The sequence below is a fragment of the Candidatus Ishikawaella capsulata Mpkobe genome (assembly GCF_000828515.1).
In the GTDB taxonomy this organism is placed as follows: domain Bacteria; phylum Pseudomonadota; class Gammaproteobacteria; order Enterobacterales; family Enterobacteriaceae; genus Ishikawella; species Ishikawella capsulata.
The window spans coordinates 438,701-496,371 of record NZ_AP010872.1 but is presented as its reverse complement, the minus strand read 5'-3'; the positions used below and the strand labels follow the sequence as shown (position 1 = coordinate 496,371).

The window sequence follows — 57,671 nt, the reverse complement described above, 5'->3', positions numbered from 1 at the left end:
ACCTTATATTGGATATGATAAAGCAGCAGAAATAGCTAAAAAAGCTCATAAAGAGAACTTAAGTTTAAAAACTTCCGCTGTAAAATTAGGTTATCTCACGGAACAGCAATTTGACGAGTGGGTTTCTGTAGACAAGATGGTGGGGGAGAAAGATATTAATTAAAAAATTTTTATAGTTTATTATGCTTATATATTTATTAGATATGCACTTATAATTAATATATTGCTATAATGGAAGTTGTATAATTTTTCTGATAATAGTTAAACAAATATTATTACTATAATTAGCGATATAAAATAAACATATATATATTGTATTACTAGCTCTGAACAAGGCAAAAAAATGAATAACAACCCATATCTTCAGTTAAAAGATAGAGATCGTCGTTGGATCTTAATTGCATGTCTGCTCACAGTATTTATGTCTTCTGTTGAAGTAACTGTTGTGTCTACAGCATTGCCCACGATTATAACTAAGATGGGTGCTTTTGTTAATTTTGGATGGATTGTTTGCGTTTATCTTCTAACACAAGCGGTAAGTATACCTCTTTATGGTCGATTAGCAGATATGTTAGGACGTAAAATAATCTTTATAATAGGTATTTCTATTTTTCTTACAGGATCTGTATCATGTAGTTTATGCAATACAATTGTCGGCTTAATATGTTGTCGAGCATTTCAGGGATTAGGAGCTGGAGCTATAATGCCCTTAAGTGTTACTATTATTGCCGATCTTTATCGTGTCACACAAAGAGCTCGTCTACAAGGTATGACGTCTACAGTTTGGGGAATATCAGCTATAATAGGTCCCTTAATAAGTGCTTGGTTATTACACAATTTCAAGTGGTCGATTGTGTTTTTAATTAATGTTCCTATTGGTTTGGTTGCTATATTAATATTAATATATTGGTTACCGGATTATAAAGTTACTAAAATAGATCATTTAAATTTATCCGGATGTTTGTTGTTAGTAGTATGTATTAGTTCCTTGTTAATTGCGGTGTTACAAAATAACCAATTAGGATATTGGATGTTATTATTGTTGATAATATCACTAGTTGCAGGTTTAATGTTTAAACATAATGAACAAACTGCTAAGGTACCTGTATTTCCATATATTATATGGCAAAATAGTGCTATTTACTTGTGTAATATTGGCAACGTAATTATTGGTGTAGTCATGATGGGAGTTACTTCTTTTCTCCCCACTTGGATTCAAGGAATTGCAAATGGTACATTAGTAAACGTAGGATTAATACTTGCAATGATGTCTATAGGATGGTCATTAGCTAGTAACTTAAGTGGTCCTTTAATGCACAATACCTCATATCGTTTTAGTGCTCAGATAGGTTCTGTATTACTCATTACTGGTAGTATTCTACTAGTATTAATAAATACAAAAACTTCATTAATACAATTGGGATTAAAGACATTTATTGTTGGAATGGGTATGGGAACTATTAGTACGACTTTTGTCGTATCAGTGCAAAATCATACCCATCAGAATGTGCGTGGTATTTGTACTGCTTCTATAATGTTTAGTCGTATTTTTGGTTCGGCACTAGGAACAGCATTAATGGGAGCAGTACTTCATTACAATCTCGTACGGCTTTTGCCTGAAATACACGATCCTATAAAGCAGATTATATCAGTAGATTATCGACATTTATTATCTATAAATGATCTAGAAAAAGTGGTCAGTCAAGTAGCGTTATCTCTTCATAGAGTATTTATAGTAGGTTTGTTAACCTCTCTTATAACATTATGGATTGCTTGTAAGTTACCCAATTCTAAACCGGAATAACAGACAGTAAATATATCACTAATCTAGCATTCATAAAAATCATATTTAATAACATCTATTACTAAGTATGCGTCTTTAAGAAGATTATTTGAATTCATTAGTGCTTGGACTATTTATTATATGATAATAGAGGAATTTATGGAAATATGGGATTTTTTACAACAAACTTTATCAGGAAAAGTTCCTATAATAAAATGTAACGAAAATACTTTCTTAAAGTGGAAATGGTGGGATGAAGGTGTTTTAGAATTAATACCGCATAATAATATAACACAACAAACAATGGTAATATCTTGTGGGCTTCATGGAAATGAAACAGCACCAGTAGAAATGTTAAATAAAGTATTGAATACTTTAATACATGGTAAACAACCTTTATATTTTCACCTTTTAGTTATTTTAGGTAATCCTGCCGCCTTAAGAATAGGAAAACGTTTTGTTGATTATGATATAAATCGTCTATTTGGAATAAACTGCTATAAAATGGATAAACACCAAGAAAATAGACGTGCTAAGCAATTAGAAGAAGTTATTAAAGAATTTTGGAAAAATAGTGCTAAGAAGATACGTTGGCATATTGATCTACATACCGCTCTGCGGAGATCATATCATACTAATTTTGGAATTTTACCTCTCAAAAAAGATATGTATTCCAAAAATTTTTTAGATTGGTTAACAGCAGCTGGCTTAGAAGCATTAGTATTTCAATCTATGTCTAGCAATACTTTTACTAATTTTAGTTGTGAAATTTTTAATTCAAATAGCTGTACATTAGAATTAGGAACAGCAAAACCTTTTGGTAAAAATAATCTAGCCCAAATTAATATAACATATATTGCATTAAGTCGATTGCTTTCTTATGGCACTATATTAAAACAATTCAATATAATTCCTCAACATTATAGAGTTACCCAGCAACTAATTAAACTTAGTAAAAAGTTTGTACTACATATGTCAAATAATACTCTTAATTTTACTTCATTTAGGCAAAATACTTTACTCGCAGAAGATGGTTTAACTCGTTATTTTGTACAGCAAGATCATGAATATATTATTTTCCCAAATCCAAATGTATCTATTGGTCAACGAGCTGGTTTAATGTTAAAAATAGAAGAATAAGCTGTTCAAAATAGTATATTCAATTAATAAATTAAATATTACTGTTCGATATATAACTAAGTTAAAATAAATTACATAAAAAATTAAAAAATTCCATTCCCACCATCAGAACCCCATATTTGTCCAGAAGTATAACTAGCTTCTTTAGAAGCCAAAGTAACATAAATAGTTGCAATTTCTGCTGGCTGACCAGGGCGACCATAAGGAGTTTGCTGACCAAAAATTATTAGTTTTTCTAGTGGCTGCCCACCGCTTGATTGTAATGGTGTCCAGTAAGGTCCTGGAGCGACTGCATTAACCCGTATATTTTGTTCTGCCAGTTGTTTAGCTAATCCTTTAGTAAAAGCTATAATAGCTGCTTTTGTTTGAGCATAATCCAGTAAAATAGCGCTGGGTTTATTTGCTTGAACTGAAGAAGTATTAATGATACATGATCCTGCTTTTAAGTATTCTAAAGCTGTTTTTGTTATCCAAAACATGGCATAGACATTAGTTTTGAAAGTTCGATCGAAAGATTCTGTAGTTAGTTCAGCTAGTGACCTAGAATACTGTTGGTGTGCGGCATTATTAACTAAGATGTCTAATCCACACATTTGCTTAGCAGCATTATGAACTAAATTTTGGCAAAATGCTTCACTAGTTATATCTCCAGGAATAGTTATAGCTTGACCTCCTTCAGCTAAAATTAGCTCTTTTACTTCTTGAGCATCCGATTCTTCTTCTGGTAAATAATTAATAGCGACGTCTGCTCCTTCACGTGCATAGGCAATGGCAACCGCTCGTCCTATACCAGAATCACCACCAGTAATTAGAGCTTTTTTACCTAATAAACGATTACTACCTTTGTAGCTTTGTTCACCATGATCTGGACGGGGAATCATTTTACTTACCAGACCTGGAGCATCTTGTTGTTGAGATATGAATGGTGGTGCAGGATAAGTGTTGTGTATTGGGTTATTTACTATTGACACTGTTTGATTTTTCAGATTTTTTTTTAATTTTTCTGTATTTTTATTCATAATTTTATCTCTAATCTGATTAAAGAATCAACATAATGATGTTATGTATGTTACCAACATTGACATAGAAATATTTATTTAATACTTACGTCCTAAAGTAACCCGATTATATCCTGAATAATCTTCATATGTATTAATATCAAAATACTTCTGTTCACGAAATAGGTTATATACTTGCTTACCCTGTTGCCAACCATGTTCTAATAACAGCCAACCACCAGATTTAAGCCAATTAGAAGATTGATTAATTATATAACGCAAGTGCATTAAACCCATTTCCGGAGCAACTAAAGCACTGGGTGGTTCAAACCTAACATCGCCTTTTTTCAAGTAAGGATCATTAATATCAATATAAGGAGGATTACTAACAATCACGTCAAATTGTCCTGGGGGTAATTTTGAAAACCAATTACTTTGTAAAAAATAAGCATTTAAATTTAATCGTATAGCATTATATTGTGCTAATGATATCGCGGCTTTAATTATATCAATTCCTATAATTATACAGTCAGGACGTTCGCTTTTTATTGCTAAAGCAATAGCACCTGTACCAGTACCAAGATCAAGTAATCTGGCGGGAAATGAAGGCATATGTAATAGAGATAGTTCTACTAATATTTCTGTATCTGGACGAGGTATCATTGTAGAATTATTAACATGAAAAGACAAAGACCAAAACTCACGTTGACCCAACAAATAAGCGATAGGTTCTCCTTTTGCTCTTCTAAAAAGTATGGAATCAAGAGCTATTAATTGATCAAAAGTTAACAAGTGATCATTAAAAGCCATTAACCAAGTGCGTGATTTACCTAAGATATGACTTAGTAAAATTTCTGCATCACGATATGAAGATTCACTCATTAATATTGTTTTGGCATAGTTAAGCCAAGATTTAATATTCATTGTTCATATTCAAATAATTGATCTGCTTTATGCTCTTGTAATATAGGTTTGATGATATTATCAAGCCGACCATTCATTATTTCATCTAATTGATAAATAGTAAGATTAATACGATGATCCGTGACTCGACTTTGAGGAAAATTATAAGTTCTAATTCTATCAGATCTATCTCCACTACCTAATAAATTACGACGTTGAGAAGCTTTTTGAGCTTGACGCTTTGCTTTTTCAATAGCATAAATACGATTACTTAGGACTTTTATGGCTTTAGCTTTATTTTTATGTTGAGAACGTTCATCTTGACATTCTACTACAATACCTGTGGGTATATGAGTTACACGAATAGCTGAATCCGTCGTATTTACATGTTGCCCACCAGCACCTGAAGATCGAAAAGTATCAATTTTTAAATCACTCATATTAATTTCAGGTAAATCTGCTTCTGGCAATTCAGGAATAACTGCTACTGTACATGCTGAAGTATGGATACGACCTTGGGATTCAGTTTCTGGCACTCTCTGAACCCTATGACCTCCTGATTCAAATTTGAGACGACCATAAGCACCATTACCATTTATTTTAGCAATTATTTCTTTATAACCACCTTGTTCTCCTTCACTAACGTTTAGAATATCTACATTCCAAGAACGTTCTTCAGCATACCGACTATACATGCGAAAAAGATCACCTACGAATATCGCAGCTTCATTTCCTCCTGTCCCGGCACGTATTTCAATAAAACAAGGGTATTCATCTTCAGAATCTTTTGGTAATAAAAGCAGTTGTATTTGATGTTCTATGCTCTCATTTTTTTTTAATAGATCTTTTAGTTCTTCATCAGCAATTTCACTTACCTCAGGATCTGCTATTAATAACTTTACAGTGGCTATATTTTTTTGTAATTCTTGCCACGCACTAAAATGAGTTATAATATCATTCAATTGAACATATTCACGCGAAAGTATCTTAAAGTATTTTTGATTAGCAATCACATTAGCATCACTCAACAACAATTCTATTTCTTTATAGCGTTCCTGAAGTGCTTCTAGCTTAGAAAGAATAGATACTTTCATAATGTTATTATTTTCCTTATAGCTCAAAATTATCCTAATATTATATATAAATATATGGATGAAAAATACATTGTTTTAATAAAATTTTATTTATTAAATATGCTTAACACATATAACATTAAAAGATAATATTAACTTAATTTTTATTATAAAATGATAATATATTGGTTATACCTTAATGGTAGTCCACAAGATGATGGCTATCATCTACAAACTATCTTTCAGTTTCTTAATTATGGTGATATTATTACATATAATGCCTACTAATAGTAATTGTTATCTTAAAATAATTACTATAAATGGCATAAAAACTCAAGAGAATATCATTATTAATGCTGCAGAGCTATTAATAAAAACTGCTAAACATTTATAATGTTTGCCAAATACAAGATACTTACCAAGAGGAGGTGGACTTTGAGGATGGTCTTCTAATGCTGCCACTGTGTTACTAAATAAACTATGGTATACTAATCCATTGCAGAAACTAGCAAATATAATTACTTTTTTTATAACAGGTACTGCGGATTTTGCATAAGGTATTGGATAAAAGCTACAAACGGTAACATTAGTGGAAAATTGGTCTTCAATAACAAATCTAAATATTAATATATATAAGCAAAATATTTTTAATTATCCTAACTTAATTAGGTATTCTCCTATTTGCTCATTAGAGAAATGATTACAAATTTTTAGTAATGATATGTAAATATGTGCTAATAAAACGTTTTCATCTCATTTATAAACAATTTGAGTGCATATCTCATAGAGACGAGACTAACAGGGACCCTGTTATTGAATTTTTATCAGTTTGCTAATAAAACTTCTGTTATTAATGTTATCAACAGAGTGCCTAAATGGATAAAGGTATTTGTGGCGTACAGTTATAGATTACCAAATATTTTTGCATAGAATATTACTAAATGCTTACTAACTATAATACAATAAAACAAATTTATACATGCTCTTTAACTTTATTTAGGATTCTTACCTTACCCTAGAAGCGTATTTATTTTTTTAATTAAGGTTATTATAATGCCTGATATGAAGATATTTGCAGGAAACGCCACGCCAAAACTAGCAAATCTCATTGCTAAGCGATTATATACTCAATTAGGTGAAGCTACTGTTAGTCGTTTCAGTGATGGAGAAATTAGTGTGCAAATAAATGAAAATGTAAGAGGAGATGACATATTTATAATCCAGTCCACTTGTGCTCCAACAAATGATAATTTAATAGAATTAGTTGTAATGATAGATGCATTACGTCGTGCATCGGCTGGTAGAATAACAGCAGTGATCCCTTATTTTGGTTATGCGCGTCAAGATCGACGAGTGCGTTCGGCTCGAGTACCAATAACTGCAAAAATAGTAGCAGATTTTCTTTCTAGTGTGGGTGTAGATAGAGTATTAACTGTTGATTTACACTCAGAACAAATTCAAGGTTTTTTTGATATTCCTGTAGATAATGTTTTTGGAAGCCCCATTCTTTTAGAAGATATGTTTGAACTTAATCTAGAAAACCCTATCGTTGTATCTCCAGATATTGGTGGAGTGATAAGAGCTAGAGCTATTGCCAAATTACTTAATGATGCTGATATGGCGATCATAGATAAAAGACGTCCACGTGCCAATATATCTCAAGTAATGCATGTTATTGGTGATGTACTAGGAAGAGAATGTGTTTTAGTTGATGATATCATTGATACGGGGAGTACACTTTGCAAAGCTGCAGAAGCTTTAAAAGAGCATGGAGCTAAACGTGTCTTTGCTTATGCCACTCATCCGGTTTTTTCTGGAAATGCTATGGATAATTTACGTAAATCTATGATCGATGAAGTTGTAGCCTGTGATACCATTCCACTATCTAAAGAAATAAAATCATTATCAAATGTTCGAACTTTAACTCTATCAGGTATGTTAGCTGAAGCTATTCGTCGTATTAGTAACGAAGAATCTATTTCCGCTATGTTTGAACATTAGCTTTTCTAAGAAAATAAAAATATATACTTATAATTACTAAATGTGTAGTTAATACAGTATATATTAAAAATTGACTAGGAAATATTAAATAAAATGAAATTAATTATAGGACTTGCTAATCCTGGTAAAAAATATATTTTTACTCGTCACAATGTTGGAGCATGGTATCTAAAGCTATTAAGTCTGGTATATAAGGCATCTTTAAAAAGCAAAAAGTATTTTTTTGGAGATATAGCATGTTTAAATATATATGGAGAAAGTGTATTACTGCTAATTCCTAATACATTTATGAATTGCAGTGGTAAATCAGTAGCTGCTGTAGTCAATTTTTACCAAATTGAATATAATAAAATTTTAATTGCTCATGATGAACTATATCTTCCACCAGGTACGGCAAAATTTAAACATGGTGGAGGACATGGTGGTCATAATGGTTTAAGAGATATCATTAGCAATCTAAATAATCATAATGATTTCCATAGATTACGTATTGGTATTGGTCATCCTGGAAAAAATCAAGATATTGCTAATTTTGTATTAGGAAATCCATCTCTTAACGAAAAGAAACAAATAGATGAGGCTATTCATGTAGCTATATCTTCGACAGAATTATGGTTAAGAGAGGAGCATATAAAAGCTATGAATCATCTAAATTCTTTTAAGTCATTATTATAAAAATACTTTTGTACTCATTACGTAACGTAATAAACGTGTTCTTTTATATAAAATTAATTATTTAGGTAATTTATCATGGGATTTAAATGCAGTATTATAGGATTGCCTAATGTCGGTAAATCCACTATATTTAATGCTTTAACTCACGCCAATATCAAAACCGATAATTTTCCTTTTTGTACTATTGAACCTAATGTGGGTGTAGTATCAGTACCAGATTATCGTCTTGATCAAATCGCCACAATTGTCCAACCACAAAAAATAGTTCCTACTTTTATGAAATTTATGGATATTGCTGGACTTGTTAAGGGTGCATATAAAGGAGAAGGTTTAGGTAATCAATTTTTAAATAATATTCGTGATACTGAAGCTATTGGCCATGTAGTACGCTGTTTTGAAGATGAAAAAATCATTCATATTTCTGGAGCGGTAAATCCGATAGCAGATATTAAGGTAGTTAATAATGAATTAATTTTATCTGATATAGAAATATGTGAACGATCAATACATCGTCTACAGCAAAACAAAAGAAAGGTTAAGGAAAATATAACAGAGGAAATTAACGTATTAGAAAAATGCTTATGGCATTTAGAAAAGTCAAATATGCTTCGTTCTTTAGAGTTAAGTTATACAGAAAAAAAAATTATTGCTCCGTTAAAACTTCTTACTTTGAAACCCATAATGTATATTGCAAATATTAATGAAGATGGTTTTCAGGATAATCCATATTTAGATCAACTATATATTATTGCTCAAAAAGAACATGCTGTTGTAGTTCCAATCTGTGCAAAGATTGAATCTGATATTGTCAAATTAACGAAAACAGAACGACATCAATTTATGTTAGCAATGGGTTTAAAAGAACCTTGTATAAATTGTCTGATACGCCATGGATATAAGTTACTAGGATTGCAAGTTTACTTTACTGTTGGTAAAAAAGAATTGCGCGCTTGGACTGTTCCCTTAGGTGCTACAGCTCTTTATGCTGCTGGAAAAATTCATGAAGATTTTAAAAAAGGATTCATAAGGGCTAGGATCATCTCATTCAAAGATTTTATTGATTATAAAGGTGAAAAAGGTGCCAAAGAAGCTGGTAAAATGAGATATGAAGGGAGAGAATATATTGTACAAGATGGAGATATCATCAATTTTTTATTTAATGTATAAAACATTAATACTACATTGATTTTAATAAAAATATTATTCATATGAATTAAAATAACTTACTTATAAGTTTTTCTGACTAAGCACGTTCTGCTTGTAGTATTTATTTGATTTGATTCTTTGTTAAAGCTTTTTCAATACGTACTTTTAGTTTATGTCCGGGACGAAAAGTAACTACCCGACGTGCAGTTATTGGTATATCTAGTCCGGTTTTAGGATTTCTGCCTGGTCTTTTATTTTTATTACGTAAATCAAAATTGCCAAATCCAGATAATTTAACGGTCTCACCTTTCTCTAAAGTACATCTCACTTCTTCAAAAAAAAGATTCACTAATAATCTTGCTTCTCGTTTACTTAGCCCAACTTTGTTAAATAAATATTCTGACATTTCAGCTTTTGTAAGTGCCATAAAATTCAATACCTCACCTCAAGATTGCCTGAAATTTTTTCTCTAAAGCTGCTACACAACGAGATACAGTTGCCATAATCTCTTTTTCCTCAAGAGTGCCATTCGAATCTTGTATAATTAAGCTAATAGCAAGGCTTTTATAACCTTTATTGATATTATTACCATGATATACATCAAATATTTTTACATCAATTATTTGATCTATATTAACTTTTTTACAAACTTTAATTATATCTCCCGCTGGGACTGTTTCAGGAACTATAACACATATATCTCTATGATTTGCGGGAAAACGAGAAATATCACGGGCCTTAGGAGATATGCGATCTATAATCCTATCCCATATTAGTTCAAAAATAAAAGTACTATTATTAATATTCAATTGATGAGCTAATATTGGTGATATTTCTCCAATTAAGCCAATTTGGTGTTCCCTTAAATAAATTCCCGCACTTTTACCAGGATGTAGAGCTGGATTTTTACTGGGACGAAATTCGATGTCATTCAATTTATTAGATAATTCTAATACTGATTCTAAATCTCCTTTTAAATCGTAAAAATCAAAAAAATGATTATTATGATCCCAGTTTTCTTTATAGTAACTACCTGTCAATATCCCTCCTATCATGAATTCTTGACGTATACCTAAGTTGTTATTCTTATCTGGAATAAAACATAAGCCAGTCTCAAATAAACGTATATAGCTTTGCTGACGATTCTGATTATATAATACAGCACTTACTAACCCAGTCCATAAGGAAAGACGCATAACAGACATTTCTTTAGAAATAGGTTTAGGTATAATAATTGCTTCTTCATTAGGATGTAAAAGTGTTTGTATTTTAGGGTTAACAAAACTATAAGTAATTGCTTCTTGATATCCTTTATCTACCAACAGTTCTTTGACCCTTCTTAAAGATATTTTAGATCCATTATGTTTCCCCATCACTAAATTAATTTTTATCGGCCTATTAGGTATATTATTATAACCGTATAATCGAGCCACTTCTTCGATAAGATCTTCTTCTATAGTAAGATCCGAACGCCAGCTAGGTACAACAGTTGTCCATTGATCCCCATATTGAGTGACTTCACAGCCTATGCTCTGCAAAATACTTATAACTAATTGATTTTCTATAGAATAACCAATTACATTATCTAATTTTGAACGACGTAAATTAATAGTGATCCTAAGTGGTAATAGATCCTGATGAGTTTTATCAATAATTGGTCCTGCTTTACCTCCACAAATATCCAGTATTAATTGGGTAGCTCTTTCAATGGCCTTATATTGTAGTTCGGGATCAACACCACGTTCATATCTATGTGAGGCATTGGTATTTAATCCATAACGACGTGCACGACCTATAATTGCCAGTGGGTTAAAGTAAGCACATTCCAATATGATATTTTTAGTATATTTATTAATACTAGCTTGCTGTCCACCTGAAATACCTGCCAAAGCTAATATTTTTTTTATATCAGATACTACCAAAGTATCGCTATGCAATTTTATTATATTGCCATTTAATAAAACAAAACCTTCTCCCTCTTGTGCCATACGAATGAAAATATTTTCATTAATTTGGTCTAGATCAAACGCATGCATAGGTTGCCCTAATTCTAATAATACATAATTCGTTATATCCACTACAGGATCTATAGCATAAATTCCAGAACGACGTAATTTTTCCTTTATGCTTAACGGAGTATGTGCATTAATATTAATGCCTTGGATTACTCTACTTAAATAACGTGGACACGACGCCGGAAATGTTACATAAATGGGAAAAATTTCCTTAGTAGTGGCTTTTACCGGTGAAATATTTGGTTCTATTATCGATGTTTTATTTAATATTGCGATTTCACGAGCAATTCCTAAAATACTTAAGCAATCCGCGCGATTTGGTGTAATCTTAATATCGATTATATTATCATCTAATTTTAGATATTCTCTAATATTAGTACTTATAGGAGCATTTTCTGGAAGTTCGATAATAAGTGGTGTGCAAGGGTTGATGATTCCTAATTCCGAAAAAGAACATAACATTCCTTCTGAAATTTCATCTCTTATATATCTTTTTTTTATTTTTAAATTACCTGGCAATAAAGCACCTACTGTAGCTACCGCTACTTTTATACCTAGACGACAATTTGCAGCACCACATACTATATTTAAAGGGTTATTTTTTCCTATATCTACAGTAGTTAATTTTAAATAATCTGCTTTAGGATGAGGTTTACAATGAACAATTTTTCCAATTACTACTCCATTAAAATCATCAGTAAATTTATTGACTGTTTCTACTTCAATTCCTGCCATTGTCATTTGTTCTACTAATATTGAGCTATTGCAACTAATATTAACCCATTCCCGTAGCCAAATTTCACTGAATCTCATTCTATATCCATACTATTTAAATTGCTCAAGGAAACGTATATCATTTTCAAAAAAAGCACGTAGATCTTTTATTCCATATCGTAACATTGTTAAACGTTCTATTCCAATACCAAATGCAAATCCTGAATAAATTTCAGAATTGATGTTTACATTGCGCAAAACATTAGGATGTATTATACCACATCCAATAACTTCTAACCATTTTCCATTTTGATCTTTTATATCAATTTCAGCAGATGGTTCTGTAAATGGGAAATAGGATGGACGAAACCTAATTTTCAGCTTTTCTTCAAAAAAGTTATCTAAGAAATCATGTAAAATTCCTTTTATGTTGCTCAAACTAACATTACTATCAACTAGTAAGCCTTCTATTTGATGAAACATAGGAGTATGAGTTTGATCGTAATCATTACGATAAACACGCCCGGGAGAGATTATCCTAATCGGAGGTTGTTGATGTGCCATAACTCTGATTTGAACATTTGAAGTTTGAGTACGTAACAATTTTTTAGAATCTAACCAAAATGTATCATATTCACTTCGTGCAGGATGATAACTAGGTATATTCAGTGCATCAAAATTGTAATAAGTATCTTCAATTTCAGGTCCGAATGAAACTAAGAAACCCAATTCCATGAAAAAAGTTTCTATGCGATTAATTGTTTGTGTAACTGGATGTAAATTACCATTTTTGATACGCCGTCCCGGTAAAGAAATATCTATTTTTTCTGATATTATACGCGATTTTATTTCGTTTAGCTGTAGTAATTTTTTACGGGCATTAATAAGATCTAATAGTTGTTTTTTTGCCGCATTAATAGCTGCTCCTACTACAGGCAGTTGATCTATTGGTAATTCACGTAATTTTTTCATCTGTATAGTTAAGTGTCCCTTTTTACCTAAATAATTAGTACGTACAGTCTCAAGACTATAAATATCATTCGCTGTATTAATATCAGCGATAGCTTGAAATACCAATTTTTCCAGTGGAGACATAAATTACTCTTTTTTATAGATGATTTTTGGTTGATATTAACATACTCTATTTTTTAGAAATATTTATGACCAAGATGCGGTTATTTATAATAAAAAATTAATAGTATGAATATTAAGTAGTGCATGCTAAAACATTTTTTATTATTAATCTTATTATAAAGAACTTTTTCCATCAAATTGATTTATGCAGCTATGGCTAATTGTACTTTTTTGATTAGAGCTGTAAAAGCAATTTTGTCGAAAATAGCTAGGTCAGATATCATTTTACGATCAATATTAATAGATGTTTTTTTCAAACCATATACAAATTGGTTATAAGAGATACCATGTTGACGAACAGCCGCATTTATACGAGTGATCCATAGTTTACGAAATTGACGTTTGCGCTGACGACGATCACGGTACGCATATTGCCCAGCTTTGATAACAGCTTGAAAGGCTACACGGTACACGCGTGAACGTGCTCCATAATAACCTTTAGCTTGTTTTAAAATTTTTTTATGACGTGATCTGGCTATTACTCCACGTTTTACACGAACCATAGATGCTCTCCTGTGTTATATAATATATTTAGCTTCTTTTCCTACTTAACAACACTACATATACGGTAAGCATTTAATAACTAAAGATAAATCACCTTTATAAATTAATTCTTTGGCACGTAGATGACGTTTGCGTTTTGTAGATTTTTTAGTCAGAATATGACGTAAATTTGCATGTTTATATTTTAAGCTACCGGAAGCCGTTTTTTTAAAACGCTTTTTTACACTGCGAACAGTTTTAATCTTGGGCATATTGCAAGCATCCATATTACAATAATATTAAATATGTTAACAAAAACCGCGCGACATAAATAACATTCATAGTATGAATAAAAACGCACGGTTTTTTATAAAAATTCTAAATTTTCTTAGGTGATAGTAACATTATCATTTGGCGCCCCTCTATTTTGGAAGGAAAATATTCAACTATAGATAATTCGTTAAGATCATTTTTTAGACGATGTAAAACTTTCATTCCTATTTGTTGATGAACAACTTCACGACCGCGAAAGCGGAGAGTAATCTTCACCTTATCACCATTTTCTAGAAATTTGATTAAATTTCGTAATTTAACCTGATAATCACTTTCATTAGTATTTGGTCTGAATTTAATTTCTTTAATATTGATTACTTTTTGCTTTTTTTTCTGTTCTTTAGAAGATTTATTTTTTTCGTAAATAAATTTTCCATAATCCATAACACGACATACTGGAGGGGTTGCATTAGGACTAATTTCTACTAAATCTACTCCAGCTGCTTCAGCTTGTTCTAAAGCTTCATGTATATTAAAAATACCAATATACTCGCCATCAACATCTGTTAAACGAACTTCTGTAGCTCTTATTTCTCTATTGATGCGATTAGGACGTATTGATTGTACTCTTTTTACACCTTTAATACTTTATTCCTCCAATTCATCAAGATATCTATTTTTAATTTCTTTTTGTACTTTTTCCAGGAATACATCTATATTCATTGAACCTAAATTTTTACCATGACGCGTACGCACAGCAACTGTACCTGATTCTATTTCTTTATTTCCACAGATTAGCATATAAGGTACACGAGATAATGTATAATGACGAATTTTAAAACTTATTTTTTCATTTCTTAAGTCTGATTGAGCGCGAATACCTCTTTCTTGTAAAATTTTTGTTATGTTTTTGACATAAATCTTTTGATTATCGGCTATATTCATAACTACCACTTGTATAGGAGCGAGCCAACAAGGGAAAATACCCCTAAATTCTTCTGTTAAAATACCAATAAACCGTTCTAATGAACCTAGTATAGCGCGATGTATGATTACACATATTTTACTCTGGTTATTTTTATCAATATAACTAGCATTTAAACGCTGAGGTAAGAAAAAATCTAACTGAATTGTCCCGCATTGCCAAGGACGGTCTATACAATCATACAATATAAACTCTATTTTAGGACCATAAAAAGCCCCTTCTCCCAATTGAACAGTAAAAGAAATATCTTGTGTTTTTAATGCCGTTACTAAACTGTTTTCCGCTAAATTCCATAGTTCATCTGTACCAATGCGTTTTTCTGGACGAGTAGATAATTTAACAAAAATTTTTTTAAACCCAAAAGTGCGATATGTATTGTATATCATTACAATGCAATTATTAACTTCATCATGTATTTGTTCATTAGTACAAAATATATGTGCATCATCTTGAGTAAACTCCCTTATACGCATTAGCCCATGCAATGCTCCAGAATATTCATTGCGGTGACAACTGCCAAATTCTGCAATACGTACAGGTAGATCACGATAAGATTTTATTCCCTGTTTAAATATTTGTACATGAGCTGGGCAATTCATAGGTTTTATACAATACTCGCGATTTTCTGAAGAAGTCGTAAATATGGCTTCTTTGTAATTTTCCCAATGACCTGTTTTTTGCCACATTACTTTATCCATCATCATCGGGGTTCTTACTTCTTGATAATGATATTCTTTTAACTTATTTCGAATAAAATCTTCTAGTTCTTTTAAGATTATCCATCCACAATGATGCCAAAAGACCATACCTGGAGAATCTTGCTGCATATGATATAATTTAAGTTCTTTACCAATTTTACGATGATCACGTTTTGTGATTTCTTCTAAACGTTGTAAATGGTTAGTTAGTTGTTCTTTATTTGCCCAAGCGGTACCATATATACGTTGTAACATCTTATGATTTTTGTTTTTACGCCAATAGACGCCGGAAATATTTTGTAATTTAAAATAACTACAAAAACTTATACTTGGAACATGAGGACCACGAGACATATCAACATATTCTTCATGAAAATACATATTTACAACATCTGTCTGTTTAACCTTTTCATTAAGAAGCGTAATTTTGTATATTTCCCCAGTATTTTTAAATATATTAATCGCCTCTTTGCAAGAATATTGCTTTTTAATAATACTATAATTACTTTTTACTAGTTGATGCATTATTTTTTCTACAAGATTAAGATCTTTAGTAGTTAGTGTAAAGTTTAAATCAATATCATAATAAAAACCATTTTCTATAGTTTTTCCCATTGCCATTCTCGCATCTGGCCATAACTTTTTAATGGCACGTGCCAGTAAATGTGAGCAAGTGCGACGAATGATTTCTAAACTATCTTCATCTGTAGAAGTAACGATTGATAATATTGAATTTTCATGAATAACATCTACCGCATCAACTAATTTGCCATTAACTCGTCCAGCAACACATATTTCCGATAACTCAGAACTAATATCTCTGGCGATATCTAGAATACTTATTTTATCTTGATAAAAGCGATTACTTCCATCAGGAAAAGTGATAATAGGCATTTAATATCCTTATATTGCAGTAAATATAAAAATCTACATGCAATACTGACTAAGAAAACATATTCACAAATATTCTATTAATGCACAGGACTAACGCTTAGTCTTATTCAGCAGGCATTATTAATAAATGTTTTAATTTCATGACATTTGAATATGATTTTTATGTTATAAACAATTGTTTAAAATTGTGAAAAACATAAGTAATTTATAAAACACTATTTATATATAGCAATACTAATTATTTCTACTAAATTAAAATTAAGTACTTATTTTATATATTTTACTATTAAATTAATTAGTATTATAATGCATAATATGCTACTATTCAATAGTATTGACGATACTAGTTAATAATTTATAAAATTACAAGCCCCATATGGGGTATATGGCATCTTTGTATTAAATAAGGGTGAATTTATGTCTATTTTTAGAACACAAGATGGCGTTAATCTATATTATAAAGATTGGGGTCAAGGGCAACCTATACTATTTAGCCATGGCTGGCCCTTAAATGCAGATATGTGGGATGTGCAAATGAACTTTTTTGCTGAACGCAATTATCGAACTATAGCATTTGATCGTAGAGGTTTTGGTAGATCTGATCAGCCATGGCAGGGATATGATTATAATACATTCACAAGTGACCTTCATGCACTCATTGAATATTTACAATTATCTGATATTATTTTAATTGGTTTTTCTATGGGTGGTGGAGAAGTATCCAGATATATTAGTACTTACGGGTCTAAAAGAATAAAAGCATTAATTCTACTTGGTTCAATAACTCCTATTTTAAGAAAAACTAATAGATATACCTATGGAGTTGAACCTTCTGTTTTTGATAACATTAAAAAGCACTTATTTAAGGATCGTGCTCAATTTATTAAAGATTTTGCTGATTTATTTTATGGTAATAGTAATAATACTGGGCATAAAATATCTCAAGGCATATTGACCCACATGCTAAATATGGCATTATTAGCTTCTTTAAAAGCTACAGTTGATTGTGTAACAGCATTTTCTGAAACAAATTTTAGTGCTGATTTAGAAAAAATTGATGTACCTACCTTAATAATTCATGGATCTGGTGATCAAATAGTACCTTATAAAAGCACCAGTAAAATGGCACATAAACAAATTAAGAGTTCTATGCTTAAAATTTATGAAGGTGCTCCTCATGGATTTACTGTAACTCATCAGGATTCTCTTAATAAAGATTTATTAGAATTTTTAGCAAAAATAAAATGAAATTTTATTAACATGTACTTCTTATAGAAAAATAAAGTTCTCCTTTTCATAACGAGAAATTGATTCTTCATGTTCAAGGGTTATACTAATACGATCAAATCCATTAGCTATACAATAGCGATAAAAACTGTTTATCTTAAAAAGATAAACTTTTTCTTTGGTTATAATTTCTTGTTTTTCTAGATCTACAGTAAAACTAATACCTGGATTATCTAAAACTATTTTAAACATTTCTTCTATTATTGTATGATTCATTTTAACTAATAACAGCTGGTTATTGTAACTGTTATTATAAAATATGTCTGCAAAACTTGGAGCAATAATCACACGAAACCCGAAATCAGTTAATGCCCAATGAGCATGTTCACGTGATGAACCACACCCAAAATTTTCTCTTGTTAATAAAATAGTGGCATTTTGGTATTTACCTTGATTTAATAGAAAATCTTCATTTAATACATTCCCTAAATCATCTTTAAATCTCCAATCATGAAAAAGATGCTTGCCAAATCCAAATCTAGTAACTTTTTGTAAAAATTGTTTTGGGATAATAATATCAGTGTCAATATTGGCTATATTTAATGGAGCCACTATTCCAGTGTGTCTTTTAAAAACGTTCATAATTAAATCTCTATCGTAAAATATCTCTAATGTCTGAAAAATGACCATTTATCGCAGCAGCAGCTGCCATAGCAGGACTGACTAAATGAGTGCGTCCACCACGCCCTTGCCTTCCTTCAAAATTACGGTTGCTAGTTGAAGCACAGCGTTCTCCTGGCGAGAGTTTGTCGTCATTCATTGCTAAGCACATAGAGCAACCTGGCAAACGCCATTCAAATCCAGCTTGAATAAATATTTCATCTAAACCTTCTGATTCTGCTTGATTTTTTACTAGACTAGAACCAGGAACAACTAATGCAGTAACTCCTGATGCCACTTTGTTTCCTTTAGCTATTGCTGCAGCAGATCTTAAATCTTCAATACGCGAGTTAGTACAAGAACCGATAAAAACTTTATCAATCTTTATAGATGTTAGTTTAATTCCTGGTTTAAGAGCCATGTAAGCAAGGGCATTTTTTGCTGATATACGTTCAATTGGATTAGAAAAAATATTTGGATGTGGAATAACTTCATCTATAGCAATAACCTGTCCGGGATTAGTGCCCCATGTAATTTGCGGTGCAATTTTATTTGCTTGCAATTTTACTACACAATCAAATTTAGCATCCGTATCCGATTTTAAAGTATACCAGTATTCTAGAGCTGCTTCTAATTGTTTACCTGTAGGAGAAAAATTACGGTTTTTTAAATAATCAAAAGTGGTTTGATCGGGTGCCACTAAACCGGATTTTGCTCCCATTTCAATAGCCATGTTACACAATGTCATTCGACCTTCCATAGTCATTTGTGATATTGCTTTTCCACAAAATTCTATTACATACCCTGTTCCTCCGGAATGACTAATTTTGCCTATAATTGCAAGAGCAATATCTTTTGCTGTAATACCTAAACAGGTATCACCCAATAGCTCTATTTTCATAGATTTAGCACGTTGCTGTTGCAAAGTTTGAGTAGCTAAAACATGTTCGACTTCGGATGTACCAATACCGAAGGCTAATGCCCCGAATGCTCCATGAGTTGCAGTATGAGAATCTCCACATACGATAGTCATTCCAGGAAGAGTTATACCTTGCTCTGGGCCAATAACATGAACGATACCTTGATAAGGATGATGTAAATCATATAGTTGTATACCAAACTCCTCACAATTTTTAATTAATTGCTGCATTTGAATCCGAGCCATTTCACCACATGCATAAATGTTTTTTTTTTGCGTAGACACATTGTGATCCATAGTTGCAAAGGTTTTCAATGGTTGACGAACCGTACGTCCTTTAGCTCTTAAGTTATCAAAAGCCTGTGGAGAGGTTACTTCATGAATGAAATGTCGATCTATATAGATTATTGGCATGTTATTAACATCTTCATGAACAATATGAGCATTAAATAATTTCTGATATAAAGTCTGTCCCATTTTATTTGTCCTCAGTAATAAATTGAGCAATTAAACTACCCATTTCATCTGTATTAACAGTAGGACCATTATCGGATAAATCACGTGTTCGATATCCCCTTTTCAATACCTTAATGACCGCATTTTCGATGCTATTAGCAGCCTCATTAGCTTGTAAGCTGTAACGTAACAGTAAAGATAAGGATAAAATTTGAGCTATCGGGTTAGCAATATTGCAACCAGCTATATCAGTAGCAGATCCTCCTGCAGGTTCATATAAACCAAAACCTGTATCATTAATACTTGCAGAGGGAATCATACCTATTGAACCAGTTAGTGCAGCACATTCATCAGAAATGATATCACCAAATAAATTAGAACAAAGCAATACATCGAATTGTGATGGTGCTTTAATAAGCTGCATTGTGGCATTGTCAATAAACATATGATTCAGTGTAACATCAGGATAATCTTGTGCAATTTCATTAACAATTTCCCGCCACATGATAGAAGTTTGTAGTACATTAGCTTTATCTACAGAAGTAACTTGAGATCTTCTCTGACGTGCAAGATCGAATGCAATCCGGGTAATGCGCTCTATTTCAAGACGTCTATACATTTCAGTATCAAATGCATATTCATTTATACCTGTTCCTTGACGTCCTTTTGGATTACCAAAATAAATGCCACCGGTTAATTCACGTACACAAAGGATATCAAAGCCTTTATATGCAATGTCTGTTCTTAAAGGAGATAATTTTTCTAACCCTTTATAAAGTACTACAGGTCTCAGATTACTAAAAAGTTTAAAGTATTTACGTATTGGTAACAATGCACCTCTTTCAGGTTGTTTCATTATAGGTAAATTATCCCATTTTGGACCTCCTACTGAACCAAAAAGAACAGCATCCGCTTTCTTACATCCTTGTAATGTTGCCGGAGGAAGTGCTTGACCTGTGTTATCTATAGCAATACCTCCCACATCATATTTATGTGTTGTGATATGCATATTAAATTTTTGACAAATCGCATCTAATACTTTCATAGCTTGAAGCATAACTTCTGGGCCAATACCATCACCAGCTAATACTGCTATCTCAAAGTTTTTACACATAAATGTATCATTTCCTTATATCAGTGTGAAATTTACGTTGTAATTCTTTTTCAACTTGTTTCGCTTTCCAAATATTATTAAGAGCATTAACCATAGCTTCTGCAGAAGACTCTACAATATCTGTTGCTAAACCTACACCATGAAATTTACGCTCATTGTAACTAATAACAATATCAACTTGCCCTAATGCATCTTCTCCGTGTCCTTTAGAAGTTAATTTATAATTTACTAATTTAACATTAAATTGTGTGATACGATGAATTGCTTGATATATTGCATCAACAGGTCCATTGCCAGTTGCAGCTTCAGCTTTTGATATTTCTCCACATACTAATTTAACTAAAGCAGTAGCAGTAATTGTTGATCCTGATTGAACATTGAATTCTTTTAGCTGAAAATGCTCTGTTTCTTCATTTTGTTGATTAATAAAAGCTAATGCTTCTAAATCATAATCAAATACTTGACCTTTTTTATCGGCTAATTTAAGAAATGCTTCATAGAGTGTATCTAAATTATAATCACTTTCTTTATATCCCATCTCTTTCATACGATGTTTTACTGCCGCACGACCCGAACGGGATGTTAAATTTAATTGAATTTTAGGTAACCCAATTATTTCAGGCTTTAAAATTTCGTAATTTTCTCTATTTTTAAGAACTCCATCCTGATGAATCCCAGAAGAATGTGAAAACGCATTAGAGCCAACTATAGATTTATTGGCCGGGATGGGCATATTACAAATTTGACTAATAGTTTGACTAGTCCTCCAAATTTCATTATGATTAATGTTAGTATGTACATTAAAAATTTTTTGCCGAGTTTTGAACGCCATAATCACTTCTTCTAACGCACAATTTCCAGCTCTTTCACCTAAACCATTTATGGTTCCCTCTATTTGACGAGCTCCTGCATATATAGCAGAAATCGCATTACCAGTTGCCATACCAAGATCATCATGAGTATGGACTGACAAAATTGATTTAGTAATATTAGGCACCCGATGAATTAATTGACTAATAATATTTGCATACTCATTAGGTAATGTATATCCCACGGTATCAGGTATATTAATAGTTTTAGCTCCTGCATTAATAGCAGCTTCTACTATACGACATAAATCATCAATAGGAGTACGTCCACCATCTTCACATGAAAATTCTACATCATCCGTATATTTACGAGCATACTTAATCATTTTTACAGCTAGATCAATTACCTCAGGTAACGTACTACGCAATTTAGTTACAATATGCATAGGTGAGGTTGCAATAAAAATATGAATACGAAAATATTTAGCAATTTTTAGTGCTTCATAAGCAGCATTAATATCTTTTTCAACACAACGTGCTAATCCACAAACTAGACTATTCTTTATCTTTCTAGCAATAGTTTTTACAGCTTCAAAATCGCCTGGTGAAGAAACTGGAAATCCTACTTCTATTACATCAACACCCATGCGCTCTAGAGCTAAAGCTATTTGCATTTTTTCTTTTACACTCAAGCTAGCTTGTAATGCCTGTTCTCCGTCTCGCAGAGTAGTATCAAAAATAACAATTCTATGACTCATCATAGTTATCCTTTTTAGGTTATTGGACTCCGCTTGAGTAATTGGGATAAAACGAGCAAGTAGGAAAAATTAAGAAGATTAATAGATCTGAATGTATTCATGGTAAATATATGATACCTAATACTGAAGTAAAATTCATTTAAGATGAAACATGGATGGTTAGATTAAATCTTATTTTATATATTGGTACTGTAATTAATGTTCTATGTCAACTACAACACATTTGAAGTGAATGTATCATACCATTGAGTATTAATATATATTAAACAATAATATAAAAATATTTTATTATAAATATATAATAAAAAAACATTTTAATATATAAAACATATAAAGCATATAATATTGTATATTATATCATTAATGGATATATTTACTTATTAAAATAATATTTAATCGGAATTATAAATATGTATTAATAAATAATTATGGGTTAATTTTTGTTAGTAGCTTATGCTTCTTAAATCTGGAGGAAAACATGGAGATGTTATCAGGAGCCGAAATGGTTATTCGTTCCCTGATTGATCAAGGCGTAAAACAAATATTCGGATATCCAGGCGGAGCAGTACTTGATATTTATGATGCTCTGGAAACAGTTGGTGGAATTAACCATATTTTAGTTCGTCATGAACAAAGTGCAGTGCATATGGCAGATGGATATGCACGTGCTACGGGAAAAGTAGGAGTAGTTCTTGTAACTTCTGGACCTGGTGCAACCAATGCAATTACTGGAATTGCTACCGCTTATATGGATTCTACTCCTATAGTAGTCATATCCGGACAAGTTTCATCTTCATTAATTGGTTATGATGCTTTTCAAGAATGTGATATGGTTGGTATTTCTCGACCAGTTGTTAAACATAGTTTTTTGATAAAAAATACAGAAAACATTCCTATAATAATCAAAAAAGCATTTTGGCTAGCTTCTACGGGACGTCCAGGTCCAATTGTGATTGATTTACCTAAAGATATTCTTAAGCCTTCAAATAAATTGCCTTATATTTGGCCCAGCAGTATTAGTATGAGATCTTATAATCCTACAATTCAAGGACATAAAAGACAAATAAAAAGAGCCTTGCAAACATTATTGTCATCACAAAAACCAGTCATATATTTAGGGGGAGGAGCTATTAATTCTGCTTGTGGAGCTGAATTAATTCAATTAGTAAAAATACTCAACATTCCGGTAACAACTTCTCTAATGGGATTAGGCGCTTTTCCAGGAACTAATAAAAAATGCCTTGGAATGCTTGGCATGCATGGTACTTATGAAGCCAATATGGCAATGCATAATGCTGATTTAATTTTTGGTATTGGTGTACGTTTTGATGATAGGACTACTAATAATTTAATGAAGTATTGCCCATCTGCTATTATCATGCATATTGATATTGATCCTACATCTATCTCGAAAACTGTCAAGGCCGATATACCGATAGTCGGTGATGCAAAACAAGTATTAAAACAATTTATTGAATTACTTCAACAAAAAAATATTAATTATAAAAATAATAGGTTGACTGAATGGTGGCATTCTATTGATGTATGGCGCCGGCGTAAATGTTTAGAATTTGATCGTAAAAGCAACTATATTAAACCGCAATTAGTGATTAAAACTATATGGAATTTAACTCAAGGACAAGCATATATTACCTCTGATGTAGGACAACATCAAATGTTTACTGCCTTATATTACCCTTTTGATAAACCGCGTAGATGGATTAATTCTGGTGGTCTTGGAACTATGGGCTTTGGTTTACCAGCAGCTTTAGGAGTAAAAATAGCTTTACCTAAGGAAACAGTTATTTGCATAACTGGAGATGGCAGTATCCAAATGAATATTCAAGAGTTATCTACAGCATTACAATATAAATTGCCTGTTTTAGTACTCAATTTAAATAACAGTTTTTTGGGTATGGTAAAACAATGGCAAGATATGATTTATTCAGGTAGACATTCGCAATCTTATATGGAATCATTACCAGATTTTATAAGATTAGCCGAAGCTTACGGCCATATCGGTATATCTATAAAACATCCAACAGAATTAGAAAACAAATTAAAGCTTGCTTTAGAAGAAGTAATGAAAAATAGATTGGTATTTGTCGATATTATGGTAGATTGTAATGAACACGTTTATCCTATGCAAATTCGAGGTGGTGGCATGAATGAAATGTGGTTAAGTAAAACAGAGAGGACATGATTATGCGTCGTATTCTTTCAGTTTTATTAGAAAATGAATCCGGTGCATTATCTCGGGTGGTCGGATTATTTTCTCAACGAGGATATAATATAGAAAGTTTAACAGTAGCTCCTACTGAGGATCCTACTTTATCATGTATGACTATCCAAACTATGGGAGATGATAAGGTATTAGAGCAAATTGAGAAGCAACTTCATAAATTAGTAGATGTTTTACGGGTCATACAACTAAAAGACGGATTTTATGTTGAACGTGAAATTATGTTAATAAAACTGCAAGCTCCTCAAAATATACGTGAAGAAATTAAAAGTAATGTAGAAATATTTAGAGGAAATATTGTCGATGTTACTCCTTTAATTTATACAGTACAACTTGTTGGAACTAGTACTAAATTAGATGTTTTTTTAAATATTGTTCGTGATATTACTGAAATAATTGAGATTGTTCGTTCCGGTGTATTGGGTATTTCTCGTAATAATCGTTTTCCACGTTAATTAAAAATTTTATGTAGTATTGCATTTATATTATGTATTAAATAGTAAACTTAAATTAACCATGCAAAAACATGAACATATACCAGTATTTTTACATGAGGCGATAAACGGCCTTAATATTGTTAGCGATGGTATTTATATAGACGCTACATTTGGACGAGGTGGTCACTCTTGCCTAATTCTTTCTAAGTTAAATAAAAAAGGAAAACTCATTTCCATAGATAGGGATCCAGAAGCAGTTGCTACGGCTTCTAGAATAGAAGACTCGAGATTTTCCATCATATATGGACTGTTTTCTAATTTAGAGAAATATGTTATTGAACACAAATTAATGGGAAAAATAGATGGTATTTTATTAGATTTAGGGGTATCTTCACCTCAATTAGATATTGCAGAAAGAGGTTTCTCTTTTATGAAAGATGGACCACTTGATATGCGAATGGATCCGCTACATGGCTATTCAGCTGCGGAATGGTTAAAGGATGCAAAAGAAACTGATATTGCATATGTTCTTAAAATATATGGAGAAGAAAGATTCGCTAAACGTATTGCACATGGTATAGTAGAATATAAAAAAAGACAACCCATTACCAGTACTAAAGTACTGGCTGACATTATAAGAAAAGCGATACCTTTTAGAAAACAATTTAAACATTCTGTAACTCGGAGTTTTCAAGCTATAAGAATTTTCATTAATAATGAATTAGGAGAAATTGAAAAGGTGCTTCACGGTTCACTAAAAGTACTTAAGCCAAAGGGACGACTAGTAGTAATTAGTTTTCATTCTTTAGAAGATCGTATTATTAAATATTTTATTAAAAACTATAGTAATGATAGAATATTCCCGCCTAAATTACCAATAACAGAAGACAAAATAAAAGAAATAAATCAAAAAAAATTTAAAATTATAGTGAAAATGGTCGCTAACAAAATGGAGATAAATAAAAATTATCGAGCACGTAGCGCCATAATGAGAATTGCTGAAAGGACTGTCCAGTAAGTGAAACCACATAATTTACCCGCTATCATCATAGATGATTTAGTTAACTTTAGTAAAGTCTCATTGTTATTACTTGCTTTAGTTTTATTATCTGCTTTTATGGTACTTGAAACAACATATCAAACACATGTTCTTAAATTAAAGGAAAAAACACTTTATTTAGAAAATAATCGGCTCGATATGACTTGGAGAAATTTAATTTTAGAATCAACTTTTCTCAGTGAGAGTTCTAACATAGAAAGCAAAGCAATAAAAGAGTTGCATATGCAATATATCGATCCTATGACAGAACGAATCGTCTTAGAAGAACAAGGAAAACTTAAGTTAAATGAACCACAGAAACATAGCTAGAAAACAGTTCATTAAACGTTTTCATGTAGTGTGTGGAGGTATAGTTGCAACAGTATTTAGCTTAGTATTGCGTGTTACTTGCTTACAAATAATTGGATTTATAAAAACATCAGACACAATCCAATATATATCTCCAAGATCTAATAATACCCGTGGCATGATTTTTGACAGATTCAATAATCCTATTTCAGTAAGCATACCAGTACAGGATATTGGATTAGATTTAAGAAAACTATCCTATCCTGGAGAGATAAAAAATAATAAACGTTGGCAAGCATTAGCAGAGGTACTTGAAATTCCTCTGGATAAATTGTGTGCACTTATATCTACACATATCAGTAATCATCCTCAAATACATTTTATGTATATTGCGAGACAAATTAGGAATCCTATTGCAGATTACATTAAAAAGCTAAAATTACCTGGTATTTGTTTCAACAACGGAACCCGTCGTTACTATCCAATTGGAGCAGACACTGCTAATTTAATTGGATTAACAGATATTGATGGTAAAGGGATCTCTGGTATTGAACAAAGCTTTAATAGTTTACTTTCGGGTAATTTATGTAATCGAATCTCTCAAAAAAATAAAATGATAAAATCTTGTGGGACAACACGGCCGCAAAATATAACTCTTAGTATTGATAACCGTTTACAAAAAATAGCATATCGTGCATTAGATGATATTGTACATCTTAATAAAGCTGATTCAGGATGTGTTGTAATTATAGATGTTAATACAGGAGAGATATTATCCATGGCAAATAGTCCATCCTATAACCCTAATAACGTGACACACACACCACAAATGCTAATGCGTAATTATGCTATTACGGATATTTTTGAGCCAGGATCAACCATAAAACCACTAGTTTTGATGTTGGCCTTACAGCTTAAATTAGTGGAAGAAAACAGTGTAATAAATACCTTGCCATACTTTATAGGTAAATATTTAATTCGAGATGTTGGATATTATAAACAATTGAACTTAACAGGTATATTGCAAAAATCAAGCAATGTTGGAGTTTCACGTTTAGCCTTAGCTATGTCTATAGCTAGTTTATCAGATACGTATTATAAATTTGGATTATTCCAAAATACTCATACAGGATTAATTGGAGAAAAAACTGGTTCCATGAGCAAAAAACACTGGTCTGACATAGAAAGAGCAACATTTTCTTTTGGTTATGGATTCACAGTAACACCATTACAATTAGCTCAAATCTATGCGATTATAGCAACTCATGGATTAGCTAGACCATTATCAATTATTAAAGTTAATAGACCTGTGCCTGGAAAACAAATTTTTCCTGCCAATATAGTTAAAAATGTTTTGCATATGATGGAAAGTGTAGCTTTACCAGGAGGTGTCGGAATAAAAGCAGCTGTTAAAGGATACCGAGTTGCTGTTAAAACTGGTACAGTAAAAAAGGTAGGACCAAATAAGCATTACATAAATCAATATGTTGCATACACAGTAGGTATTGCTCCAGTTTCTAATCCTCGTTTTGCATTAATGGTCTTAATCAATAATCCTAAAGTGGGAGAATATTATGGAGGTAAGGTTGCTGCACCAGTATTTAGCTACATTATGACTAATGTTTTACGTGTGATGAACGTTAAACCAGATGCTTTAGTGTAAGAGTAAAATTAATAACGCAGATGCATAATTTAAAATATTTATTAGCTCCATGGGTAGTAGTATTATTGGAAAAAAAGGTACTTGGTATAAAAGAAGATAGTCGTCAGATAAAACCTGGAGATTTATTTGTCGCTATACCAGGATACCACACGGATGGTCGCTTTTTTATTGATAAGGCCATTGCGAAAGGAGCTTCAGCTGTTCTGGCGGAAACAGAAAAAAAAAATTTAGATGGATCTATTTATTATAGAGATAATGTTCCGGTCATTTATTTACAAAAATTATCACACATAATATGTGAAATAGCTAGTCGATTTTATGATTATCCTGCTAAAAAATTAGAATTAGTTGGTATTACTGGAACTAATGGAAAAACAACCATTAGTCATTTAATAGCCCAATTGGTTAATTTATTAGGAGGAAGAGGAGCAGTTATGGGTACACTAGGTAATGGTTTATATAATGAATTATTACCAACTAAAAATACTACTTCTTCTGCTATTGAAATACAAAATATTTTTAATTTTTTATTAAAAAAAGGTGCTAACGTAGTTGCAATGGAAGTATCTTCACATGGTATATTGGAGCACCGTGTATCAGGTATGTCCTTTACGGCAGCTGTATTTACAAATCTTAGTAGAGATCATTTGGATTATCATGGTAATATTAAACAATACGAATTGGCAAAGTGGCAACTTTTTGCTAAAAATAACATAAATCAAGTGATATTTAATATAGATGATAAAGTTGGTCTTAAATGGTCACAATATATACCAGATGCAATCACAGTATCTATAGAAAATAATATAAAACATGAACATATGAATCGTTGGCTAACTGCTACAAAAATATCTCATCATGATCTTGGATCTTATATTAAATTCAATTCTAGCTGGGGTTCTGGTGAATTTAGTATTAAATTAATAGGATTATTTAATGTTATTAATGTACTTTTAGCATTCACCACTCTGTTATCACTAAATTATCCTATAAAACAATTAATAAATTGTGTATCATATTTAAAATCAATTCCTGGAAGGATGGAAGTATTTAAAGCTGTAAATAAACCTACTGTTATTGTCGATTATGCTCATACACCTGACGCTTTATCAAAAGCTTTAACAGCAGTACGCTTACATTATTGTAAAGGTAATATTTGGTGTTTATTTGGGTGTGGAGGTGATAGAGATAAAGGTAAAAGACCATTGATGGGTAGAATTGCTGAAAAATTATCTGATAGAGTAGTGATTAGTGATGATAATCCCCGTACTGAATTATCTCAAAATATTATTGATGATATTTTAACAGGGTTAGTTCTTCCTCACAAAGCACTCATTATACCTAATCGTTTTCAAGCGATTAAGCATATGATAAGAAATGCAAAAAATGAAGATATTTTATTAATTGCTGGAAAAGGCCATGAAAATTATCAAATCTTTGGTAAGCATCGGATTACATATTCTGATCGTCTTACCGTAGCCCATTTATTAGAAATACCAATATGATTCCAATTTCTTTAAAAGAGATAGCAGAAATAACTAATGGTTTACTAATTGGTAAAGATTTATTATTAAAATATCTTGCAACAGATACTAGAAAATTAGAAAAGAATAGCTTATTTATTGCTTTTACAGGTAATAAATTTAATGCACATCATTTTATTAATGATGCAATCAATAAAGGTGCACAAGCATTTTTATTAAATACATATTTTCCAATTGTACAACCACAAATAATAGTAAATGATACTCAAATAGCATTTGGTAAAATTGCTGCATGGATTCGTCAGAAAGTTAAAGCTCGTATAATAGCATTAACAGGCTCTGTAGGAAAAACTTCAGTAAAAGAAATGACAGCAAGTATTATGCGTGAGTGTGGTAAAACACTTTATACTAAAGATAACTTTAATAATACTATTGGGGTTCCCATGACCCTTATAGGTTTAACCTTGGAACACGAATATGCTGTTATTGAAATAGGAGCAAATCAGATAGGTGAAATTGATTACTCTAGTCAATTAGTTAATCCAGAAAGTGTACTTATTAATAATTTAGCAGCAGCTCATTTGGAAGGATTTGGTTCTCTTACAGGTATTGCAAGAGCTAAAGCAGAAATTTTTAACCATTTACGCTCAAATGGGACGATTGTTATCAATCGTAATTGTCAATATTGTTTACAATGGCAAAAACAACTGTATATAAAAAATATTTGGAATTTCTCTTTACAAAAAGAACATAATGTAGATTTTTTTGCTAGCAATATACGGTATCAAAAATTTGGAACTCAATTTATAATGCATACCCCTAATGGTGATATTGATATCACTTTACCTCTTTTCGGTAATCACAATGTAGAAAATGCATTAGCTGCTGCTGCATTAGCTCTTTCTGTTGATATACCATTAGATAAAATACAAAATGGTTTAAAACAAACAAATTGTATAATGGGTAGATTATTCCCCATCCATCTTTCTAAAGGTAAACTATTGCTTGATGATACCTATAATGCTAATGTAGGTTCTATGACAGCTGCTATAGATGTATTAGCTCAAATGCCCGGTTATAAAATTATGGTTGTCGGTGATATGTTAGAATTAGGTCATGAAACAGATAAATATCATCGAGAAATAGGTTTAATCGCCAAGCGATCAGGAATTGATAAAATATTTAGTATTGGTTCACTGAGTAAACTCATCAGTGAAGTTAGTGGAATAGGTGAACATTTTAATCATCAAAAGTCTTTAATTGAACAATTGCTCATTTTGCTTTCTGAATATCCTACAATAACTATTTTAATAAAAAGTTCCCATAATTTTAATATGAAACCAATCATCCAAAGTTTAAAGGAAAAAAAGTATGTTAGTCTTTATGACTAATAGTTTAACTCCCTTTTATTCCTGGTTAAATAATTTTTCTAATCTTACTTTGCGTGGTGTTTTTAGTTTGTTAACATCTTTTTTTATTTCTCTATGGATAGGACCCTATTTTATTAAATATCTGAAGGATTTACAAATAAACCAAGTAATACGTGTAGATGGACCAAAATCCCATTTTAATAAATCTGAAACTCCCACAATGGGAGGTCTAATGATATTATTTTCTATTATTATTTCAGTATTAATATGGGGTTATTTAAATAATCCATACATATGGTGTGTAATACTAGTATTGCTAAGTTTTGGAATAATTGGTTTTATTGATGATTATAGCAAAGTAATTTCTAATGATCCTAGAGGACTATTCGCCTGTTGGAAGTATCTTTGGATGTCGTTAATTTCGTTAACGGTAGTTATTTTTGTGTTCAGGCTGAATAAAAATACATCCTTAATCATGCCATGTATAAAACATACTCTCCATCTACCTGGATTAGTGTATATATTGTTAAATTATTTCGTAATAGTGGGTACAGGAAATGCGGTAAATTTAACCGATGGATTAGATGGTTTAGTTATTATGCCTACAATATTCATTGCAGGAGCTTTTTCTTTAATTGCATTAATCAGTAGTAATATAAATTTTGCTAAGTATTTTCATCTACTGTATTTGCATAATTCCAGTGAATTAGTCATTTGTTGTACTGCTATTATGGGTTCAGGATTAGGTTTTTTATGGTTTAATGCTTATCCAGCAAAAATTTTTATGGGTGATATAGGTTCTTTATCTATCGGTGGAGCACTAGGTACTATTGCTGTTTTATTAAGGCAAGAATTATTGTTGATGATTATGGGAGGTATTTTTGTTATAGAAACTGTTTCTGTAATATTACAAGTAGCATGTTTTAAAATATACGGTAAGCGTATTTTTTATATGGCACCTCTTCATCACCATTATGAATTAAAAGGTTTTAGTGAGCCATGTATCATTGTGCGTTTCTGGATTATTTCTTTAATATTAGTCTTAATAGGTTTAGTTAGCTTAAAGATACGTTAAATATGACTAATTATATAAATAAAAAAATTGTTATTATAGGACTTGGTCAAACAGGTATTTCTTGTATTAACTTTTTTCTAGAACGGGACATCATTCCCCGAATTATAGATACTCGTATATCTCCACCTAATTTAGATAAATTACCCAAAAACTTAGATTACCATTTAGGAAGTATTAATAGCTCTTGGGTATTATCTGCTGATCTAATAGTTGTAAGCCCAGGAATATCTATTAGACATCCCGTTATTAAGCAAGCTATATTAGCAGGTATTGAAGTGGTAGGAGATATAGAAATTTTTTGTCGTGAAGCCAAAGCACCTATAATAGCCATTACTGGTTCTAATGGTAAAAGCACGGTTAGCACTTTAGTGTCGGAGATGGCTCAAACTGCTGGATTGGTTGTGGGATTGGGAGGAAATATCAATTTATCTGCTCTAGAGTTACTGAAAAATCCTGCTCAATTTTATATATTAGAACTTTCTAGTTTTCAACTAGAGACCACGAATAGTTTAAAAGCTGCTGTAGCAACTATACTGAATGTTACCGAAGATCATATGGATCGTTATCCGTTAGGAATTCAGGAATATCAAAATGCTAAATTAAAAATTTATAAAGATGCTCACACATGTATTATAAATGCGAATGATAATATGACAAAACCTCCAGATGCATCTAGTAAATTTTGTATTTCCTTTGGTATAAATAAAGGAGATTATGCTCTTCAGCAAAATAATCATATTAGTTGGTTACAAGTAAGAGGCAAAAAAATACTTAATACAAATGCAATAAAATTAATTGGCAAACATAATTACTCGAATGCTTTAGTTGCTTTGGCGATAGCAGATATAATTGGCATACCTCGTGCTGATAGTTTAAGGATAATAACTACTTTTAGGGGTTTACCTCATCGCTTTCAATTAATACATGAAAAAAATGGAGTAGGTTGGATTAATGATTCTAAATCAACGAATGTTGATAGTACTAGAGCCGCCCTAAATAGTTTACAGGTAAAAAATAATTTATGGTTACTTTTAGGAGGAGACAGTAAGTCAGCAAACTTTTCTTCATTAATGCCTTATTTATACAAAAAAAACATAAATATTTACTGTTTTGGACAAGATAGGGCTCGTATAGCTTCTATAAGACCTGAGATAACGACGTGTACCAATACTATGCAAGAAGCAATTTATCAAATAATCTCTAAAGTCAAACCCGGAGATATGGTGCTTTTATCTCCAGCTTGTTCTAGTCTCGATCAATTCTCAAATTTTCAACATCGTGGGGATTGTTTTACACAGTTAGTCAAGGAGTTAGCTTGATAATGTTCACAAGAAGTATTAATGCTTTTAGCTATTTGGTCAAATCCTACAAAAATACCTTAATATCTTCATGGAAAAGTGATAATAGAACCGTATTACTTTATGACCGTACATTATTATGTAGAATATGTTTTTTATTAATTTTAGGATTTATTATGATGACTTCAGCTTCTATGCCTCTAGGGTCTAGATTATTAAGAGATCCTTTTTTTTTTGCTAAAAGACAGATTTGTTATTTATTTTTAGCGGTAATAGTTGCATCATTCATATTACATATTCCAATAAAATTTTGGCAAAAATATAGCATTATCATGCTATTTATTTCTTTTATAATGTTAATTACTGTATTATTTGGTCATATAATAAACGGAGCTACACGTTGGATTGGACTAGGACCTATTCATATTCAACCGGCAGAAGTAATAAAAATTATTTTTTGTTGTTATCTTTCTGATTATTTATCGCGTAAATTCACAAAAATAAATAACAATATCTGGGAAGCTTATAAACCACTTGCTGTTCTTGGTTTGTTATTAATTTTATTGTTAGAACAACCAGATTTTGGTACTGCAATACTATTATTTATCACTACATTAGTGATGCTATTTTTATCTGGTGTGAAATTTAAGCAAGTTTTAAAAATTATTATCTTAAGTACAACTATTATATCTGTGTTAATTCTCAATAATCCTTATAGAATACATCGCATTACTTCCTTTTTACATCCTTGGAAAGATCCGTATAATATTGGTTACCAATTAACCCAATCACTAATAGCATTTGGGCGGGGAAATATTTTGTTGGGACGAGGATTAGGAAATTCTAGACAAAAATTCTCTTATTTACCTGAAGCACATACTGATTTTATTTTTTCAGTACTTGGTGAAGAATTAGGTTATATAGGGGCGATGATAGTAATATATAATATATTTTTTATTGCTTTCCGAGCAATGTCAATCGGACATCGTGCTATAAAAATAGGGAAATATTTTTCTGGTTTTTTTTCTTGTTCCATTGGTATTTGGTTTAGTTTACAAATAATAATAAACATTGGTGCTTCTACAGGTATATTACCTACTAAAGGACTAACATTACCATTAATTAGTTATGGTGGTTCGAGTTTAATAGTTGTATTAACTGCTTTAATGGTTATATTACGTGTAGATTATGAAACGCGTTTCGCCAATATACAAGCTTTTCACCGGAGGAATTAGTGAATAAAAAAATTATTATTGTAGCAGGGGGTACCGGTGGACATATATTTCCTGGATTAGCTGTTGCTTATTATCTTAGGACACAAGGTTGGCAAATTCGTTGGTTAGGTACATCAGTCAGAATGGAAGCTGACTTGTTGCCGAAGTACGGTATTGAAATTGATTTTATTAGCATAGATAATATACGGGGTACAGGATTAAAAAATTTATTAAAAACACCTTTTAAAATTTTTCATGCTTGGCAACAAGCATGTGCAATAATGCAGAAATATAAGCCTGATATTGTACTTACAATGGGTGGGTATATTTCAGGTCCATGTGGATTAGCAGCTTTTACTTGTAATATTCCACTAATTTTACATGAGCAAAATAGCATTGCTGGAATTACTAATAAATTGCTAGCTAAATTTGCTAATAAAGTTACACAAGGGTTTCCAAGTGCTTTCCCTGATGCAAAAGTAGTAGGTAATCCTATTCGTAGTAGCATTTTAAAAATACCCTTACCTTTTTTACAAAGGTTAAAATATCGTACTGGTCCTATCCGTATATTAATTATGGGTGGTAGCCAAGGGGCGCATATTTTAAATCAGACTATACCCAAGGTTTGCGCTCAATTAGGTAATAATATTATGATATGGCATCAAGTAGGAAAGGGTAATTTAAAAAATACACTTAATCTATACAAAAAACTAAAAATAAAGATATCTTATAGGATATGTGAATTTATTGATGATATAGCTGAAGCTTACGAGTGGGCTGACGTAGTTATCTGTCGTTCTGGTGCTTTGACTGTTACTGAATTAACTACCGTAGGATTACCTGCTATTTTGGTTCCTTTTCCACATAATGATAAACAACAATACTTGAATGCTATACCCTTAGAAAAATCTGGAATAGCTAAAATTATTGAACAATCAAAATTTAATGTAGAGTCAGTTGTGCATATACTTAGTAAGTGTAATAGAAATAGATTATTAGAGATAGCAAAAAAACACCGGATTCCAACGGTGCTAAATTCTACTCAACAATTAGCCGAGGAAATAATAAAAACCGTAAATCAATATTAAATCCCAATTCCTTATCTGGTTCTTTTATAAGATAGGATAATAGGTAATTATGAACATATCACAATTATCAAGAGAACACTTTTTATCTCCAATGCACCGTTATATTAAACATATTCATTTTGTAGGTATTGGCGGTATTGGTATGTCAGGTCTTGCTATAGTATTGGCAAATGAAGGCTATCGTATTAGTGGTTCCGATTTAGTATCTAATAAGATTATAGATCATTTGATTACATTAGGAGCAAAAATTTATTTTAATCATCATGCAGAAAATATAAATAATGCAAATCTAATAGTAGTTTCTAGTGCAGTACCAAAAAATAATCCAGAATTAATAGCCGCTCAAAAATACTATATCCCAATTATTAGTAGAGCTGAAATGTTAGCAGAAATTATGAGATTTCGATATGGAATTGCTATTTCTGGAACTCATGGAAAAACTACCACTACATCTATGATTGTAAGTATTTATGAAGATGCAGGATTGAATCCGACTTTTATAAGTGGAGGTTTCATTAAAAGATTAGGTAATGCTAATTTAGGTAACAGTGCTTATTTTATTACAGAAGCTGATGAAAGCGATGCTTCTTTTTTATATTTGCAACCTATAGTATCTATAGTAACTAATATAGAAGCTGATCATATGGATACTTATAAAGGAAATTTTGAAGAATTAAAAAATTCTTTTATTAAATTTATACATAATTTACCATTATATGGTAGAGTAATTATGTGTTTAGATGATAGAGTAATCCGGGATTTAATATCCTCTATAAAAAGAAAAGTCATTACTTATGGATTTACTAATGATGCTGATATATACATTACAGAATATAAACAAGAAGGTCGAAAAGTAAATTTCTGTCTAATAGTAAAAGATCAAGATATAATGCATGTTACACTTAACCAGCCTGGTTATCATAATGCTCTAAATGCTACGGCTGCTATTGCTACAGCTCTAGAAGAAGGTATAGATAATAAAATAATATTAAGATCTCTGGAAAACTTTCAAGGAATAGCGCGACGTTTTGATATATTAGGTGAATTCAAAACTAATTCAATTAATGGTATTGATGGTAGTGTGATATTAATTGAGGATTATGGGCATCACCCAACTGAAATTGAGGCCACTATAAAAGCTGTGCGTGAAGGATGGCCTGAAAAAAAACTAATAATGATTTTTCAACCGCATCGTTATACTAGAACTAGAGATCTGTTTTCGGAATTTGTTAATGTTCTAGAAAAAGTAAATATATTATTAATATTAGAAGTTTATTCAGCAGGAGAAAATTATATACCAGGAGCGGATAGTTTATCATTATGTCAGAAAATATCGAACAATGGTAAAATAACTCCTATTTTTCTTTCTGATCAAAATTTAATAACTACAATATTAGCAGAGATACTATCTGGTAACGATATTATTTTAGTTCAAGGAGCGGGTAATATTGATAAAATTGCGCATAGATTAGCGAATGTGATATTAAGTCCAATAAATTCACCGGAATAAATTATGGCCGAAAAGATTGCAGTATTGATGGGAGGTACTTCTAATGAGAGAAATATTTCCTTGATGTCAGGTAAAACTGTATTACAAAGTATGCGTGAAATAGGTATTAACGCATACCCCATAGATACTAAAAATTATCCTGTAATAGATCTAAAAAAAGATGGTTTTGATAAAGCTTTTATCGCACTACACGGAGGTAAGGGTGAAGATGGTCATTTACAGGCTATTTTAGATTTTATTAATATCAAGCATACTGGTAACAGTGTAATTACTTCGGCAATTACTATGGATAAAATAAGAACTAAGCTATTGTGGCAAGGCAGCAAATTACCAACTAGTAATTTTATTAAGATTAATCGAGAAAATATTAAAAAATGTTTAGACCCTGACATACAGGAAGCAATTACTGCGTTAAATCTACCATTATTCGTTAAACCTAATTGTTCAGGTTCTAGTATAGGAATTAGTAAAATAAATAACTTAAAAAAGTTATATTCAGCTGTAAAAAAAGCATCTTATCATGATGAAGAGGTTTTAATTGAAACTTTTCTTAGTGGTCCAGAATACACCGTAGGTATTATTGGAGAAAAAATATTGCCATCAGTACGTATTCAAGCAAATAAAGAATTCTATAATTATGAAGCTAAATATATTACTAATGATACTCAGTATTTTTGTCCTAGTGGTTTGACTAATAATAGGGAACAAGAATTACAATCATTAGCATATTCTGCCTGGAAAATATTAGGTGGTAACAAATGGGGACGAGTGGATGTTATGATGGATGAAGAAGATAAATTTCACCTACTAGAAGTTAATACATCTCCGGGGATGACTTATCAAAGTTTAATACCTAGAGCAGCGAAACAACTCGGTTGGAGTTTTTCAGACCTCATAATGTATATTTTACAACTTGCTGATAATATTGTATAAATATTTTTAGATGTGTCTAATAATAAAATAAATAAATGCATAGATACATTTCTCAAATTTTTCTTATTTTAGTTCTAATGGGAATAATATTTAGTGGGATAAGTGTGCTAAAGTGTATAGAGTATAAACCATCCTTTCTGTTACACAAAGGTGTTGTCATTTGTAAGATGCAATATGTTACAGCAAAAGATTTATACCAAACAATTTTACAATCATTTATAAATAATTTTATAAAACAGCCATTTCACTATTTGCCATCTATAAAAAATATTATTCATAAACAATGGCCAGATGATTTAAAAAGTATTGGTACAAAATCTGTTCCAGTAGCTTGCTGGAACAATTCATCTATGTTAGATAAAAATGGTATCACTTTTTATATAAATTCAAAAAATATTATCAATAAAGAATCCTTGCCAATGTTGTACGGACCGCAAAATAATGAGAAAGAAGTATTAATAAATTATAATCATATGAAAGAACTCCTTAAAATATGCAATATTTTTCCTAAAATCATTTCAATGAGCGAGTGGCATTCTTGGTATTTTATTACTAATAATGAAATAAAGGTTATTCTAGGACGTAATAATATTGATAACAAACTACAAATATTTATTAAACTTTATCCCACGCTAATGAAAGAGGCTAATATGGAAAACAAGTACATAGAGTATATTGACTTACGTTATAATTCGGGAGCAGCTGTTCATTGGTTATCAAGACATAATAAATCCGTAAATTAATCATGGCCAATAAATTTAATCACAGGTTGATATCATGATCAAGGCAATGGACAGAAAACTAGTAGTGGGTCTAGAAATAGGTACCGCCAAAGTCACAGTCTTGGTTGGGCAAATTTTACCTGATAATATGATAAATATTATCGGAGTAGGGAGTTGCCTTTCTCGTGGTATGGATAAAGGGAATGTTAATAATCTTGATGAATTAGTAAAATGTGTGCAATGTGCAGTTAAACAAGCTGAATTAATGGCAAATTGTCAAATTTCTTCTGTGTATCTCGCCATATCTAGCAAATATATCAATTGCCAAAATGAAATTGGTATGATTCCCATTGCTGAAGAGGAGGTTACTCAATATGATGTTGAAAATGTAGTACATAACGCACAATCTGTACGTATACTCGATGAACACCGTATTTTACATGTAATTCCTCAAGATTATTTAATTGATTATCAGGAAGGTATTAAAAATCCAATCGGACTATCTGGTGTACGCATGCAAGCTAAAGTACATTTGATTACTTGTCATAATATGATTACAAAAAACATTATTAAAGTGGTAGAAAGTTGTCAATTAAAAGTAGATCAATTAATTTTTTCAGGATTAGCTTCTAGTATGGCAGTATTAAACCAAGATGAACGTGAATTAGGTGTATGTGTTATTGATATTGGCTGTGGTACTATGGATATAGCACTTTACACAGATGGTGCATTACGACATACAAAAGTTATCCCTTATGCAGCTAATTTGGTAACAAGAGATATTGCTTATGCTTTTAGCATACCACCATCGGATGCAGAAACTATTAAAATTAGTTATGGTTGTTTTTTAGAATCTATAGCTGATAATGAAACTATTGAAATCCCCAGTATAGGAGGACGTCCCTCACGTATATTGGAACGCAAAACTCTGGCTTCAGTAATTGAACCGCGTTATAATGAACTGCTTAATTTAGTTAATGATGAAATTTTAAAGATTCAAGAAAAGTTACGTCAGCAGGGAATTAAGTATCAGCTAATTGCAGGGATTGTGCTAACAGGTGGTGGCGCACAAATAAAGGGAATTACGAGTTGCGCTAAAGATATTTTTCATACTCAAGTACGCATAGGTCAACCATTAAATATTACTGGAGTAGAAATTTCTGTTGGAGAACCATATTATTCAACTGTAGTTGGTTTATTACACTATGGAAAAGAACTTTACTTGTCTAGTGAATCAGAAATACAAAAAGAAGCTTCAATTGTTAATTGGTTTAGAAAATTTAAGAGTTGGCTAAAAAAAGAATTTTAATATTTAAATAAGGTAGATATATCTTATTTAATAAGTCAAATGGAGAATAATTATGTTTGAACCAATAGAATTGACTAATGAAGCTGTGATTAAAGTTATTGGAATTGGTGGAGGTGGGAGCAATGCTGTAGAACATATGATACGTGAGCAAATAGAAGGTGTTGAGTTTTTTGCAGTAAATACTGATGCACAGGCTCTACGCAAAACTACAGTTAATCAAACTATACAAATTGGTAGCAAGATCACTAAAGGTTTAGGTGCTGGAGCAAATCCAGAAGTAGGACGTATTTCAGCAGAAGAGGATCGAGAATTATTACGCTCGGCATTAGATGGAGCTGATATGGTATTTATTGCAGCAGGCATGGGAGGTGGTACCGGAACAGGAGCAGCACCTGTAGTTGCCGAGGTAGCTAAAAATTTGGGTATATTAACGGTTGCAGTAGTAACCAAACCCTTTAATTTTGAGGGAAAAAAACGTATGAGTTTTGCGGAACAAGGAATAACGGAGTTATCTAAACACGTTGATTCATTGATTACTATTCCTAATGATAAGTTACTAAAAGTATTAGGCAGGGGTATTTCTTTATTGGATGCCTTTGGAGCAGCTAACGATGTACTGAAAGGAGCTGTTCAAGGTATTGCGGACTTAATAACATGTCCTGGTCTTATGAATGTTGATTTTGCCGATGTACGCACCGTGATGTCAGAAATGGGTTATGCTATGATGGGTTCTGGAATTGCTTGTAGTGAAGATCGTGCTGAAGAAGCAGCAGAAATGGCTATATCCAGTCCTTTATTAGAAGATATTGATCTGTCTGGAGCTCGTGGTGTATTGGTAAATATTACAGCTGGTTTTGATCTACGCTTAGATGAATTTGAAACTGTTGGTAATGCTATACGTGCTTTTGCTTCCGATAATGCAACAGTTGTTATAGGAACATCATTAGCTGCAGAAATGAATAATGAGTTACGTGTAACTGTAGTAGCTACAGGTATTAATATGGGTCAACCTCCAGCAGTTAACATAATTACAAATAATAAACCCATGATTGAAAAGAGTGGTCAACCAGATAAAAAATTATTTCAATTGCAAGATTCAGTAGATTCTATAAAAAACACATCTGATGATCCTTTGAGTAAAAGTCAGGATTATTTGGATATTCCAGCTTTCTTACGTAAAAAAGCTGATTGAATCATCAGAATATTTGTCTGTAAAATTATGCACTGTTTATAATTTTTTATTAAATTATTCTTTAGAGATTAATTTAATAGATTTAGTATAATATGTTATTAGGAATAAGTTCTAGTTTTTTTTGAAAAATAATATATCGATAAGCAGTATTTCTAATATTTAGCTATTAAATGAAATTCTATGAGTGAATATATGATTATTGATTATGCATATGTATAATAAATGATTATTAGGTGATGTAATTTTAATAATATTTAAAACGTATATTAAATATATGTTACTAATCATATTCATTTAATTTTCTTTTGAAAACTTCATAGGTTATGTTACCACGGCTAAATTGAGAATACATTTGTCATGTTTATTAAATTATTAACTAAAATGTTTTCTATAAGAAAATGCACCTTACCATATATTTCTAAAGTAGTAGAAATTATCAATGCAATGGAAAAAAAATTCATCAATCTTTCAGATGAGGAATTAAACAAACAAACACAGTTTTTTCGTTTGCGTATACAAAAAGGTGAGCAATTAGAAAATATTTTGCCAGAAGCTTTTGCTACTGTAAGGGAAGCTAGTAAACGTGTATTTAATATGCGTCATTTTGATGTACAACTAATGGGTGGTATTGTTTTAAATAATAATTGTATTGCAGAAATGCGTACTGGTGAAGGTAAAACTTTAACCGCCACTTTACCAGCTTATTTAAATGCATTAACTGGAAAAGGTGTACATATAGTTACAGTGAACGACTATCTGGCACAACGTGATGCAGAAAATAATCGACCATTATTAAAATTTCTTGGTTTAACAGTTGGCGTTAATCTACCTAATTTATCAATAAAAAATAAACAGGCTGCTTATGCTGCTGATATTACTTATGGGACTAATAATGAATATGGTTTCGATTACTTACGTGATAATATGGCATTTCATACCGAAGAACGGGTTCAACGTGGTTTACACTATGCGTTATTAGATGAAGTAGACTCTATTTTAATTGACGAAGCTCGTACTCCATTAATTATTTCTGGAGCTGCAGAAAATACTTCTGATCTATATTTAAAAATAGATAAAATTATACCTCATCTAATTAGTCAAGACAAAGAAGATTCAGATACTTTTCAAGGGGATGGTCATTATGTCGTTGATGAAAAAGTACGTCAAATATATCTTACTGAACGAGGTTTAATTCTGATTGAAAAACTTTTAGTAGAACAAGGTATATTAGAAGATAGTAAATCTTTATATACGTCAAAAAATATTACGTTAATGCATCATGTTACTGCAGCATTGCGCGCACATGTTCTTTTTAACTGTAATGTTGACTATATAAAAAAAGATGGAACAATACTTATTGTTGATGAGCATACTGGCCGTATAATGCCAGGTAGAAGATGGTCTGATGGATTACATCAAGCAATTGAAGCTAAAGAAGGTGTTAAAATTCAAAATGAAAATCAAACATTAGCCTCTATTACTTTTCAAAACTATTTTCGTCTATATGAAAAATTATCAGGAATGACTGGCACGGCAGAGACAGAAGCATTTGAATTTAAATCTCTTTATAATTTAGATACTATAGTAGTACCTACTAATCGTTTAATGATACGTCAAGATCTATCTGATCTAGTATATATGTCTGAAAAAGAAAAAATTGATGCTATAATTAATGATATTCGTAAAAGATCATCAAAAGGACAACCAATACTTGTAGGTACTATTTCAATTGAAAAATCAGAGATTATTTCACAAAAATTGAAATCAGTAGGAATTAAACATAACGTGTTGAATGCTAAATTTCATGCACAAGAGGCCGAAATAATAGCTCAGGCAGGTAAACCAAGTGCAGTAACTATTGCTACTAATATGGCAGGACGCGGTACGGATATAGTATTGGGTGGTAGCTGGCGTACAGAAATGGCTAAAGTACCATCAGAAAATATTAAAAAAATTTCTGAAATTAAAACCAACTGGAAAAAACGGCATAATGCAGTAATATTAGCTGGTGGATTGCACATTATTGGAACCGAACGTCATGAATCTCGTCGGATTGATAACCAATTACGTGGTCGAGCAGGTCGACAAGGAGATATTGGTTCATCTCAGTTTTATCTTTCAATGGAAGATACTTTAATGCGCATTTTCGCATCAGACCGTGTTACTAATATAATGCGTAAATTAGGTATGAATATGGGTGAAGCCATAGAGCATCCATGGGTTACTAAAGCTATTGCTCATGCTCAATGTAAAGTAGAGAGTCATAATTTTAATATTCGTAAACAATTATTAGAGTACGATGACATAGTAAATGAGCAACGTCAAGCAATCTATAACCAACGTAATGAATTACTACGCTTTAATGATATCAGTAAGACTATTCAAGATATTCGTGAAGATGTTATAAAAAATATCATCGATCATTATTTTTATTTACAGTTATCAGAAGATTTTTGGGACGTATACCAATTAGAAAAATGTTTAAGTAAAGATTTTGATCTTACATTACCAATATCCGAGTGGTTAGATAAAGACCCTGATTTTTCTAAAGAAAATATTTTAAATATTGCTCTAAATAAATTGTTGGAAGATTATAAGTTAAAAGAAGATATCGTGGGCTTTCAAGTAATGCGTGATTTGGAAAAAAATACCATGTTACATGTACTTGATGCACTTTGGAAAGAACATCTATCTGCAATGGATGATTTGCGTCAAGGGATTCATTTGCGTGGATATGCTCAAAAAGATCCCAAACAAGAATATCAGCTAGAATCATTTAAAATGTTTTCTGCCATGCTTGAAGCATTGAAGTATGAAGTTGTGAGTATCTTAAGTAAAACTAAAATTAATAACAAAAAATCTTTCAGAGCCAAATTACGGAAGTAAATATTTATTCATGCCTAAAGATACCGAACTGATAACGATATAATGTTTCAATAATGACCCAAACTCTCAATAAATAGTAGAAGAGTGCACCGTAAATGAGTGTATTGTTTATAAGGGATATAATGAAAAAGCAAATAATCAATGTATTTTGTCCATATTGTAGAAAATTGACTCAGTGGAATCTTAATAAGTGGAGGCCTTTCTGTAGCCAACGTTGCCAGCTAATTGATTTAGCAAAATGGACCGCAAATGATAGAGATATGAAGAAATAAAAAATTAAAGCTTACAAGTAATAATAAATGTTATTTCTTTATATTAGCTAATGATAAATATTTTTCATTAAGTTTAGTTATAATAGGAAGCAAATCCTTTTTTGTATTATCGTTACAGATAATATCATCAGCAATTTTTAATCTTTGTTGACGAGAAGCTTGTTGAGCAATTATATTTGTGGCTTGTTTTTTAGTCATACCATCACGTTTTAAGAGGCGATTCAACTGTATTTGTTTACTAACATCTACTAATAAAATACGATCTGCTTGATTTTGTAAGTTATTTTCTACTAAAAGTGGCACGACCCATAAAACCCATGGTGAAGTAGTCTGTTGTTTTAAAAATTCTACACGTTTCTGAATAAGAGGATGCATTAGTTGATTTAACCATTTTTTTTCGTTAGCGTTATTAAAAATAATTTTTTTCAAATGAGATCTACGAAGTAATCCATTATTATTTAAAATTTTATTTCCATATCGTCTAATTATCCTACTCAAGGCTAGTGTTCCTGGTTCTACTAATTCTCTAGCTATAATATCTGTATCAATAATATTAACACCAAAATTACAAAAAATTTTGGAAATAGTGGTTTTACCACTAGCAATTCCTCCAGTCAAAGCAACTATATAAGACATATAATCTTTTAACAAGATAAAAAATCTCTTGTCTCTCCTCCTCCTCAATCAAATCAATATTTACTTTATTATAAAATATTATTAAAAAGATTACACGGTAAAAATATTTTTATTGATTTTCATTGTAACATTATCTATAAACCTTTAGTAAGGTAGATATACATCACATAATGAATTGCTCTATAAATAAATTAGAGTATAATAAATATCTTATACTCCAAAAATTTTTGGATATTAATTAACATGTTAAATTATAATGTTATTACCATAATCTATTAATATTTAAGTATTTTATATAAAATAAGGAATGCGCCCATGTCAGAAAATTTATATCATGACGTGGATCAGATCGAAACTCGTGACTGGATACAGGCTATCGAATCGGTTATCCGTGAAGAAGGTATTGATAGAGCACATTATCTTATCAATCAGGTGATTCATGTTGCTCAAAAAAGAGGTGTTCAGATATCTCTTGAAAATCCCCTAATTAGCAATTATATGAACTCTATTCCTTTTGAACAAGAGCCTGATTATCCAGGTAATATCATTTTAGAACGCAACATTCGCTCTGCTATCCGTTGGAATGCTATTATGATTGTTTTAAAAGCATCAAAGAAAGATTTAGAATTAGGTGGTCACATATCTTCTTTTCAATCTTCAGCAACACTTTATGAAGTATGTTTTAATCATTTTTTTAGGGCAAGTAATGAAAAAAATGGAGGTGATCTGGTATATTTTCAAGGACATATCTCACCAGGTATTTATGCTCGTGCTTTTCTAGAAGGGCGTATAACAGAAGAGCAAATGAATAATTTTCGTCAAGAAATACATGGTAAAGGTTTATCCTCATATCCTCATCCCAAATTAATGCCTAATTTTTGGCAATTTCCTACTGTTTCCATGGGGCTTGGTCCCATATCTGCTATATATCAAGCTAAATTTTTGAAGTATTTACAACACCGTAATTTAAAAAATACTGCTCATCAAAAAGTTTATTCTTTTCTTGGTGATGGTGAGATGGATGAACCAGAATCTAAAGGTGCAATTACCATTGCTACTCGTGAAAAGTTGGATAACTTAGTCTTTATTATAAATTGTAATTTACAACGTCTTGACGGGCCTGTTACTGGTAATGGTAAAATAATTAATGAGTTAGAAGGAATATTTAAAGGTGCAGGTTGGGAAGTAATTAAATTAATTTGGGGCAGTAGCTGGGATAAACTACTAGATAGAGATAAAAGTGGTCAGCTTATTAAATTGATGAATGAAACAGTCGATGGTGACTATCAAAATTTTAAATCTAGAGATGGTGCTTATATACGTAAGTATTTTTTCGGTAAGTACCCTGAAACAGCCAACTTAGTAAAAGATATGTCTGATGAAGAAATTTTCTCTTTAAACCTAGGAGGGCACGATTCAAAAAAAATTTATGCGGCTATCAGAAAAGCTCATCAAATTAAAGGTAAACCAACAGTGATATTAGCACATACTATTAAAGGATATGGTATGGGTAAAATTGCAGAATGTAAAAATATTTCTCATCAAATAAAAAAAATTAATATAGAAGATATTCGTTATATTAGAGATCGTTTTAATATTCCAATAAAAGATGAAGACTTAGATAAGCTACCGTATGTAACATTTAAACAAGATTCTCCTGAAAATAAGTATTTACATAATAGACGGACGATATTAGGGGGATACTTGCCAAAACGTGCAAAAATTTTTACCGATGAGCTTAAAATACCAAGTTTACAAATATTTATGTCTTTGCTAAATAAACAAAATAAAAAAATTTCCACTACAATAACTTTTGTGAGAATTTTAAATTTATTATTGAAAAATAACGATATCAAAGATCGAATAGTGCCTATTTTAGCAGATGAAGCTAGAACTTTTGGAATGGAAGGATTATTTCGTCAGATAGGTATTTATAATCCTAATGGTCAAAAATATACTCCACAGGATCGAGAACAAATAGCATATTATAGAGAAGATAAGAAAGGTCAAATATTACAAGAGGGGATTAGCGAATTAGGTGCTGGCGCTTCTTGGTTAGCGGCTGCAACTTCTTATAGCACTAATAATTTACCCATGATTCCTTTCTATATATATTATTCTATTTTTGGATTTCAACGTATAGGTGATCTTCTTTGGGCTGCTGGAGATCAGCAGGCACGGGGTTTTCTCATAGGAGGGACTTCTGGTCGTACTACCTTAAATGGTGAAGGATTGCAACATGAAGATGGTCATAGTCATATTCAAGCATTAACTGTTCCTAACTGTATCTCTTATGATCCTACTTATACTTATGAATTAGCAATAATCATACATCATGGTTTATTACGCATGTATGGAGAAGCACAGGAAAATATTTATTATTATATAACTACATTAAATGAAAACTATGATATGCCTGCTATGCCCCAAGGAGTTGAAAAAGGGATTTGTAAAGGTATTTATAAACTTGAAACTTTAGTAGGTCATAATGGTAAAGTTCAGCTTTTAGGTTCAGGAGCCATATTGCGCGAGGTAAGAAAAGCGGCACTCATTCTTCAAGATGAGTATTCTATTAGTTCAGATGTTTTTAGTGTAACTTCTTTTACAGAACTTGCACGTGAAGGACAAGATTGTCAACGTTGGAATTTACTCCATCCTAATGAAACTCCTCGTATACCTTATATTACGCAAGTAGTAAATGGTAATGTGCCAGTTATCGCCTCAACTGATTACATGAGACTTTTTGCTGATCAGGTAAGGAAATTTATAATAGCTGATTATTACGTATTGGGCACTGATGGTTATGGTCTTTCTGATAGTAGAAAAAACTTACGTCATTATTTTGAAATAGATGCTCCTTATATAGTTATAACTTCCTTGAATGCATTGGCTAAAAGCCATATAATTGATAAAAATATTTTATCAGAAGCAATACTAAGATTTAATATGAATACAGATAAAGCCAACCCACGTCTGGTATGAGAGGTAACGTATTAATGAGTATAGAAATTAAATTACCAGATATAGGTTCAGATACAGTTGAAGTTACAGATATTTTAGTTAATGTTGGAGAGTTCGTTGAAACGGATCATCCATTAATTACAGTAGAAGGGGACAAAGCTTCGATGGAAATACCGGCTCCTTTTGCTGGAATTATAAAAGAAATTAATGTTTCTATTGGTGATAAACTTAATACTGGTTCAAATATCATGATTTTTGACAAGCCAGATAAATCAGAATATCTGATAAAAGATCATATTAAGGATATTAAAGAAAAAAATACTGCTGTCCATCATAAAGATATTGTATTACCGGATATCGGCAATAATGAAATGGAAATAACCGAAATTAAAGTTAAAATAGGTGATAATGTATCTGTTGAACAAACTTTAATTATTATTGAAGGAGATAAAGCCTCTATAGAAATTCCAGCTCCTTTTTCTGGAAAGGTAATAATGATTAATGTTGCGGTAGGAGATAAAGTTAAAACCGGATTAATAATTATGGTTTTTGAAGTTGTAGAAACCGAAAATAATAAGATATCGAAACCATTGGAAAAAACTTTGGATTCTAATTCTGATTTACCGATTAAAAACAATAATTGTTATTTTCCAGAGTATTCTTACGTACACGCAACTCCAGTAATACGTCGGTTAGCACGAGAGTTTGGTATAGATTTATCAAACATTATAGGAACTGGACGTAAGGGTCGCATTTTAAAGGAAGATCTAAAATCTTATATAAATAAACTTTCGCTTATTGATACAAATTCAGTAAAAACAGCATCCAGCAGTTCCTTACCTTCAGTGACTCAGTTGAATATAGATTTCAGTAAATTTGGTGAAGTAGAAGAAATAGAATTAAGTAGAATAAAGAAAATTTCAGGTGCTAATTTAAGTAAAAGTTGGTCTACTATCCCCCATGTCACTCACTTTGATAAATATGATATTACTGATCTCGAAGGTTTTCGCCAAAAACTAATTCTAGAATTAAAGAATAATGTAGATATAAAAATTACCCCACTAGTTTTTATTATGAAAGCTGTAGCATATGCTTTAAAAAGAATTCCACATTTCAACAGCTCTCTTTCTTATGATTGTCAAAAGTTAATTTTAAAAAAATACATTAATATTGGTGTAGCAGTAGATACTACAAAAGGTTTAGTAGTGCCAGTATTTAAGAACGTTTATGAGAAAGGAATTATAAAATTATCAGAAGAACTAATCGAGATGTCTAAAAAAGCTAGATCCGGTAAATTAATGATTAATGATATGCAAGGTGGGTGTTTCACTATCTCTAGTTTAGGTAAATTAGGAACTACTGCTTTTACTCCCATAATCAATACTCCTGAAGTAGCAATTTTAGGAATTTCTAAATCGCATGTGGAACCTGTTTGGAATGGTAAAAAATTTATTCCACGATTAATGTTACCTATTTCTCTTTCTTTTGATCATCGTGTAATTGAAGGAGCTGATGCTGCACGCTTTATTGCTATGGTAGGGAATATTTTAACAGATATTCGTCGTTTGATAATGTGATTATAATACTTATTAGATCATATTACATACAAATTTATGAATTTTTCACTAATGATATAGTATATATTACATTAGTTTGTGTTAGATAATTAAGAGGTCATAATGAAAAAGGAAATTAATACTCAGGTGTTAGTATTAGGAGCTGGGCCTGCTGGATACTCGGCAGCTTTTCGTTGTGCTGACTTAAATTTACATACGGTTATTGTAGATCGTTATAATAAAATGGGTGGTGTTTGTTTAAATGTAGGATGTATACCTTCTAAAGTACTATTGCATATAGCAGATGGAATACATCAAGTAAAAACCTTAGAAAGCCATGGAGTGATATTTGGCAAACCATCAATTGATATTAATAAAATTCGCTTATGGAAAGACAGTGTAATTAATAGACTTACTGTTGGTTTAGAGAGTATGGCTAAACAACGCAATGTAGAATTTATTAATGGTTTTGGTAAATTCAAAAACTCTAATAGTTTATTAGTGCATGATGGTAATAATGAAAATATTGTTCATTTTGAAAATGCTATTATCGCTACGGGTTCACATTCATCTCCACTATCATTTATTCCATATGGACACCCATCTATATGGAATTCCACAGATGCTCTAGATTTAAAAAATATACCAAAACGTATGTTAGTAATCGGAGGAGGAATTATTGGTTTGGAGATAGCTACTATATATCAATCTTTAGGTTCACAGATTGATATAGTTGAAATTTTTGATCAGATTATTCCAGTTGCAGATAAAGATATAATAAAGGTATTTCACAAAAGCGTCAGTAAAAAATTCAATATTAGGCTAGAGACAAAAATAGATGAGATTAAACCTATAAGTAATGGTATTTCAGTTGTATTAAAAAATAAAAATAATGCTAGAGAAGTACAACTTTATGATGTAGTACTAGTTTGTGTTGGGCGTTCACCAAATACCATGAATTTGGATATTGAGAAAATAGGAGTCAAAGTAAACAATTCCGGTTTTATAAATGTTGATAAAAAAATGCGTACTAATATTTATAATATTTTTGCTATTGGTGATGTTGTAGGACAACCAATGTTAGCACATAAAGGTATTCATGAGGGACATATTGCGGCAGAAGTCATTGCTGGTAAAAAACATATTTTTGATCCCATAGTAATTCCTTCTATTGCTTATACTAATCCAGAAGTTGCCTGGGTTGGATTAACAGAAAAAGAAGCCATAAGTAAGGGTATAAATTTCAAAAAAGCTATTTTTCCTTGGTCAGCTTCTGGACGAGCTATTGCATCTGATTGTGCAGATGGTATAACTAAATTAATTTTTGATACAGACAGCCATCGTATAATTGGTGGAGCAGTTGTAGGTACTCATGGCGGTGAACTTTTAGGAGAAATTGCTCTTGCCATTGAAATGGGTTGTGATGCAGAAGATATTGCACTGACTATTCACGCACATCCCACACTTCATGAATCTATTGGTTTAGCTGCTGAAATATTTGAAGGTACTATTACTGATTTACTTAATTTAAAATAGTGTAAATCATTAACCCATAAATACATTATTTAATTAAAGTATCTTAATATGGATTATTAATAGGATAAGAAGTGTTCTTGGTTATATTTTAAGTCTTTTATACTTTTAAAATAAATCTATTTATATAGATTCATTTACTTATGAAATAATAAATATTATATTTATTAAGTAGAGTAAAGTATTAATTATCTATTTGGCTATTGGAGCTATTCTAAGATGACCTATCTTTATGATGAAGACTTTATGCAATATGCAATTAGGTTAGCCAGAATAGCTGGTAAAAAAGGTGAAATACCTGTAGGTGCCGTTTTAGTACAAAATAAAAATCAATGTATAATAGGTAAAGGTTGGAATCAATCCATTACACTGCGAGATCCTACTGCACATGCAGAAATAGTAGCTATTAGACAAGGAGGAAAAATAATTCAAAATTATCGTTTGCTTGATACTACTCTATATGTTACCTTGGAGCCTTGTATGATGTGTACTGGAGCTATAATTCACAGTCGTATCCAACGTTTAGTATATGGTGCATCTGATACAAAAAGTGTAAATACAAAAACTGTACTAGATATAATGAAACAACATAAAATAAATCCTCGTATAGAAATAAAAAAAAATATTTTAGCTCCAGAATGTGCTTCTATCTTGAGAAGTTTTTTTTTTCCCGTCGAAAACAACAAAAAGATTCCATATAATTTACTAAATGTCATAAATATTATTCATAAATCCAATTTTAATATTGGTTATATTTAAGGTTAATTATAACCAATAAATAATCTTATGTATGTAATCATTCCGCATTCTCTGTATTATAAATTATTTTCTATTAACAAATATTACAAATGAATATCGTTAGCTAATTTTGATCAGTAATGATCATAGTAATTAATAAATCCTTTGCCTGAGGATGATATATCATATATTTCATTATTTATCAAAATTTGATATTTTCCAATATAAAATTAATATAAGGAGATATATGTGCTGAAATCCCCAATGAATATTGCTGATTATGACGTAGAATTATGGAAACATATGCAACAGGAAAATACACGTCAAGAAGAACATATTGAACTCATTGCATCAGAAAATTATACAAGTAAGCGTGTTATGGAAGCACAGGGTTCACAACTTACTAATAAATATGCTGAAGGTTATCCTGGAAAACGTTACTATGGAGGCTGTGAACATGTAGATGCTATTGAAAAATTGGCAATTGAACGTGCAAAAAAAATATTTGGAGCTGATTATGCTAATGTACAACCACATTCAGGTTCCCAGGCAAATTATGCGGTTTATAGTAGTTTATTAAAACCAGGGAATACTATTATGGGTATGGATTTAGCGCATGGCGGACATTTGACTCATGGATCATCAGTGAATTTTTCTGGTAAATTATATAAGGTTGTATCTTATGGAGTAGATGATAGCGGAGAAATAGATTATTATAATATAGAAAAATTAGCAAAAAAATATAAACCTAAAATTATTGTTGGGGGGTTTTCTGCTTATTCTGGAATTTGTGACTGGGCTAAAATGCGTTATATCGCAGATAGCATAAATTCTTATTTATTTGTTGATATGGCTCATGTAGCTGGATTAGTTGCAGCAGGTATTTACCCCAATCCTGTACCTTATGCACATGTAGTTTCTTCTACTACTCATAAAACACTTGCTGGTCCACGTGGCGGATTAATATTAGCTAAAGGTGGTGATATTTCATTTTATGAAAAATTAAATTCTGCTGTGTTTCCAGGCAATCAAGGCGGGCCACTTATGCACATAATTGCTGGCAAAGCAGTGGCATTTAAAGAGGCAATGGAACCAACATTCAAAATATATCAGGAACAAGTAGTTAAAAATGCTCAAGTTATGGTTAGTTACTTAATGGAGCGTGGATATCAGATAATATCGGGAAAAACTGCTAATCATCTTTTTTTAGTAAATTTACAAAACAAGAAATTAACCGGTAAATTAGCTAGTTATCGCTTAGGACGTGCTAATATAACTGTTAACAAAAATAGTGTACCCAATGATAACAAAGGTCCTTTTATTACTTCAGGCATTAGAATAGGAACAGCAGCTATTACACGTCGAGGTTTAAAGGAAAAAGAGTCCATTAATATAGCGGAATGGATAGCTGATATCTTAGATGATATTGAGAATAATAATACTATTGAAATTATTAAGAAAAAAGTTATAAAGATGTGTATGCAGTTCCCAGTTTATCTTTAATATCATAACAACATCTAGCATATATATTTTTCAATAAACCCTAATATTAGTAGTATAAGTAATAAACGTATTTATTAAATAACTTAAGTGCTAGAATTTTATTCTAGCAAAATAACTTTGTAGATGTTGATGATATATACTGATTTAGCTAGGCTAGTATTATGATGCAGTTAAAGTATAAATGTAAATTATTTCGTTTATTCTATATTAGAAATAGTCTATTAACTTTGATCATTAATGCTTAGTTAAACATTAAATAACAACTTAGATAAAAATGTGATGAAAAATGAAGCAAACTTATAATTTTAGCTCTGGTCCTGCAATGTTACCAATGGAGGTAATGTCTCAAGCACAAAAAGAACTAATAAATTGGGGTGGATTAGGTACTTCTGTCATGGAAATTAGTCATCGTAGTAAAGAGTTTATTGAACTAGCAGAAGAAGCTGAACAAAATCTTCGTAATTTATTAAATATTCCGTCTAATTATAAAATATTATTTTGTCAAGGTGGAGCACGAGCACAATTTGCTGCAGTACCGGGTAATTTATTAAGTAAAAAAATACATGCCGATTATATAGTAAGTGGTTATTGGTCATATAATGCAATTCAAGAAGCTAAAAAGTATTGTTATCCCAACCTAATAAATGTAAAAACAAAAAATAATAATAAGCATTACATATTACCATCATCTCAATGGAAATTGAGTAAGAATGCTGCGTATATACATTTATGTCCCAATGAAACTATTGATGGCATTGCTATTAATGAAGAGTTAAATGTACAAAACAACATATTAATTGCAGATTGTTCATCTTCTATTCTTTCACAACCTCTAGATATAGGCCAATATGGAATTATTTATGCTGGTGCTCAAAAAAATATAGGACCGGCCGGTTTAACAGTAGTTATTGTACGAGATGATTTACTAGGTAGAGCGCACTTAAGTTTACCATCAATATTGAATTATAAAGTACTAGCTGATCATAGTAGTATGTTTAATACCCCTCCTACTTATGCGTGGTATCTTGCTGGTTTAGTATTTAAATGGTTAATCAAAAAAGGAGGTTTACATACCATTAATAAGCTTAATCAAACTAAAGCTAATTTACTTTATAACACTATTGATAATAGTAAAATTTATAGCAATAATATAGCATTAAAAAATCGTTCGCTAATGAATATTACTTTTCAGTTAAATAATACAAAACTTACTGATCTATTCTTGCAAAAATCTATAAATGAAGGCCTATATGCCCTAAAAGGACATCGTGCCATAGGAGGCATACGGGCATCTATTTACAATGCAATGCCAATAGAAGGAGTTCAAGCTCTTACAGATTTTATGATGTATTTTGAACGTAATTATAGTTGAAACTCTAACTATGTTATAGTCAAAACAAATATTTGTTTATGCCTTGTGTTTATTATCATCAAAAAATTATCTCTATGTGGAGAAAATATTTTCATGCAAAATTACTTGACAGTAAACCCAATTTCTTTTGTTGATGGTAACGTAAATTTACCAGGATCTAAGAGTATTTCCAACCGGGCACTTTTATTAGCAGCATTAGCTACAGGAAAAACTAGAGTAATAAATTTGCTTGATAGCGATGATGTTAATCACATGTTAAATGCTTTAAAAAAATTAGGCGTTTCTTGCACACTTTCATCTAACCGTACTACATGTGAAATAATTGGTAATAAAGGAATATTGCACAATCATACAATAAAAGAAATTTTTTTAGGAAATGCAGGAACCGCCATACGGCCTTTAACTGCTGCTCTATCTCTTGGCCATCAAGATGTAGTTTTAACGGGTGATGCACGTATGAAAGAACGGCCTATAGGTCATTTAATAGAAGCTTTACGTCAAGGAGGAGCAAAGATTAGCTATATCAATAAAAAAAATTATCCTCCAGTGAAACTATCTGGCGGTTTTGCAGGTGGTATTATTAGCATAGATGCTAGTATTTCTAGTCAATTTCTGACTGCTTTATTGATTATTGCTCCTCTAGCAAAACAAGATACACATATTAAAATTGAAGGTAATTTAGTTTCTAAACCTTATATTGATATTACTTTACACTTGATGCGTTGCTTCGGTATTGAAGTTGTTCATCAAGCTAATTATAAATATTTTTATATTAAGGGACAACAAAAATATTTATCTCCCGGTGATTATTTAGTAGAAGGAGATGCTTCCTCAGCATCTTATTTTCTCGCAGCTGCCGCTATTAAAGGTGGAACTGTACGTGTTAGTGGAATTGGAAAAAATAGCATTCAAGGAGATATTGGTTTTGCAGCTGTATTGGAAAAAATGGGTGCTATCATTAGATGGGAGAAAAATCATCTTTCTTGTACCCACGGGGTACTAAGTGCAATTGACATGGACCTAAATCATATTCCTGATGCTGCAATGACCGTTGCTATTTTAGCATTGTTTGCAAAAGGGATTACAACTATACGTAACATATACAATTGGCGCGTAAAAGAAACAGATCGTTTAACTGCCATGGCAACTGAATTACGTAAAGTAGGAGCTCAAGTCGAAGAAGGACATGATTATATCGGTATTAATCCACCCAATAAATTTAAACATGCTCATATAAAAACCTATAATGATCATCGTATGGCGATGTGTTTTTCTTTAATAGCTCTTTCCAATGTACCAGTAACCATTATGCAACCTAATTGTGTAACAAAAACTTTTCCTAATTATTTTAAACAATTAGAAAAGATTAGTCATAATGTCTAAATAAGTAGATTACCTAAAAAATATTGAGTGATGATATTATATCATATATTTTATTTAGGTAATTATATTAATGGTAACTATATAATGACATTAAGAATTCCAATGATAGCTATTGATGGTCCCAGCGCTTCAGGAAAAGGTACTGTTTGCAGAGAATTATCTAAGATTTTGAACTGGAACATATTAGATTCAGGAGCTATTTATCGCATTTTAACATTGCTAGCAGTACAAAATAATTTAACAATAGAATCGGAAGAATTATCAGTTAAATCTGAAAGATTATTACTTCAAATAGCTAATACTATTAAAGTATCTTTTATATATAAACATAATGGAATCAATATTCTCCTTGACGGAAAAGATATTACCAAGAAAATTTATTCACCAGATATTAGCAATAAAACATCTCGCTTATCATCATTGCCTAGCATACGCAATGCTTTATTACAGAAACAACGTAGTTTTCTTCATTTTCCAGGCCTTGTGGCGGATGGACGTGATATGGGCACTATAGTATTTCCGGATGCTCCAGTAAAAATATTTTTATATGCTAATATTGAAGAACGTACTTACAGACGTATGCTACAGTTGCATAATAATGGATTTAATGTTAATTTTAGTAGTCTTTTAGAGGAACTCAAAGAGCGTGATAATCGTGATCGTAATCGTAGTATTTCACCATTATTACCCGCAAAGGATGCTTTATTAATAGATTCTACTAACATATCCATTAATCAAGTGATCTATAAAGTATTAAAATATACTCGTCAAAAGCTAGGTGATCAAATTAAATAAGTAGGTAGTATTAGTAGGGCTTTGTGCTAAGGATAAGTGCAGAGTATTTAAAACAAACCCATTTAACATGATGTTAAGTGGAGAACAATGAAAATTATTAATTATGACTGAATCTTTTACTCAACTTTTTAAAGAGTTTTCACAAGAAATTCAAACTATTCCAGGTTCTATTATTCGTGGTGTCATTGTTGCTATTGATAAAGATTTTGTAGTAGTTGATACTGGATTAAAATCTGAATCATCTATTCCAATTGAGCAATTTAAAAATGCACAACAAGAACTTGATATAAACG

General features: G+C 31.2%; 48 protein-coding genes and 2 pseudogenes (2 of these 50 running past the window's edge). 34 read left to right on the top strand and 16 right to left on the bottom strand.

The window, feature by feature from the left end; genetic code table 11:
* From fumC to astE, 3 genes are all read left to right on the top strand, one after another.
* Nucleotides 1–163 carry the end of a class II fumarate hydratase gene (gene fumC / locus ICMP_RS02125; protein ID WP_052456826.1) on the top strand. Its footprint begins 1,241 nt before the window's first position, so the window shows 163 of its 1,404 coding nt (coding positions 1,242–1,404); the start codon falls outside the window, past its left edge; its stop codon occupies nucleotides 161–163.
* 180 nt (nucleotides 164–343) lie between these two features.
* Nucleotides 344–1,804, top strand: a complete 1,461-nt coding sequence (locus tag ICMP_RS02120; RefSeq protein WP_041069468.1) for an MFS transporter — start codon at nucleotides 344–346, stop codon at nucleotides 1,802–1,804.
* Nucleotides 1,805–1,948: 144 nt separating this feature from the next.
* The gene (gene astE, locus ICMP_RS02115) at nucleotides 1,949–2,923 is read left to right on the top strand and encodes a succinylglutamate desuccinylase (protein ID WP_041070141.1); all 975 of its coding nucleotides are present in this window, start codon (nucleotides 1,949–1,951) and stop codon (nucleotides 2,921–2,923) included.
* 83 nt (nucleotides 2,924–3,006) lie between these two features.
* On the opposite strand, the gene ICMP_RS02110 is transcribed toward astE, so the two are convergent.
* From ICMP_RS02110 to ICMP_RS03475, 4 genes are all read right to left on the bottom strand, one after another.
* Nucleotides 3,007–3,942 carry an SDR family oxidoreductase gene (locus ICMP_RS02110; RefSeq protein WP_084121313.1) on the bottom strand — a complete coding sequence of 312 codons (936 nt, stop codon included), beginning with the start codon at nucleotides 3,940–3,942 and terminating at the stop codon, nucleotides 3,007–3,009.
* 78 nt (nucleotides 3,943–4,020) lie between these two features.
* On the bottom strand, nucleotides 4,021–4,845 hold the full coding sequence (gene prmC, locus ICMP_RS02105) for a peptide chain release factor N(5)-glutamine methyltransferase (RefSeq protein ID WP_041069465.1): 825 nt from the start codon (nucleotides 4,843–4,845) through the stop codon (nucleotides 4,021–4,023).
* Complete coding sequence (gene prfA / locus ICMP_RS02100) at nucleotides 4,842–5,918, bottom strand: peptide chain release factor 1 (protein WP_041069462.1); 1,077 nt, start codon at nucleotides 5,916–5,918, stop codon at nucleotides 4,842–4,844. The genes prmC and prfA overlap by 4 nt, the downstream gene beginning before the upstream one ends.
* A gap of 312 nt (nucleotides 5,919–6,230) precedes the next feature.
* The gene (locus ICMP_RS03475; RefSeq protein ID WP_269446731.1) at nucleotides 6,231–6,359 is read right to left on the bottom strand and encodes a hypothetical protein; all 129 of its coding nucleotides are present in this window, start codon (nucleotides 6,357–6,359) and stop codon (nucleotides 6,231–6,233) included.
* Nucleotides 6,360–6,950: 591 nt separating this feature from the next.
* Here ICMP_RS03475 and ICMP_RS02095 point away from each other — a divergent pair.
* The 3 genes from ICMP_RS02095 to ychF all read left to right on the top strand — a co-directional run bounded on the left by ICMP_RS02095 (nucleotide 6,951) and on the right by ychF (nucleotide 9,740).
* The gene (locus ICMP_RS02095) at nucleotides 6,951–7,898 is read left to right on the top strand and encodes a ribose-phosphate pyrophosphokinase (RefSeq protein WP_041069459.1); all 948 of its coding nucleotides are present in this window, start codon (nucleotides 6,951–6,953) and stop codon (nucleotides 7,896–7,898) included.
* 93 nt (nucleotides 7,899–7,991) lie between these two features.
* Nucleotides 7,992–8,573 (top strand): aminoacyl-tRNA hydrolase, encoded by a 582-nt coding sequence (gene pth / locus ICMP_RS02090; protein WP_041069456.1) that lies wholly within the window; start codon nucleotides 7,992–7,994, stop codon nucleotides 8,571–8,573.
* A 75-nt stretch (nucleotides 8,574–8,648) separates the two neighbouring features.
* Entirely contained in the window at nucleotides 8,649–9,740 is a 1,092-nt protein-coding gene (gene ychF, locus ICMP_RS02085; RefSeq protein WP_041069453.1) for a redox-regulated ATPase YchF, read from the top strand.
* 100 nt (nucleotides 9,741–9,840) lie between these two features.
* Here ychF and ihfA read toward each other — a convergent pair whose 3' ends face one another.
* The 7 genes from ihfA to thrS all read right to left on the bottom strand — a co-directional run bounded on the left by ihfA (nucleotide 9,841) and on the right by thrS (nucleotide 16,915).
* Entirely contained in the window at nucleotides 9,841–10,146 is a 306-nt protein-coding gene (gene ihfA, locus ICMP_RS02080) for an integration host factor subunit alpha (RefSeq protein ID WP_041069450.1), read from the bottom strand.
* 13 nt (nucleotides 10,147–10,159) lie between these two features.
* Nucleotides 10,160–12,547: a phenylalanine--tRNA ligase subunit beta gene (gene pheT, locus ICMP_RS02075; protein ID WP_041069448.1), complete on the bottom strand. Its 2,388-nt coding sequence runs from the start codon at nucleotides 12,545–12,547 to the stop codon at nucleotides 10,160–10,162.
* Between the two features lie 12 nt (nucleotides 12,548–12,559).
* The gene (pheS, locus tag ICMP_RS02070) at nucleotides 12,560–13,543 is read right to left on the bottom strand and encodes a phenylalanine--tRNA ligase subunit alpha (RefSeq protein WP_041069446.1); all 984 of its coding nucleotides are present in this window, start codon (nucleotides 13,541–13,543) and stop codon (nucleotides 12,560–12,562) included.
* Between the two features lie 182 nt (nucleotides 13,544–13,725).
* Complete coding sequence (gene rplT, locus ICMP_RS02065) at nucleotides 13,726–14,085, bottom strand: 50S ribosomal protein L20 (RefSeq protein ID WP_041069443.1); 360 nt, start codon at nucleotides 14,083–14,085, stop codon at nucleotides 13,726–13,728.
* A 54-nt stretch (nucleotides 14,086–14,139) separates the two neighbouring features.
* Nucleotides 14,140–14,337 carry a 50S ribosomal protein L35 gene (rpmI, locus tag ICMP_RS02060; protein ID WP_041069439.1) on the bottom strand — a complete coding sequence of 66 codons (198 nt, stop codon included), beginning with the start codon at nucleotides 14,335–14,337 and terminating at the stop codon, nucleotides 14,140–14,142.
* Nucleotides 14,338–14,443: 106 nt separating this feature from the next.
* Nucleotides 14,444–14,983, bottom strand: coding sequence for a translation initiation factor IF-3 (infC, locus tag ICMP_RS03355; RefSeq protein ID WP_069888624.1), 540 nt, complete (start codon nucleotides 14,981–14,983; stop codon nucleotides 14,444–14,446).
* A 3-nt stretch (nucleotides 14,984–14,986) separates the two neighbouring features.
* Nucleotides 14,987–16,915, bottom strand: coding sequence for a threonine--tRNA ligase (gene thrS / locus ICMP_RS02050; RefSeq protein ID WP_041069432.1), 1,929 nt, complete (start codon nucleotides 16,913–16,915; stop codon nucleotides 14,987–14,989).
* A gap of 417 nt (nucleotides 16,916–17,332) precedes the next feature.
* On the opposite strand from thrS, the gene ICMP_RS02045 reads away from it, so the two are divergent.
* Nucleotides 17,333–18,163, top strand: a complete 831-nt coding sequence (locus tag ICMP_RS02045; protein WP_041069429.1) for an alpha/beta fold hydrolase — start codon at nucleotides 17,333–17,335, stop codon at nucleotides 18,161–18,163.
* Nucleotides 18,164–18,184: 21 nt separating this feature from the next.
* On the opposite strand, the gene leuD is transcribed toward ICMP_RS02045, so the two are convergent.
* The 4 genes from leuD to leuA are packed head-to-tail and all read right to left on the bottom strand — an operon-like array spanning nucleotide 18,185 to nucleotide 22,858.
* Complete coding sequence (gene leuD, locus ICMP_RS02040) at nucleotides 18,185–18,784, bottom strand: 3-isopropylmalate dehydratase small subunit (protein ID WP_041069426.1); 600 nt, start codon at nucleotides 18,782–18,784, stop codon at nucleotides 18,185–18,187.
* 10 nt (nucleotides 18,785–18,794) lie between these two features.
* Complete coding sequence (gene leuC / locus ICMP_RS02035) at nucleotides 18,795–20,198, bottom strand: 3-isopropylmalate dehydratase large subunit (protein WP_041069423.1); 1,404 nt, start codon at nucleotides 20,196–20,198, stop codon at nucleotides 18,795–18,797.
* A gap of 1 nt (nucleotide 20,199) precedes the next feature.
* A complete protein-coding gene (gene leuB / locus ICMP_RS02030; protein WP_041069420.1) occupies nucleotides 20,200–21,291 on the bottom strand; it encodes a 3-isopropylmalate dehydrogenase in 1,092 nt (363 codons plus the stop codon).
* 7 nt (nucleotides 21,292–21,298) lie between these two features.
* Nucleotides 21,299–22,858, bottom strand: a complete 1,560-nt coding sequence (leuA, locus tag ICMP_RS02025) for a 2-isopropylmalate synthase (protein WP_041069417.1) — start codon at nucleotides 22,856–22,858, stop codon at nucleotides 21,299–21,301.
* Between the two features lie 478 nt (nucleotides 22,859–23,336).
* Here leuA and ilvI point away from each other — a divergent pair, with 478 nt between their 5' ends.
* The 18 genes and pseudogenes from ilvI (at nucleotide 23,337) to ICMP_RS03390 (ending at nucleotide 44,901) form a co-directional block, all read left to right on the top strand.
* Nucleotides 23,337–25,061, top strand: a complete 1,725-nt coding sequence (ilvI, locus tag ICMP_RS02020; protein ID WP_084121312.1) for an acetolactate synthase 3 large subunit — start codon at nucleotides 23,337–23,339, stop codon at nucleotides 25,059–25,061.
* A gap of 2 nt (nucleotides 25,062–25,063) precedes the next feature.
* A complete protein-coding gene (gene ilvN / locus ICMP_RS02015) occupies nucleotides 25,064–25,555 on the top strand; it encodes an acetolactate synthase small subunit (RefSeq protein ID WP_041070131.1) in 492 nt (163 codons plus the stop codon).
* Between the two features lie 61 nt (nucleotides 25,556–25,616).
* Nucleotides 25,617–26,555, top strand: coding sequence for a 16S rRNA (cytosine(1402)-N(4))-methyltransferase RsmH (gene rsmH, locus ICMP_RS02010; RefSeq protein WP_041069414.1), 939 nt, complete (start codon nucleotides 25,617–25,619; stop codon nucleotides 26,553–26,555).
* Entirely contained in the window at nucleotides 26,556–26,906 is a 351-nt protein-coding gene (gene ftsL / locus ICMP_RS02005) for a cell division protein FtsL (RefSeq protein WP_052456825.1), read from the top strand.
* Entirely contained in the window at nucleotides 26,884–28,548 is a 1,665-nt protein-coding gene (locus ICMP_RS02000; RefSeq protein ID WP_041069411.1) for a penicillin-binding transpeptidase domain-containing protein, read from the top strand. Before ftsL ends, ICMP_RS02000 begins: the two co-directional genes overlap by 23 nt.
* A gap of 20 nt (nucleotides 28,549–28,568) precedes the next feature.
* Entirely contained in the window at nucleotides 28,569–30,053 is a 1,485-nt protein-coding gene (gene murE, locus ICMP_RS01995; RefSeq protein ID WP_041069408.1) for a UDP-N-acetylmuramoyl-L-alanyl-D-glutamate--2,6-diaminopimelate ligase, read from the top strand.
* Complete coding sequence (murF, locus tag ICMP_RS01990; protein ID WP_041069404.1) at nucleotides 30,050–31,423, top strand: UDP-N-acetylmuramoyl-tripeptide--D-alanyl-D-alanine ligase; 1,374 nt, start codon at nucleotides 30,050–30,052, stop codon at nucleotides 31,421–31,423. Before murE ends, murF begins: the two co-directional genes overlap by 4 nt.
* On the top strand, nucleotides 31,404–32,477 hold the full coding sequence (gene mraY, locus ICMP_RS01985; protein ID WP_041069401.1) for a phospho-N-acetylmuramoyl-pentapeptide-transferase: 1,074 nt from the start codon (nucleotides 31,404–31,406) through the stop codon (nucleotides 32,475–32,477). The genes murF and mraY overlap by 20 nt, the downstream gene beginning before the upstream one ends.
* 2 nt (nucleotides 32,478–32,479) lie before the next feature.
* On the top strand, nucleotides 32,480–33,796 hold the full coding sequence (gene murD, locus ICMP_RS01980) for a UDP-N-acetylmuramoyl-L-alanine--D-glutamate ligase (protein ID WP_041069399.1): 1,317 nt from the start codon (nucleotides 32,480–32,482) through the stop codon (nucleotides 33,794–33,796).
* A 2-nt stretch (nucleotides 33,797–33,798) separates the two neighbouring features.
* The gene (gene ftsW / locus ICMP_RS01975; protein WP_041069396.1) at nucleotides 33,799–35,010 is read left to right on the top strand and encodes a cell division protein FtsW; all 1,212 of its coding nucleotides are present in this window, start codon (nucleotides 33,799–33,801) and stop codon (nucleotides 35,008–35,010) included.
* Nucleotides 35,010–36,077, top strand: coding sequence for an undecaprenyldiphospho-muramoylpentapeptide beta-N-acetylglucosaminyltransferase (gene murG / locus ICMP_RS01970; RefSeq protein WP_041069393.1), 1,068 nt, complete (start codon nucleotides 35,010–35,012; stop codon nucleotides 36,075–36,077). Before ftsW ends, murG begins: the two co-directional genes overlap by 1 nt.
* A 49-nt stretch (nucleotides 36,078–36,126) precedes the next feature.
* The gene (gene murC / locus ICMP_RS01965; protein WP_041069390.1) at nucleotides 36,127–37,587 is read left to right on the top strand and encodes a UDP-N-acetylmuramate--L-alanine ligase; all 1,461 of its coding nucleotides are present in this window, start codon (nucleotides 36,127–36,129) and stop codon (nucleotides 37,585–37,587) included.
* 3 nt (nucleotides 37,588–37,590) lie between these two features.
* Nucleotides 37,591–38,520: a D-alanine--D-alanine ligase gene (locus ICMP_RS01960; RefSeq protein WP_041069387.1), complete on the top strand. Its 930-nt coding sequence runs from the start codon at nucleotides 37,591–37,593 to the stop codon at nucleotides 38,518–38,520.
* 104 nt (nucleotides 38,521–38,624) lie between these two features.
* Nucleotides 38,625–39,263, top strand: coding sequence for a cell division protein FtsQ/DivIB (locus ICMP_RS01955; RefSeq protein ID WP_158386964.1), 639 nt, complete (start codon nucleotides 38,625–38,627; stop codon nucleotides 39,261–39,263).
* 34 nt (nucleotides 39,264–39,297) lie between these two features.
* Complete coding sequence (ftsA, locus tag ICMP_RS01950; RefSeq protein ID WP_041069381.1) at nucleotides 39,298–40,551, top strand: cell division protein FtsA; 1,254 nt, start codon at nucleotides 39,298–39,300, stop codon at nucleotides 40,549–40,551.
* Between the two features lie 52 nt (nucleotides 40,552–40,603).
* Nucleotides 40,604–41,558, top strand: a pseudogene (ftsZ, locus tag ICMP_RS01945) (cell division protein FtsZ); the annotation flags it as partial.
* A gap of 542 nt (nucleotides 41,559–42,100) precedes the next feature.
* Nucleotides 42,101–44,590: pseudogene (secA, locus tag ICMP_RS01940) on the top strand (preprotein translocase subunit SecA); the annotation flags it as partial.
* Between the two features lie 134 nt (nucleotides 44,591–44,724).
* On the top strand, nucleotides 44,725–44,901 hold the full coding sequence (locus tag ICMP_RS03390; protein ID WP_320408648.1) for a DNA gyrase inhibitor YacG: 177 nt from the start codon (nucleotides 44,725–44,727) through the stop codon (nucleotides 44,899–44,901).
* Between the two features lie 30 nt (nucleotides 44,902–44,931).
* Here the strand turns inward: ICMP_RS03390 and coaE are convergent, their stop codons facing one another.
* The gene (gene coaE / locus ICMP_RS01930; RefSeq protein ID WP_041069375.1) at nucleotides 44,932–45,537 is read right to left on the bottom strand and encodes a dephospho-CoA kinase; all 606 of its coding nucleotides are present in this window, start codon (nucleotides 45,535–45,537) and stop codon (nucleotides 44,932–44,934) included.
* Between the two features lie 315 nt (nucleotides 45,538–45,852).
* On the opposite strand from coaE, the gene aceE reads away from it, so the two are divergent.
* From aceE to rpsA, 9 genes are all read left to right on the top strand, one after another.
* Nucleotides 45,853–48,519 (top strand): pyruvate dehydrogenase (acetyl-transferring), homodimeric type, encoded by a 2,667-nt coding sequence (gene aceE, locus ICMP_RS01925; RefSeq protein ID WP_041069372.1) that lies wholly within the window; start codon nucleotides 45,853–45,855, stop codon nucleotides 48,517–48,519.
* Nucleotides 48,516–50,075, top strand: coding sequence for a 2-oxo acid dehydrogenase subunit E2 (locus ICMP_RS01920; RefSeq protein ID WP_407078877.1), 1,560 nt, complete (start codon nucleotides 48,516–48,518; stop codon nucleotides 50,073–50,075). Before aceE ends, ICMP_RS01920 begins: the two co-directional genes overlap by 4 nt.
* 102 nt (nucleotides 50,076–50,177) lie before the next feature.
* Nucleotides 50,178–51,590, top strand: a complete 1,413-nt coding sequence (gene lpdA, locus ICMP_RS01915) for a dihydrolipoyl dehydrogenase (RefSeq protein WP_041069369.1) — start codon at nucleotides 50,178–50,180, stop codon at nucleotides 51,588–51,590.
* A gap of 216 nt (nucleotides 51,591–51,806) precedes the next feature.
* Complete coding sequence (gene tadA, locus ICMP_RS01910) at nucleotides 51,807–52,346, top strand: tRNA adenosine(34) deaminase TadA (protein ID WP_069888622.1); 540 nt, start codon at nucleotides 51,807–51,809, stop codon at nucleotides 52,344–52,346.
* A gap of 228 nt (nucleotides 52,347–52,574) precedes the next feature.
* On the top strand, nucleotides 52,575–53,828 hold the full coding sequence (gene glyA, locus ICMP_RS01905; protein ID WP_041069366.1) for a serine hydroxymethyltransferase: 1,254 nt from the start codon (nucleotides 52,575–52,577) through the stop codon (nucleotides 53,826–53,828).
* 286 nt (nucleotides 53,829–54,114) lie between these two features.
* The gene (gene serC / locus ICMP_RS01900; protein WP_041069363.1) at nucleotides 54,115–55,200 is read left to right on the top strand and encodes a 3-phosphoserine/phosphohydroxythreonine transaminase; all 1,086 of its coding nucleotides are present in this window, start codon (nucleotides 54,115–54,117) and stop codon (nucleotides 55,198–55,200) included.
* A 93-nt stretch (nucleotides 55,201–55,293) separates the two neighbouring features.
* Entirely contained in the window at nucleotides 55,294–56,583 is a 1,290-nt protein-coding gene (aroA, locus tag ICMP_RS01895) for a 3-phosphoshikimate 1-carboxyvinyltransferase (RefSeq protein WP_041069360.1), read from the top strand.
* 84 nt (nucleotides 56,584–56,667) lie between these two features.
* Nucleotides 56,668–57,378, top strand: a complete 711-nt coding sequence (gene cmk / locus ICMP_RS01890) for a (d)CMP kinase (protein WP_041070115.1) — start codon at nucleotides 56,668–56,670, stop codon at nucleotides 57,376–57,378.
* A gap of 103 nt (nucleotides 57,379–57,481) precedes the next feature.
* On the top strand, nucleotides 57,482–57,671 hold the 5' portion of the coding sequence (gene rpsA, locus ICMP_RS01885) for a 30S ribosomal protein S1 (protein ID WP_041069357.1). Its footprint extends 1,442 nt past the window's final position; the window shows 190 of its 1,632 coding nt (coding positions 1–190); it begins with the start codon at nucleotides 57,482–57,484; its stop codon lies beyond the right edge, outside the window.

What these genes read in the sequence shown, in the direction of transcription:
- ICMP_RS02120 (WP_041069468.1), top strand. Translation starts at nt 344, where the DNA reads ATGAATAACAACCCATATCTTCAGTTAAAAGATAGAGATCGTCGTTGG.
- ICMP_RS02110 (WP_084121313.1), bottom strand. Translation starts at nt 3,942, where the DNA reads ATGAATAAAAATACAGAAAAATTAAAAAAAAATCTGAAAAATCAAACA.
- prmC (WP_041069465.1), bottom strand. Translation starts at nt 4,845, where the DNA reads ATGAATATTAAATCTTGGCTTAACTATGCCAAAACAATATTAATGAGT.
- prfA (WP_041069462.1), bottom strand. Translation starts at nt 5,918, where the DNA reads ATGAAAGTATCTATTCTTTCTAAGCTAGAAGCACTTCAGGAACGCTAT.
- ICMP_RS02095 (WP_041069459.1), top strand. Translation starts at nt 6,951, where the DNA reads ATGCCTGATATGAAGATATTTGCAGGAAACGCCACGCCAAAACTAGCA.
- pth (WP_041069456.1), top strand. Translation starts at nt 7,992, where the DNA reads ATGAAATTAATTATAGGACTTGCTAATCCTGGTAAAAAATATATTTTT.
- ychF (WP_041069453.1), top strand. Translation starts at nt 8,649, where the DNA reads ATGGGATTTAAATGCAGTATTATAGGATTGCCTAATGTCGGTAAATCC.
- ihfA (WP_041069450.1), bottom strand. Translation starts at nt 10,146, where the DNA reads ATGGCACTTACAAAAGCTGAAATGTCAGAATATTTATTTAACAAAGTT.
- pheT (WP_041069448.1), bottom strand. Translation starts at nt 12,547, where the DNA reads ATGAGATTCAGTGAAATTTGGCTACGGGAATGGGTTAATATTAGTTGC.
- pheS (WP_041069446.1), bottom strand. Translation starts at nt 13,543, where the DNA reads ATGTCTCCACTGGAAAAATTGGTATTTCAAGCTATCGCTGATATTAAT.
- rplT (WP_041069443.1), bottom strand. Translation starts at nt 14,085, where the DNA reads ATGGTTCGTGTAAAACGTGGAGTAATAGCCAGATCACGTCATAAAAAA.
- rpmI (WP_041069439.1), bottom strand. Translation starts at nt 14,337, where the DNA reads ATGCCCAAGATTAAAACTGTTCGCAGTGTAAAAAAGCGTTTTAAAAAA.
- thrS (WP_041069432.1), bottom strand. Translation starts at nt 16,915, where the DNA reads ATGCCTATTATCACTTTTCCTGATGGAAGTAATCGCTTTTATCAAGAT.
- ICMP_RS02045 (WP_041069429.1), top strand. Translation starts at nt 17,333, where the DNA reads ATGTCTATTTTTAGAACACAAGATGGCGTTAATCTATATTATAAAGAT.
- leuD (WP_041069426.1), bottom strand. Translation starts at nt 18,784, where the DNA reads ATGAACGTTTTTAAAAGACACACTGGAATAGTGGCTCCATTAAATATA.
- leuC (WP_041069423.1), bottom strand. Translation starts at nt 20,198, where the DNA reads ATGGGACAGACTTTATATCAGAAATTATTTAATGCTCATATTGTTCAT.
- leuB (WP_041069420.1), bottom strand. Translation starts at nt 21,291, where the DNA reads ATGTGTAAAAACTTTGAGATAGCAGTATTAGCTGGTGATGGTATTGGC.
- leuA (WP_041069417.1), bottom strand. Translation starts at nt 22,858, where the DNA reads ATGAGTCATAGAATTGTTATTTTTGATACTACTCTGCGAGACGGAGAA.
- ilvI (WP_084121312.1), top strand. Translation starts at nt 23,337, where the DNA reads ATGGAGATGTTATCAGGAGCCGAAATGGTTATTCGTTCCCTGATTGAT.
- ilvN (WP_041070131.1), top strand. Translation starts at nt 25,064, where the DNA reads ATGCGTCGTATTCTTTCAGTTTTATTAGAAAATGAATCCGGTGCATTA.
- rsmH (WP_041069414.1), top strand. Translation starts at nt 25,617, where the DNA reads ATGCAAAAACATGAACATATACCAGTATTTTTACATGAGGCGATAAAC.
- ICMP_RS02000 (WP_041069411.1), top strand. Translation starts at nt 26,884, where the DNA reads ATGAACCACAGAAACATAGCTAGAAAACAGTTCATTAAACGTTTTCAT.
- murE (WP_041069408.1), top strand. Translation starts at nt 28,569, where the DNA reads ATGCATAATTTAAAATATTTATTAGCTCCATGGGTAGTAGTATTATTG.
- murF (WP_041069404.1), top strand. Translation starts at nt 30,050, where the DNA reads ATGATTCCAATTTCTTTAAAAGAGATAGCAGAAATAACTAATGGTTTA.
- mraY (WP_041069401.1), top strand. Translation starts at nt 31,404, where the DNA reads ATGTTAGTCTTTATGACTAATAGTTTAACTCCCTTTTATTCCTGGTTA.
- murD (WP_041069399.1), top strand. Translation starts at nt 32,480, where the DNA reads ATGACTAATTATATAAATAAAAAAATTGTTATTATAGGACTTGGTCAA.
- ftsW (WP_041069396.1), top strand. Translation starts at nt 33,799, where the DNA reads ATGTTCACAAGAAGTATTAATGCTTTTAGCTATTTGGTCAAATCCTAC.
- murC (WP_041069390.1), top strand. Translation starts at nt 36,127, where the DNA reads ATGAACATATCACAATTATCAAGAGAACACTTTTTATCTCCAATGCAC.
- ICMP_RS01960 (WP_041069387.1), top strand. Translation starts at nt 37,591, where the DNA reads ATGGCCGAAAAGATTGCAGTATTGATGGGAGGTACTTCTAATGAGAGA.
- ftsA (WP_041069381.1), top strand. Translation starts at nt 39,298, where the DNA reads ATGATCAAGGCAATGGACAGAAAACTAGTAGTGGGTCTAGAAATAGGT.
- ICMP_RS03390 (WP_320408648.1), top strand. Translation starts at nt 44,725, where the DNA reads ATGAGTGTATTGTTTATAAGGGATATAATGAAAAAGCAAATAATCAAT.
- coaE (WP_041069375.1), bottom strand. Translation starts at nt 45,537, where the DNA reads ATGTCTTATATAGTTGCTTTGACTGGAGGAATTGCTAGTGGTAAAACC.
- aceE (WP_041069372.1), top strand. Translation starts at nt 45,853, where the DNA reads ATGTCAGAAAATTTATATCATGACGTGGATCAGATCGAAACTCGTGAC.
- ICMP_RS01920 (WP_407078877.1), top strand. Translation starts at nt 48,516, where the DNA reads ATGAGAGGTAACGTATTAATGAGTATAGAAATTAAATTACCAGATATA.
- lpdA (WP_041069369.1), top strand. Translation starts at nt 50,178, where the DNA reads ATGAAAAAGGAAATTAATACTCAGGTGTTAGTATTAGGAGCTGGGCCT.
- tadA (WP_069888622.1), top strand. Translation starts at nt 51,807, where the DNA reads ATGACCTATCTTTATGATGAAGACTTTATGCAATATGCAATTAGGTTA.
- serC (WP_041069363.1), top strand. Translation starts at nt 54,115, where the DNA reads ATGAAGCAAACTTATAATTTTAGCTCTGGTCCTGCAATGTTACCAATG.
- aroA (WP_041069360.1), top strand. Translation starts at nt 55,294, where the DNA reads ATGCAAAATTACTTGACAGTAAACCCAATTTCTTTTGTTGATGGTAAC.
- cmk (WP_041070115.1), top strand. Translation starts at nt 56,668, where the DNA reads ATGACATTAAGAATTCCAATGATAGCTATTGATGGTCCCAGCGCTTCA.